The organism is Leucobacter sp. USHLN153 (assembly GCF_037145615.1).
In the GTDB taxonomy this organism is placed as follows: domain Bacteria; phylum Actinomycetota; class Actinomycetes; order Actinomycetales; family Microbacteriaceae; genus Leucobacter.
In genome coordinates this window covers 1-57,671 of the sequence record NZ_JBBCXE010000002.1, presented here as the reverse complement: position 1 = coordinate 57,671, position 57,671 = coordinate 1, and the positions used below count along the sequence as shown (strand labels likewise).

General features: G+C 68.1%; 48 protein-coding genes and 1 rRNA gene (1 of these 49 running past the window's edge). 7 read left to right on the top strand and 42 right to left on the bottom strand.

Annotated features, from left to right (window positions below):
* Together ettA and WFH00_RS03430 are read right to left on the bottom strand one after the other, a co-directional pair.
* A protein-coding gene (gene ettA / locus WFH00_RS03435) for an energy-dependent translational throttle protein EttA (RefSeq protein WP_336659228.1) crosses the window boundary here: on the bottom strand, positions 1-1,635 show its 5' portion. Its footprint begins 48 nt before the window's first position; the window shows 1,635 of its 1,683 coding nt (coding positions 1-1,635); it begins with the start codon at positions 1,633-1,635; its stop codon lies off the left edge, out of view.
* A gap of 86 nt (positions 1,636-1,721) precedes the next feature.
* Positions 1,722-2,234 carry a DUF6993 domain-containing protein gene (locus WFH00_RS03430; protein WP_336659227.1) on the bottom strand — a complete coding sequence of 171 codons (513 nt, stop codon included), beginning with the start codon at positions 2,232-2,234 and terminating at the stop codon, positions 1,722-1,724.
* Between the two features lie 268 nt (positions 2,235-2,502).
* On the opposite strand from WFH00_RS03430, the gene ssb reads away from it, so the two are divergent.
* The gene (ssb, locus tag WFH00_RS03425; protein WP_336659226.1) at positions 2,503-3,129 is read left to right on the top strand and encodes a single-stranded DNA-binding protein; all 627 of its coding nucleotides are present in this window, start codon (positions 2,503-2,505) and stop codon (positions 3,127-3,129) included.
* A gap of 67 nt (positions 3,130-3,196) precedes the next feature.
* Here the strand turns inward: ssb and msrA are convergent, their stop codons facing one another.
* From msrA to WFH00_RS03405, 4 genes are all read right to left on the bottom strand, one after another.
* A complete protein-coding gene (gene msrA, locus WFH00_RS03420) occupies positions 3,197-3,724 on the bottom strand; it encodes a peptide-methionine (S)-S-oxide reductase MsrA (protein WP_336659225.1) in 528 nt (175 codons plus the stop codon).
* Positions 3,721-4,578 carry an ammonia-dependent NAD(+) synthetase gene (gene nadE / locus WFH00_RS03415; RefSeq protein WP_336659224.1) on the bottom strand — a complete coding sequence of 286 codons (858 nt, stop codon included), beginning with the start codon at positions 4,576-4,578 and terminating at the stop codon, positions 3,721-3,723. Before nadE ends, msrA begins: the two co-directional genes overlap by 4 nt.
* Before the next feature lie 121 nt (positions 4,579-4,699).
* On the bottom strand, positions 4,700-8,203 hold the full coding sequence (dnaE, locus tag WFH00_RS03410) for a DNA polymerase III subunit alpha (RefSeq protein ID WP_442918795.1): 3,504 nt from the start codon (positions 8,201-8,203) through the stop codon (positions 4,700-4,702).
* Positions 8,204-8,341: 138 nt separating this feature from the next.
* Positions 8,342-9,436 (bottom strand): acyltransferase, encoded by a 1,095-nt coding sequence (locus tag WFH00_RS03405; RefSeq protein WP_336659222.1) that lies wholly within the window; start codon positions 9,434-9,436, stop codon positions 8,342-8,344.
* Between the two features lie 283 nt (positions 9,437-9,719).
* Here WFH00_RS03405 and WFH00_RS03400 point away from each other — a divergent pair, with 283 nt between their 5' ends.
* Complete coding sequence (locus tag WFH00_RS03400; protein WP_336659221.1) at positions 9,720-11,261, top strand: glycosyltransferase family 2 protein; 1,542 nt, start codon at positions 9,720-9,722, stop codon at positions 11,259-11,261.
* 118 nt (positions 11,262-11,379) lie between these two features.
* On the opposite strand, the gene WFH00_RS03395 is transcribed toward WFH00_RS03400, so the two are convergent.
* The 20 genes from WFH00_RS03395 to WFH00_RS03300 form a co-directional block, all read right to left on the bottom strand.
* Positions 11,380-12,297: an RluA family pseudouridine synthase gene (locus WFH00_RS03395; RefSeq protein WP_336659220.1), complete on the bottom strand. Its 918-nt coding sequence runs from the start codon at positions 12,295-12,297 to the stop codon at positions 11,380-11,382.
* Complete coding sequence (gene lspA, locus WFH00_RS03390; RefSeq protein ID WP_336659219.1) at positions 12,284-12,874, bottom strand: signal peptidase II; 591 nt, start codon at positions 12,872-12,874, stop codon at positions 12,284-12,286. The genes WFH00_RS03395 and lspA overlap by 14 nt, the downstream gene beginning before the upstream one ends.
* A gap of 80 nt (positions 12,875-12,954) precedes the next feature.
* The gene (locus WFH00_RS03385) at positions 12,955-13,644 is read right to left on the bottom strand and encodes a DivIVA domain-containing protein (RefSeq protein ID WP_336659218.1); all 690 of its coding nucleotides are present in this window, start codon (positions 13,642-13,644) and stop codon (positions 12,955-12,957) included.
* A gap of 135 nt (positions 13,645-13,779) precedes the next feature.
* A complete protein-coding gene (locus WFH00_RS03380) occupies positions 13,780-14,073 on the bottom strand; it encodes a YggT family protein (protein ID WP_336659217.1) in 294 nt (97 codons plus the stop codon).
* A 2-nt stretch (positions 14,074-14,075) separates the two neighbouring features.
* Positions 14,076-14,588 (bottom strand): cell division protein SepF, encoded by a 513-nt coding sequence (locus WFH00_RS03375; protein WP_336659216.1) that lies wholly within the window; start codon positions 14,586-14,588, stop codon positions 14,076-14,078.
* Positions 14,589-14,618: 30 nt separating this feature from the next.
* Positions 14,619-15,323 (bottom strand): YggS family pyridoxal phosphate-dependent enzyme, encoded by a 705-nt coding sequence (locus WFH00_RS03370; protein ID WP_336659215.1) that lies wholly within the window; start codon positions 15,321-15,323, stop codon positions 14,619-14,621.
* 4 nt (positions 15,324-15,327) lie between these two features.
* Positions 15,328-16,593, bottom strand: coding sequence for a cell division protein FtsZ (gene ftsZ, locus WFH00_RS03365; protein WP_336659214.1), 1,266 nt, complete (start codon positions 16,591-16,593; stop codon positions 15,328-15,330).
* A gap of 166 nt (positions 16,594-16,759) precedes the next feature.
* On the bottom strand, positions 16,760-18,010 hold the full coding sequence (locus tag WFH00_RS03360) for a cell division protein FtsQ/DivIB (RefSeq protein ID WP_336659213.1): 1,251 nt from the start codon (positions 18,008-18,010) through the stop codon (positions 16,760-16,762).
* Positions 18,007-19,479: a UDP-N-acetylmuramate--L-alanine ligase gene (murC, locus tag WFH00_RS03355; protein WP_336659212.1), complete on the bottom strand. Its 1,473-nt coding sequence runs from the start codon at positions 19,477-19,479 to the stop codon at positions 18,007-18,009. The genes WFH00_RS03360 and murC overlap by 4 nt, the downstream gene beginning before the upstream one ends.
* Positions 19,480-19,574: 95 nt before the next feature.
* A complete protein-coding gene (locus WFH00_RS03350) occupies positions 19,575-20,657 on the bottom strand; it encodes a UDP-N-acetylglucosamine--N-acetylmuramyl-(pentapeptide) pyrophosphoryl-undecaprenol N-acetylglucosamine transferase (RefSeq protein ID WP_336659211.1) in 1,083 nt (360 codons plus the stop codon).
* The gene (ftsW, locus tag WFH00_RS03345; RefSeq protein WP_336659210.1) at positions 20,654-21,856 is read right to left on the bottom strand and encodes a putative lipid II flippase FtsW; all 1,203 of its coding nucleotides are present in this window, start codon (positions 21,854-21,856) and stop codon (positions 20,654-20,656) included. The genes WFH00_RS03350 and ftsW overlap by 4 nt, the downstream gene beginning before the upstream one ends.
* Positions 21,853-23,382 carry a UDP-N-acetylmuramoyl-L-alanine--D-glutamate ligase gene (gene murD / locus WFH00_RS03340; RefSeq protein ID WP_336659208.1) on the bottom strand — a complete coding sequence of 510 codons (1,530 nt, stop codon included), beginning with the start codon at positions 23,380-23,382 and terminating at the stop codon, positions 21,853-21,855. Before murD ends, ftsW begins: the two co-directional genes overlap by 4 nt.
* Positions 23,361-24,449, bottom strand: a complete 1,089-nt coding sequence (gene mraY / locus WFH00_RS03335) for a phospho-N-acetylmuramoyl-pentapeptide-transferase (RefSeq protein WP_336659207.1) — start codon at positions 24,447-24,449, stop codon at positions 23,361-23,363. The genes murD and mraY overlap by 22 nt, the downstream gene beginning before the upstream one ends.
* Positions 24,446-25,855, bottom strand: a complete 1,410-nt coding sequence (locus WFH00_RS03330) for a UDP-N-acetylmuramoyl-tripeptide--D-alanyl-D-alanine ligase (protein ID WP_336659205.1) — start codon at positions 25,853-25,855, stop codon at positions 24,446-24,448. The genes mraY and WFH00_RS03330 overlap by 4 nt, the downstream gene beginning before the upstream one ends.
* Entirely contained in the window at positions 25,852-27,408 is a 1,557-nt protein-coding gene (locus WFH00_RS03325) for a Mur ligase family protein (protein WP_336659204.1), read from the bottom strand. Before WFH00_RS03325 ends, WFH00_RS03330 begins: the two co-directional genes overlap by 4 nt.
* 25 nt (positions 27,409-27,433) lie before the next feature.
* Positions 27,434-29,230 (bottom strand): peptidoglycan D,D-transpeptidase FtsI family protein, encoded by a 1,797-nt coding sequence (locus WFH00_RS03320; protein ID WP_336659203.1) that lies wholly within the window; start codon positions 29,228-29,230, stop codon positions 27,434-27,436.
* A 61-nt stretch (positions 29,231-29,291) separates the two neighbouring features.
* Positions 29,292-29,903 carry a hypothetical protein gene (locus WFH00_RS03315; protein WP_336659202.1) on the bottom strand — a complete coding sequence of 204 codons (612 nt, stop codon included), beginning with the start codon at positions 29,901-29,903 and terminating at the stop codon, positions 29,292-29,294.
* Positions 29,900-30,883: a 16S rRNA (cytosine(1402)-N(4))-methyltransferase RsmH gene (gene rsmH / locus WFH00_RS03310; protein WP_336659201.1), complete on the bottom strand. Its 984-nt coding sequence runs from the start codon at positions 30,881-30,883 to the stop codon at positions 29,900-29,902. The genes WFH00_RS03315 and rsmH overlap by 4 nt, the downstream gene beginning before the upstream one ends.
* Positions 30,884-30,895: 12 nt before the next feature.
* Positions 30,896-31,327 (bottom strand): division/cell wall cluster transcriptional repressor MraZ, encoded by a 432-nt coding sequence (gene mraZ / locus WFH00_RS03305; RefSeq protein ID WP_336659200.1) that lies wholly within the window; start codon positions 31,325-31,327, stop codon positions 30,896-30,898.
* Positions 31,328-31,686: 359 nt separating this feature from the next.
* Positions 31,687-32,073 (bottom strand): DUF3040 domain-containing protein, encoded by a 387-nt coding sequence (locus tag WFH00_RS03300; protein ID WP_336659199.1) that lies wholly within the window; start codon positions 32,071-32,073, stop codon positions 31,687-31,689.
* Between the two features lie 73 nt (positions 32,074-32,146).
* On the opposite strand from WFH00_RS03300, the gene WFH00_RS03295 reads away from it, so the two are divergent.
* Positions 32,147-33,262, top strand: coding sequence for a polyprenyl synthetase family protein (locus tag WFH00_RS03295; protein WP_336659198.1), 1,116 nt, complete (start codon positions 32,147-32,149; stop codon positions 33,260-33,262).
* Positions 33,263-33,355: 93 nt separating this feature from the next.
* Here the strand turns inward: WFH00_RS03295 and WFH00_RS03290 are convergent, their stop codons facing one another.
* The gene (locus tag WFH00_RS03290; protein ID WP_442918777.1) at positions 33,356-33,718 is read right to left on the bottom strand and encodes an Rv2175c family DNA-binding protein; all 363 of its coding nucleotides are present in this window, start codon (positions 33,716-33,718) and stop codon (positions 33,356-33,358) included.
* 149 nt (positions 33,719-33,867) lie between these two features.
* Here WFH00_RS03290 and pknB point away from each other — a divergent pair, with 149 nt between their 5' ends.
* Entirely contained in the window at positions 33,868-36,009 is a 2,142-nt protein-coding gene (gene pknB, locus WFH00_RS03285; protein WP_336659197.1) for a Stk1 family PASTA domain-containing Ser/Thr kinase, read from the top strand.
* Positions 36,010-36,024: 15 nt separating this feature from the next.
* Here pknB and WFH00_RS03280 read toward each other — a convergent pair whose 3' ends face one another.
* Together WFH00_RS03280 and WFH00_RS03275 are read right to left on the bottom strand one after the other, a co-directional pair.
* Positions 36,025-37,392, bottom strand: coding sequence for a class II 3-deoxy-7-phosphoheptulonate synthase (locus WFH00_RS03280; RefSeq protein ID WP_336659195.1), 1,368 nt, complete (start codon positions 37,390-37,392; stop codon positions 36,025-36,027).
* Positions 37,393-37,529: 137 nt separating this feature from the next.
* Positions 37,530-38,201 (bottom strand): lysophospholipid acyltransferase family protein, encoded by a 672-nt coding sequence (locus WFH00_RS03275; RefSeq protein WP_336659723.1) that lies wholly within the window; start codon positions 38,199-38,201, stop codon positions 37,530-37,532.
* Positions 38,202-38,416: 215 nt separating this feature from the next.
* Between WFH00_RS03275 and WFH00_RS03270 the strand changes: the two genes are divergently transcribed.
* The gene (locus WFH00_RS03270) at positions 38,417-40,252 is read left to right on the top strand and encodes an AMP-dependent synthetase/ligase (protein ID WP_442918775.1); all 1,836 of its coding nucleotides are present in this window, start codon (positions 38,417-38,419) and stop codon (positions 40,250-40,252) included.
* 51 nt (positions 40,253-40,303) lie between these two features.
* On the opposite strand, the gene def is transcribed toward WFH00_RS03270, so the two are convergent.
* Complete coding sequence (gene def / locus WFH00_RS03265) at positions 40,304-40,795, bottom strand: peptide deformylase (RefSeq protein ID WP_336659193.1); 492 nt, start codon at positions 40,793-40,795, stop codon at positions 40,304-40,306.
* 80 nt (positions 40,796-40,875) lie between these two features.
* Positions 40,876-44,274 (bottom strand): pyruvate carboxylase, encoded by a 3,399-nt coding sequence (locus WFH00_RS03260; protein ID WP_336659192.1) that lies wholly within the window; start codon positions 44,272-44,274, stop codon positions 40,876-40,878.
* A gap of 206 nt (positions 44,275-44,480) precedes the next feature.
* On the opposite strand from WFH00_RS03260, the gene WFH00_RS03255 reads away from it, so the two are divergent.
* Positions 44,481-45,326, top strand: a complete 846-nt coding sequence (locus WFH00_RS03255) for a ParA family protein (protein ID WP_336659191.1) — start codon at positions 44,481-44,483, stop codon at positions 45,324-45,326.
* A 66-nt stretch (positions 45,327-45,392) separates the two neighbouring features.
* Here the strand turns inward: WFH00_RS03255 and WFH00_RS03250 are convergent, their stop codons facing one another.
* The 4 genes from WFH00_RS03250 to WFH00_RS03235 form a co-directional block, all read right to left on the bottom strand.
* Positions 45,393-46,094: a MerR family transcriptional regulator gene (locus WFH00_RS03250; RefSeq protein WP_336659190.1), complete on the bottom strand. Its 702-nt coding sequence runs from the start codon at positions 46,092-46,094 to the stop codon at positions 45,393-45,395.
* 156 nt (positions 46,095-46,250) lie between these two features.
* Positions 46,251-46,928, bottom strand: a complete 678-nt coding sequence (ftsR, locus tag WFH00_RS03245) for a transcriptional regulator FtsR (protein WP_336659189.1) — start codon at positions 46,926-46,928, stop codon at positions 46,251-46,253.
* A 1-nt stretch (position 46,929) separates the two neighbouring features.
* Entirely contained in the window at positions 46,930-47,394 is a 465-nt protein-coding gene (locus tag WFH00_RS03240; protein ID WP_336659188.1) for an FHA domain-containing protein, read from the bottom strand.
* A 134-nt stretch (positions 47,395-47,528) separates the two neighbouring features.
* Entirely contained in the window at positions 47,529-49,028 is a 1,500-nt protein-coding gene (locus WFH00_RS03235; RefSeq protein ID WP_336659187.1) for a helix-turn-helix domain-containing protein, read from the bottom strand.
* A 298-nt stretch (positions 49,029-49,326) separates the two neighbouring features.
* Between WFH00_RS03235 and aceB the strand changes: the two genes are divergently transcribed.
* On the top strand, positions 49,327-50,931 hold the full coding sequence (gene aceB / locus WFH00_RS03230) for a malate synthase A (RefSeq protein WP_336659722.1): 1,605 nt from the start codon (positions 49,327-49,329) through the stop codon (positions 50,929-50,931).
* A gap of 36 nt (positions 50,932-50,967) precedes the next feature.
* Here the strand turns inward: aceB and mnhG are convergent, their stop codons facing one another.
* From mnhG to rrf, 7 genes are all read right to left on the bottom strand, one after another.
* Entirely contained in the window at positions 50,968-51,417 is a 450-nt protein-coding gene (mnhG, locus tag WFH00_RS03225; RefSeq protein WP_336659186.1) for a monovalent cation/H(+) antiporter subunit G, read from the bottom strand.
* On the bottom strand, positions 51,410-51,721 hold the full coding sequence (locus tag WFH00_RS03220; protein WP_336659185.1) for a monovalent cation/H+ antiporter complex subunit F: 312 nt from the start codon (positions 51,719-51,721) through the stop codon (positions 51,410-51,412). Before WFH00_RS03220 ends, mnhG begins: the two co-directional genes overlap by 8 nt.
* Positions 51,718-52,269 carry a Na+/H+ antiporter subunit E gene (locus tag WFH00_RS03215; protein WP_336659184.1) on the bottom strand — a complete coding sequence of 184 codons (552 nt, stop codon included), beginning with the start codon at positions 52,267-52,269 and terminating at the stop codon, positions 51,718-51,720. Before WFH00_RS03215 ends, WFH00_RS03220 begins: the two co-directional genes overlap by 4 nt.
* On the bottom strand, positions 52,262-53,947 hold the full coding sequence (locus tag WFH00_RS03210) for a Na+/H+ antiporter subunit D (protein ID WP_336659183.1): 1,686 nt from the start codon (positions 53,945-53,947) through the stop codon (positions 52,262-52,264). Before WFH00_RS03210 ends, WFH00_RS03215 begins: the two co-directional genes overlap by 8 nt.
* Entirely contained in the window at positions 53,944-54,492 is a 549-nt protein-coding gene (locus tag WFH00_RS03205; protein WP_336659181.1) for a Na(+)/H(+) antiporter subunit C, read from the bottom strand. Before WFH00_RS03205 ends, WFH00_RS03210 begins: the two co-directional genes overlap by 4 nt.
* Positions 54,489-57,383: a Na+/H+ antiporter subunit A gene (locus tag WFH00_RS03200; protein ID WP_336659180.1), complete on the bottom strand. Its 2,895-nt coding sequence runs from the start codon at positions 57,381-57,383 to the stop codon at positions 54,489-54,491. The genes WFH00_RS03205 and WFH00_RS03200 overlap by 4 nt, the downstream gene beginning before the upstream one ends.
* A 188-nt stretch (positions 57,384-57,571) precedes the next feature.
* Positions 57,572-57,671: ribosomal RNA gene (gene rrf, locus WFH00_RS03195) — 5S ribosomal RNA — on the bottom strand; the annotation flags it as partial.

The window sequence follows — 57,671 nt, the reverse complement described above, 5'->3', positions numbered from 1 at the left end:
CTCGGCACCGAGCCGCTCGATCTTGTTCGCCTCGTACGCCTCGAAGTTGCCCTCGAACCAGTACCAGCTCGCGGGGTTCTCCTCGGTGCCCTCGTAGGCGAGGATGTGCGTCGCGATGCGGTCGAGGAACCACCGGTCGTGCGTAATGACCACGGCGCAGCCCGGGAACTCGAGCAGTGCATTCTCGAGGCTCGTCAGCGTCTCGACGTCGAGGTCGTTCGTCGGCTCGTCGAGCAGCAGCAGGTTGCCGCCCTGCTTGAGCGTCAGCGCGAGGTTGAGGCGGTTGCGCTCACCGCCCGACAGCACGCCGGAGGGCTTCTGCTGATCCGGTCCCTTGAACCCGAACGTCGAGACGTACGCGCGCGACGGGATCTCGGTGTTGCCGACCTGGATGTAGTCGAGCCCGTCGGAGACGACCTCCCACACCGTCTTCTTCGGGTCGATGCCGCCTCGGGTCTGATCGACGTAGCTGAGCTTCACGGTCTCACCGATCTTGAGCTCGCCCCCGTCGAGCGGCTCGATCCCGACGATCGTCTTGAAGAGCGTGGTCTTGCCGACGCCGTTCGGGCCGATGATACCGACGATGCCGTTGCGGGGCAGCGAGAACGAGAGGCCATCGATGAGCGTGCGACCGTCGAAGCCCTTGTTCAGGTCCTTCGCCTCGAGCACGAGGTTGCCGAGACGCGGGCCCGCGGGGATCTGGATCTCCTCGAAGTCCAGCTTCCGCGTGCGCTCGGCCTCCGCCGCCATCTCCTCGTAGCGCGCGAGACGCGCCTTCGACTTCGCCTGGCGCCCCTTCGCGTTGGTGCGCACCCACTCCAGCTCCTCCTTGAGGCGCTTCTGGAGCTTCTGATCCTTCTTGCCCTGCACCTCGAGACGAGCGGCCTTCTGCTCCAGGTAGGTGGAGTAGTTGCCCTCGTACGGGTAGAGACGGCCGCGGTCGACCTCGCAGATCCAGGTGGCCACGTGGTCGAGGAAGTAGCGATCGTGCGTCACCGCCATGACGGCGCCCGGGTACTTCGCGAGGTGCTGCTCGAGCCAGAGCACGCTCTCAGCGTCGAGGTGGTTCGTGGGCTCGTCGAGCAGCAGCAGGTCGGGCTTCTCGAGCAGCAGCTTGCAGAGCGCGACGCGGCGTTTCTCACCGCCCGAGAGGTTCGAGACGATGGCGTCGGCCGGCGGGCAGCGCAGCGCGTCCATCGCCTGCTCGAGCTGGTTGTCGAGGTCCCAGCCGTCGACCGCGTCGATGGCCTCCTGCAGCTCGCCCATCTCTGGCAGCAGCTTGTCGTAGTCGGCATCGGGGTTCGCCATTTCGAGCGAGATCTCGTTGAAGCGGTCGAGCTTGCCCTTGATCTCCGCGACGCCGCGCTGCACGTTCTCGAGCACGGTCTCGTCTTCGGCGAGCTCCGGCTCCTGCATGAGGATGCCGACCGAGTACCCCGGCGTCAGGATCGCCTCGCCGTTCGACGGCGTGTCGAGGCCTGCCATGATCTTCAGGATCGTGGACTTACCGGCGCCATTCGGGCCGACCACACCGATCTTCGCGCCCGGCAGGAACGCCATTGTCACGTCATCGAGGATCACCTTGTCGCCGTGCGCCTTGCGCGCGCGAACCATCTGGTAAATGTACTCAGCCATAGACACACTCGGGCGCGGGGCGCCCCGAACTCCTTTATGGGAACGAAGGGATGCGGATCGCCACCACTCTACCGCCCGGCGGCCGATCAGCCGATGGGCGCCGTCTCCCCGATCAGGCAGATGTCCTTGTTCGGGCCCAGTGCGGGTTCGTTCTTCGCCACGAAGCTGCGATCCGCCGTGACCATCTGCCCGATGAGACAGTCGGTTCCGAAGCGCACCGACACGAAGATGTTGTCGGCGACGAGACCGGTCTTACTGCGGTCGAAGCTCACCTGCATCATCGCGGGATCGAAGCCGGCCTCCGTCACCGCCTGCACGATGCTCGCCCCCTGCACGGGGGCGTCACCCTTGCTGTACGTGCGGAGCACCTCGGTGAAGTAGGGCAGGTTCTGCTCGGCCGTGCCGCCGGGAACAAACTCGGGCGCCTGCTCGGGGCTCGCCGGGGTCTCACGTTTTGGCGTCTCGGGGGTCGGGCCCTCGATCAGCGGCTTGATGAGCGGCTCGATGACGCTGCAGCCGCTGAGCAGCGCGGTGCCCATCAGTCCTGCGGCGAGCGCGAGAGCGATGGAGCGGCGGCGGGACGATGACGCAGTGTTCACGCGGTCAGTTTAGGAGGTGGCGCTACGACATAACTGGCCATTCACTGAGGTCAGCAGGATCATGCATGACTGTTCCACAGTGTGGGCTTCGGTGCGCAGTATCCCGAGTTGTCCCCATTGCGGGCGGATCGCTGCGCGCGACCGATCTCCGCGTCCATTCTGGTGTTCAGCGGGCGGCCCGGACTTCGCACGGCACGGGCCGCCCGCACCACCCGAGAGTTTTGTCTGCTCGCCGCATCCGGTCGAGTTGAGTGAATGGAGAGAGAACATGAGTCAGCCCCTCTGCGTCGTCGGCACCGTCGCCACTGTCCCCAAGCTGATCGCACCTCCCGGGCGCGCGGCTTTCTGCTCGTTCCGGCTCGCGTCCACCGAGCGTCGCTTCGACACCGAGCGAAAGCAATGGGTAGACGGCGAGACCAACTGGTTCACGGTGAACACCTTCCGCACGATGGCGGAACACGCGGCCGAGTCGTTCGCGAAGGGCGACCGCGTCGTGGTGAACGGGCGGCTTCGCGTGCGCCACTGGGAGAAGGACGACAAGTCTGGCACGAGCGTCGACATCGAGGCGGACGCGGTCGGGCACGATCTGCGCTGGGGCGTCACCCGATTCACGAGGCGCCCGGCCGCGAGCCAGGCGCCGGGCGGCACCGCGAGCGAGGGAAGCCCGTCGTCGGACGCGTCGAGCGGCGGTGCCGGAGCGGCGGACGGTGCGGAGCGCACTGACGGCACCTTCGGCCAGTCGACCGCGGGAACCGAGCAGGTCGGCTGGCTTGCCGCGACATCGGAGGGTGGCGCTATTGGCGCGAGCGACACCGCCAGCGAGAACGGCGATCAGCCCGTCTCGACCGCGGACGCAGATGGCGCCACCGAGGAGACGCTCCCTTCAGCGGCATAGCTGGGGCGCTCCCCTCAGCGGCACAGCGGAGGCGCGCCCCTATGCGGCATAGCGGAGCCGACCTGCTCTAGCGCAGGTACTCGGCGAACGAGGCGCGCACCTTGTTCACCTTCGGCACCGCCACGGCGAGGCAGTACCCCTGGGTCGGGTTCTTCGCGAAGAAGTCCTGGTGGTACTCCTCCGCCGTGTACACGGCACCGAGCGGCTCGATCGTCGTGACGATCTCCCCCGGCCACAGCTCAGCCGCGCGCTCGCGAGCGGCCTCGAAGATAGCGCGCTGCTCGGCATCTGCCGGGAACATCGCGGAACGGTACTGCGTGCCCACGTCGTTGCCCTGGCGGTTGAGCTGGGTCGGGTCGTGCATCGTGAAGAACGCGTCGAGAATCACGTCCGACGGGATGGTCTCCGGGTCGAACGTCACCGCAACCGCCTCCGCGTGCCCCGTCGTGCCGGTGCAGACGGCGTCGTAGCTCGGCTGTTCGACGCTTCCTCCGGTGTACACCGAGACCACGTCGGTCACGCCGCGGAGCGCACGGTACGCCGCGTCGAGGCACCAGAAGCACCCTCCTGCGAGTACATAGGTCGTCGTACTCATCGTTCTCCCTCCGTCTGCTTCCACCACTGATCGTCCGGGCCGACGGGCATCCGGCGCTTGTGCTCCGAGGCGCGGTAGCGGCGCTCCAGGTTCTCGGCAGCCGCAGTCGGCACCTCGCGGCCCGACAGATACGCATCGATCTCCGCGTAGCTGACGCCGAGGCTCGACTCGTCGGTCTGCCCGGGGTCGTCGTCCAGCAGATCGGCGGTGGGCACCTTCTGCCAGAGGCGATCCGGCGCGCCGAGCTCCTGCAGCATGGCGGCGCCCTGCCCCTTCGTCAGTCCCTCGAGCGGCACCACGTCAGCGGCGCCATCTCCGAACTTGGTGTAGAAACCCGTGACCGCCTCAGCGGCGTGGTCGGTGCCGAGCACCAGCAGCCCTCGGTCCCCGGCAATCGCGTACTGCACCACCATGCGCATGCGCGCCTTGATGTTGCCGCGATTGAAGTCGGTCGTCGACTTCTCGTCGCCAGCGCCTGCGGCACCCGCGTCCACCGCGTCGACGAGCGCGACCGTCGCCGGCTTGATGTCGACGGTCAGCGTGCGGTCCGGCTGAATGAACTGCAGCGCGAGCTGCGCGTCGTCCTCGTCGTGCTGCACCCCGTACGGCAGCCGTACCGCGAAGAACTCCGCCTCGCGGCCCTCCGCACGAAGCCGCTCGGCGGCGAGCTGTGCGAGCCGACCCGCCAGCGTCGAATCCTGCCCGCCGGAGATACCCAGCACGAAGCCCCGCACCGTCGGCACCGACCGCGCATACTCCACCAGAAACTCGACGCGACGCTCGATCTCGCGCGCCGGGTCGGCATCGGCGTGCACCTGCAACGCGCTGCTGATCCGCTGCTGCATCTCACTCATGCGATCACCCTACTCCCCTGTTATTGCGTCCACATTTCATGAATTCGTCGCGGAGTCGCACCCTGCCGTATGGTCCGCGCCAACCCCGCTGCGCAACCCGAGTCGCGCCCCGCGACCCGTCCTACACCAGTTCCTCGACCGGCAGCAGGCAGCGGGGGCCGAGCAGCCCCTTGAGCTCCCCGAAAAGGTCGGCCGTAATCCGCACCTGCTGCGGCAACTCGAACACGCGGATCGCGGTGGAGGTCAGAAGGTGCAGCCGCACCTCGCTGTCGCCGCGGTGGCGCTGCAGCGTGCTCTTCAGCTCGTCCATCACCTGCTCGGTCGCGCGGGCGTCGGTCAGCGAGATCATGAGGGTCGACGTGTCCTCCTGCGACGAGACATCGATCGGCTTCACGCCGTAAGCGTGCATCGACATTCCGTCGTCGCGGGAGTTGATTTTCCCGCGGAGCGCGACCACGCTGTCCGGCTGCAGCAGGCTGCCGAACTCCTGGTACGACTTCCCCATGAAGAGCGCCTGCAGCTCACCGGTGAAGTCTTCGATCGTCACCATCCCGTAGAGGTTCCCGGACTTCGCCGTGCGGTGCTGCACGCTCGTGAGGAGCCCCGCGACCGTCACGATCTCGCCGTCGAAGCTCGGGCTCGCGTCCGGGTTCGTGATCTGCTGCACCGTCGCGCTCGCCTCCTTCGCGAGCGCCGCGTCGAGCCCGCGAAGCGGGTGATCCGACACATAGAGGCCGAGCATTTCGCGCTCGAACGCGAGCTTGTCCTTCTTCGTCCACTCGGGCCGCTCGGGCACCTGCGACACCGCTTCCGAGCTGCCGCTCGCCTCGGCGACCTCCGCGAACAGGCTGTCGAAGTCGAAGCCCACGTTGCCGTTCTCGGCATCGCGCTTCTCCTTCACCGCGCTCTCGATCGACGACTCGTGGATCTCGACGAGGGCGCGTCGCGTGCCGCCGAGCCCGTCGAACGCACCGGCCTTGATGAGCGACTCGATCGTGCGCTTATTCAGCGCGACGAGCGGCACCTTCTTCAAGTAGTCGTGGAACGACTCGAAGCGCCCCTTCGTCTCGCGCGCCTCGCGCACCGCCTCGACCACGTTCGTGCCCACGTTGCGAATCGCCCCGAGGCCGAAGCGGATATCGGTGCCGACGGCCGAGAAGTTCGCGAACGACTCGTTGACCGCGGGCGGAAGCACCTTGATGCCCATGCGACGGCACTCGTTGAGGTAGATCGCGAGCTTGTCCTTCGAGTCGCCGACGCTCGTCAGCAGCGCCGCCATGTACTCCGCGGGGTAGTGCTCCTTGAGGTAGGCGGTCCAGTAGCTGACGACGCCGTAGGCCGCGGAGTGCGCCTTGTTGAACGCGTAATCGGAGAAGGGCAGCAGAATGTCCCACAGCGCCTTCACCGCGGCGTCCGAGAACCCGCGCTCTTTCATGCCGCCGGAGAAGCCGGCGTACTGCTTGTCGAGCTCCGACTTCTTCTTCTTACCCATCGCGCGACGCAGAATGTCGGCCTGGCCGAGCGAGAAGCCGGCCACCCGCTGGGCGATCGACATCACCTGCTCCTGATAGATGATGAGGCCGTACGTGGTCTCGAGGATGTCCTTCAGCGGTTCCTCGAGCTCGGGGTGAATCGGCGTGATCGGCTGCAGGCCGTTCTTGCGGAGCGCGTAGTTGGTGTGCGAGTCGGCGCCCATCGGCCCCGGGCGGTAGAGCGCGAGCACGGCGGAGATGTCCTCGAAGTTGTCCGGCTTCATGAGCCGGAGCAGACCGCGCATCGGGCCGCCGTCGAGCTGGAACACGCCGAGCGTGTCGCCGCGCGCCAGCAACTCGTACGACGCCGCGTCGTCGAGCTCCAGTCGCTCGAGGTCGAGCTCCTCGCCGCGGTTCAGTCGAATGTTCTCGAGCGCGTCAGAGATGATCGTGAGGTTGCGCAGCCCCAGGAAGTCCATCTTGATGAGCCCGAGGCCCTCGCAGGTCGGGTAGTCGAACTGCGTAACGATCTGCCCGTCTTGCTCGCGCTTCTGCAGCGGGATGATGTCGATGAGCGGATCGCTCGACATGATGACGCCTGCGGCGTGCACGCCCCACTGACGCTTCAGCCCCTCGAGGCCGAGCGCGGTGTCGTAGACCGTCCTCGCCTCGGGGTCCTCCTGCAGCACCGCGCGGAACTCCGCCGCCTCCTTGTAGCGCGGGTGCGAGCTGTCGGTGATGCCCGAGAGCGGAATGTCCTTCGCCATCACCGCGGGCGGCATCGCCTTGGTGAGCTTCTCCCCCATGCCGAACGGGAAGCCGAGCACGCGCGACGCGTCCTTCAGCGCCTGCTTCGACTTGATCGTGCCGTACGTCACGATCTGCGCCACGCGCTCGTCGCCGTACTTCTCGGTCACGTACTTGATGACCTCGCCGCGGCGACGATCATCGAAGTCGACGTCGAAGTCGGGCATGGAGACGCGATCCGGGTTTAGGAAGCGCTCGAAGATGAGGCCGTGCTGCAGCGGATCCAGGTCGGTGATGCGCATCGCGTAGGCGACCATCGAGCCGGCGCCCGAGCCGCGGCCCGGCCCCACGCGGATGCCGTTGTCCTTCGACCAGTTGATGAAGTCCGCGACGACGAGGAAGTAGCCCGGGAAGCCCATCTGCGTGATGACGCCGATCTCGTACTCCGCCTGCTTGCGCACCGCGTCCGGAATCCCCGAGGGGTACCGATAGTTCAGCCCCTTCTCGACCTCCTTCACGAACCAGCTGTCCTCGGTCTCACCGGCGGGCACGGGGTAGCGCGGCATGTAGTTCGCCGAGGTGTTGAACTCGACGTTGCAGCGCTCGGCGATGAGCAGCGTGTTGTCGCACGCCTCGGGGAAGTCGCGGAAGATGTGCCGCATCTCGGCGGCCGACTTCAGGTAGTAGCCCGATCCGTCGAACTTGAAGCGGTTCGGGTCGTCGAGGCGCGACCCCGACTGCACGCAGAGCAGCGCCGAGTGCGCCTCGGCGTCGGCCTCGTGCACGTAGTGCAGGTCGTTCGTCGCGACGAGCGGGATCGACAGGTCCTTCGCGATTTTCACGAGGTCGGTCTGCACGCGCCGCTCGATCTCGAGGCCGTGGTCCATCAGCTCGCAGAAGAAATTTTCACGTCCGAAGATGTCTTGGAACTCGGCGGCCGCCTGACGCGCCTCCTGGTACTGCCCGAGGCGGAGGCGCGTCTGAATCTCGCCCGACGGGCAGCCGGTCGTCGTGATGAGCCCCTTGCCGTAGGTCTGGAGCAGCTCGCGGTCCATGCGCGGCTTGAAGTAGTAGCCCTCGAGCGAGGCGTAGCTCGAGAGCCGGAAGAGGTTGTGCATGCCCTCGGTCGATTCCGAGAGCATCGTCATGTGGGTGTACGCGCCCGCGCCCGACACGTCGTCACCGCCGCCATCGCCCCAGCGCACACGCGTCTTGTCGCTGCGGTGGGTGCCCGGCGTGAGGTATGCCTCGATGCCGATGATGGGATTCAGGCCGTGATCCTTCGCCTGCTTCCAGAAGTCGAACGCGCCGAAGGTGTTGCCGTGGTCGGTCACCGCGACCGCGGGCATGCCCTGCGCCTCAACCGCCTCCATGAGCTGCCCCACGCGCGCCGCCCCGTCGAGCATCGAATACTCGCTGTGCACATGCAGGTGAACGAAACCGTCTGCGTCTGACACCGATGGAACCCCTCTCGCCGACTTCGTCCAGGGTACTCCGCGCCACCGATAAACTCGCCCCCGCCCACCCTCCCGGCGCGCCCGCGCTCAGGCCAGCACGCCCCGCGCCCGCGGAATCAACCGAATGAGTAGCGAAGCCGCATAACTCAGCACCAGGGTGACCGCGGTGAGGATCGCCACAGAGGCCCACGGCTCGGCGAACTCGGTGGTGATCCCGCACTGCCGCAGCACCCAGAGAAAGGACGGGTGCACGAGATAGATCCCGAACGACGCTCCGGCGACCGACGTCACGAAGCGCCCCCATCGAGGCGAGAAGCGATGAGCGTCTCCCCACGCCTTCGCGCCGAGAAAGACCGCAACCGACATCGCCGCGACGTTCAGCGTCACGAAGTCGAAGTAGCGCTCGTCCGTCTGCCCCGCAGCGCTCGAGGCGGCGAGCGTGCCGAGCGCGGTCCCGACCGCCCCCGCCACCCCGGCGAGCGCCGACCACCAGCACACCGCCCGCGAGACGCGCGCCGTGTGGAGCAGGTACCCGAGCACGAAGTAGCCCGAGTAGCCGAGCACGAGGTCGAAGCGCATCGTGCCGAGCACCTGCTCCAGCAGCTCCCCCGCCACGGGCACGTCGGTGAGGAGCGGGAGGGCACCCGCAAACACGGCCGCGAGCGCGACGAAGTACCACGCGACCCGTCGATCCGCCGCGACCATGCGAAGGATCGGCGTACCGAGATTCAGGCCGATCAGCGCGAGCAGGAACCAGAGGTGGAAATGGCCGGTCACGAGCTCGGTGACGAACTCCAGCGGATCGCGGCTGCCGCCGGGCCCGTACACCGTGAGCGCCGCGTACCCCGCCGACCACACGAGGTATCCGATGAGGAGGCGCACCACCCGCCGACGCAGCGAGCGCGCACGCACCGTGCGGCCGGGATCGAGGAAGAGGGCGCCCGAGATCATGAAGAAGATGGGGACGCACCAGCGCAGCGCACTGTTGATCCAGGTCAGCTCGATCGAGCGTGCGGTGTCGACCGGGATCGCGTGCCACTCGGTGATGGCGGCGTGGATGGCGATGACCGCGACCGTCGCGACGACGCGGAGCAGCTCGAAGTACTCGATACGCGCGCCTCGAGGCGCACCGCTCCCCTGCGGTACGGCATTCCCACGAGGGGCGACGGATCGGCTTCCCATGTCGAGGAAGCGTAGCAAGCCCCTCCGCGCGCACCCCTGAGTTTCCCGACTTTCCGTAGGAGCGACCGGCGGACCTACACCCTCGGCCGTCCGCCGCGCAAGATCAGGCGCTTCCCGGTCGACCGGAAGTATGGTGATTTCGAGGGGACCGGGGCCGCACGGAGTACGCGGCGCATCGCAGCACTCGCGGAGCACCGCACCGCTCGCGCTGAGCACCACACGACACTCGCGAGGCACCGCACCGCATCGCCCGTACTGCAACACCACCCTGAGGAGGCGCATCGTGACTGAGAGCGAGTCTCACCCGCGCGTGAGCGTGGTCATCCCCGTCTACAATTCGATGCCGTACCTGACGGGCACGATCGAGTCGCTGCTTGCCCAGAACCTCGCGGCCTTCGAGATCATCGCGGTCGACGACGGATCGACCGACGGTTCGGGTGCAGAGCTTGATCGCTTCGCAGCGCTCGACGAACGGGTCTCGGTCGTGCACCAGCCGAACAGCGGTTGGCCGGGTATGCCGCGCAATCGCGGACTTGAGCGCGCTCGCGGGAAGTTCGTGCTGTTCATGGACGCGGACGACGCGCTCGTACCCACGGCGCTCAGTGAGATGGTGGCGCAGGCCGACGAGCGCGGCGCAGACGTGGTCATTCCGCGATTCGCGGGCACCGGGGGCCGCGACGTGCAGGCGCTGTTCGACCGGCATCCGGAGGGCGACATCACGCTCGAGCGCGCGATGGAGACGATCTCTCCGCAGAAGCTCTTCCGCCGCTCGATGCTCGACGCCGCGAAGCTGCGCTTTCCCGAGGGTGAGGTGCGTCTCGAAGACGGCATCTTCGTCGCCCAGGCCTACGTGCGCGCTCGCCGCATCACGTTCTGCGGAAAGGAGCCGCTCTACCTGATCGCGCTGCGCGATGACGGCGCGAACATCTCCAGGCGCAGCATCGACCCCGAGAACTACGTCTCCTCGTGCCGGCGCATCGCCGAGACGCTTCGCTCGGGCGTCGCCGACGAGCGCCGCGCGAACGCGCTCGTATTACAGTTCTTCACTCGGAAGGGGCTGCGCTTCTACGCTCCGAAGCGGTGGCTGCCAATGGACGCGGAGCGCCGGCGCACCTGGGTGTCCCTCCACCAAGCCTTTCTCGCCGATCTCCTTCCCGCTGAGAGCGACCGACAGGTCGTGAACCCCACAGATCGGCGGAAGCTCGCGCTGATCCGGCGGGGCGACGTTGCGGCGCTGGATCGGCTCATCTCTGCCGCGCCCGCCCTTGCCCATCGATCACGCGCGGTCGCGACACGTCAGATCCCCGGCGCGATCGAACTCACGATTGAGCTCGAACCGAGTGCCGCCCACTCGCCGCTGCGCGGGGTCGGCAGGGGCTTCCGCGCTCGCCTCGCCGATCGCCTCTACCGCTCCTCCCGGCCGGCCATGGGCAACCGTTGGGTGCGCGGTGGCTCCCGCTGGCTCGCGCGCATCGTGACCGGTGGCGCGGTCGGCGCGACGCTGCTCCTCGCGGGGCGGCGGGTGGCGCGCCCAGCTGCCATTCCGGGGCGCCTCGCGGCGAGCCCGCTGAGCGGCCCGAATGACCGCGGCACGGGCGCTGCGGCTCCGGCTCGTTTCCGCTTCGTCGTGCCGAACTCGACGTTGCGTCGCTACGGCGCGGACCGCGTCGATCTCTGGACGGTCGCACACTCGAGCGCGGCGCTCAGCGGCGGCCGCGAGCGGGTGACGGCGGATCCCGCGGCGTCCAAAACCGTCGGCGGCGTGAGGCTGTACATGACCTCGCGCGGAAACCTGAGTCTGCACACCCCGCGCTCACGTCGCTGAGCCGCGCAAGACGTCCGGCCCGCCGCGCCTGAAGTCGCAGCGGCAGCGGCAGCGCGCGATCCGCCCGCCCGGTGGCATCGAGCGTTTCGCAGTCCGAGGCGTCGAGCGCCCTGGCGCCCTAGGCGTCGAGCACGTCGAGTGCGTGCTGCAGGTCCTCCGGGTAGCGACTCTCGAACTCAACGGGCTCTCCGGAGCCCGGGTGGCGGAACCCCAAGCGCATCGCATGGAGCCACTGCCGGGTGAGGCCGAGGCGAGCCGAGAGCGTCGGGTCTGCGCCGTACATGCCGTCGCCGACGCACGGGTGGCGCTGAGCCGACATGTGCACGCGGATCTGATGCGTACGGCCCGTCTCCAGGTGAACCTCGAGCAGCGAGGCGTACGGGAAGGCCTCGAGCGTCTCGTAGTGCGTCACCGAGGGCTTGCCATCGCGCGTCACGGCGAACTTCCACTCGTGCGAGGGGTGGCGCCCGATCGGGCCTTCGATGGTGCCCGCGAAGGGATCCGGGTGGCCCTGCACGACCGCGTGATAGATCTTCTCGACCTCGCGCTCCTTGAACGCGCGCTTGAGCAGGGTATACGCTCGCTCGCTCTTCGCGACGACCATGAGGCCGCTCGTGCCTGCGTCGAGTCGATGCACCACGCCCTGCCGCTCGGGCGGACCCGACGTCGCGATCGTGAAACCGGCCCCCGCGAGCGCGCCGAGCACCGTGGGCCCCTCCCAGCCGAGCGATGGATGGGCGGCCACGCCGGCCGGCTTGTCGACGACCACGATGTCGTCGTCATCGTGCACGATCCCGAGTTCGGGCAGCTCGACGGGCACGACCTCGGGGCCGCGCTTCTCGGTCCAGGTGACCTCGAGCCAGCTGCCGGCGGTCAACCGATCCGACTTGCCGAGCGTGCGGCCGTCGAGAGACACGCCGCCCTCAGCGGCGATCTCGGCGGCGAAGCTCCGGGAGAAGCCAAGCATCTTCGCGAGCGCCGCGTCGACGCGCTCCCCCGCGAGCCCGTCGGGCACCGGAAGGCTACGCTGCTCCATTGCGCTCCGCATCGGCATCGCCGGACTCGGGAGAGCGGACTCCAGTGTGTTCACCGGAAGTAGGAGCCGAGTCATCCGATCCACGCTTCGGCCGCACGTTGCCGTCGAGCGGCACGCCGAAGAGCGTGATGACGATGAAGAGCAGCATGCCGCCCACAATCGACATGTCCGCGATGTTGTAGATCGCCTCGTTGAAGCCCAGCCACATCCACGGGGTCGAGATGAAGTCGATGACGTGCCCCTGCGGGAAGCCCGGATCCCGTGTGAGGCGATCCGTCAGATTCCCGAGAACGCCGCCGAGCAGCAAGCCGAGGAATAGCGCCCACGGCACGGAACGCAATCGCTTGATCTGCCAGAGCACCACGACCACCACGACGGCCGCGATGATCGTGAAGATCCAGGTCGAGCCGGTGGCAAGGGAGAACGCGGCCCCCGGGTTGCGTACGAAATGCAAGCGGAGCACGTCGCCCCAAACCTGAACCGTCTGGCCCTCGGTGAGGGTACCGACCACCCAGTTCTTGACGAGTTGGTCCACGAGAAGCACGGCTGCCGCCACTCCGATCAGGAGCAGCGGCACCAGTGCACTTCGTCGCGGTGAGCGAGGTTCGGCCGAGGGCTCAGAACCTTCCGAAGCAGAAACGTCAGTCACGCCTCGGTCTACTGCAGACCGTCGGGTGCGCCGGCCGGCTCGGGCGAGCCGTCGAGGCCGCGCAGCTGCGACTGGATGTAGGAGCGCAGCGTCGAGCGGTACTCGCTCTCGAACTGGCGCAGGTCCTTGATCTTGAACTGCAGATCCGAGCGCTCCTCGCTCAACTGGCGCAGCTCGTCGGCGCGCTGCTTCTGCGCCTCGTCGATGAGCTGCTTCGCGGTGCGCTCAGCATCCTCGATCATCTGATCGCGCTTCGCCTCAGCCTCCGAAATCAGCTTGTCGCGGGTCGCCTCGCCCTCGTGCACGTGCTTGTCGTGAAGCTCGAGCGCGAGCTGCAGCATGGCGCTCGACTTGACGGCGTCAGGCTGCGCGGTCTCGGTCGCCTGCGGCGCTGCGGGAGCGGAAGCGGGTGCCTGAGCCGGCTGCGATGCGGGCTTGGGCGCGTCGACGACGATGGTCTGCTCGGACGCGGCCTCGGACTTCTCCCCGGGAGCGCTGGCCGCGGCCTTCTCGGCAGCCTCGAGCTTCGTCTTGAGCTCCTCGATTTCGGCCCGCAGCTCCGCCTTCTCCTGCTCGTGCTGACGTAGCTCCTCGACGATCGTATCGAGGAAATCATCGACCTGGTCGAGATCGTAACCGTCGCGGAACTTGGTAATCGTGAACTTCTGGTTCACGACATCTTCGGGAGTCAGGGCCATCGTTACGTCTCTTTCGCTTCGGGTCCACTTGACGTGGTCTAGGACAACGCTAGCAAATAATGTTGGAATCTCGCAGGTCGGTCGCCGTACTCAGTACTCGCTCTCCGCCCGGGTCGCCATCGTGGGCTCCTCGGACTACCAGGCTCCCAGGATCGCGATCAGAATCCAACAGGCGACCATCGTGAGCATCCAGCCCAGATCGATCGCGACCTGGCCGAGGCGTATCGGCGGGAAGAGCCTGCGGAACATGCGGATCGGCGGATCGGTCACCGTGTACACGAGTTCGACCAGCACCGCCCAGAACCCGCGCGGCCGGAACCTCCGGTTGAGCACCGTGATCCAGTCGAGCACGAACCGGGCCCAGAGAATAAACGTGTAGATCCGGAGCGCCAGGCGGAGAATGAAGGCGATCGCCGCAACGACCTCCACGCTTAGGCCGAGGGTGCCACGAAGAACGAACCGCTGTCAGCCTTCTCGGAGGACGAGTCGCCCGCGGTCTCGATGTGCTCCGGCGAGAGCAGGAACACCTTGCTCGTCACGCGCTCGATGCGCCCGTTGAGGCCCATCGTGAGGCCGCTCGCGAAGTCGATGAGTCGCTTCGCGTCCGCCTCATTCATGCGCGACACGTTGAGGATCACCGGCACACCCTCGCGGAAGTGCTCCGCGATGACCGTCGCATCGCCGTAGGCGGTCGGGTGCATCGTCAGGATCTCGTTCAGCGGCTGGGCGGCCGGCTGACGCGTCGGCGTGACCCTGCGCAGCGGGGTGACCGACGCGGCACGCTGCGGCGCGGGGCGCGGGGTCTCAGACTTGGGCGCGGCGGAGGACGCGGTCTGCGTCGCTCGCGGAGCTGCTGCCGGCTGCGCCGACTCGGTGCTCTGGGCGTCGAGGTCTTCCTCGGCGAGGCCCAGGAACACCATGGTCTTCTTCAGCGGGTTGCTCATGTTGTCTCCCAACGATGCGGTGATTCGAGGTTACCTGGGCTCCGGGCGTTTTCCGGTGATTGCACTGCCGATCCGCAGGTGTGTCGCGCCTGCGGCGATCGCCTCGCGAAAGTCGTGCGTCATCCCGGCCGAAATAGCGGTGGCAGTGGGGGCGATCGCGCGCACGCGTTCGGAGTAGCCGGCGAGGCGCTCGAACGACGCTGCCGGAGCCTCGTCGAGGGGAGCCACCGCCATGACACCGCGGAGTTGGAGGCCGCTCACCCCGAGCGCGTGCTCGGCGAGGCGCTCGAGGTCCTCCGGCGCCGCGCCGCCTCGGCCGGGGTCCTGCGTCAGATTCACCTGCAGGAACACGTCGAGCTGCTTGCCGGTGCCCGCGATCGCTCCCCCGAGAGCGTCGACGAGCCGCTCGCGATCCACCGAGTGCACGGCGTGCGCGTACTGCGCCGCCTGCTTCGCCTTCTTAGTCTGCAGCTGGCCGACGAAGTGCCAGCGGAGGTCGAGATCCGCGAGAGCGACGCTCTTCTCCTGCGCTTCCTGGTGCCGGTTCTCCCCCATGTCTCGCACGCCGAGACGGGCGAGGTCCTCGACCAGCGAAGCAGGGTGGAACTTGGTGACAACGATCAGCGTGAGGTCGTCGGCGTCACGCCCGGCAGCGCGGCTCGCCGCGGCGACCTCCGCCTGCACGGCGTGCAGCCGAGCTTCGAGCCCCGGTTCCGTGACCGCATCCCCCGTCATCTCGTTACCGCAGGAACTCGGGAATGTCGAGATCGTCGTCATCGTCCCCGTCGAACGCGGGATCGGGGAGCTGGGCTTCCACCGGCGGGTTCAAGACCTCGCCGAACTGCCCGGTCGCGGGGGCCTGGTTCGCCTCGCGATCCTGCGACGCATTGAAACCCGGAAAGCCGAGCCCCGTCGCGGTCGCGGTGGCACCCGCGGTGGTTGCGGCACCGGCAGCAGCGCCGGAACCGGTCGCACGCAGCGAGGAAGACGTGACCTCCTCGAGGCTCTCGACGTGGCTGCCGCGGCGACCGCGCTCGGGCGACTCGATCTGCGCGGCCTGGTCGTCGTCGAAGCCCGCGGCGATGACAGTGACGCGCACCTCATCACCGAGCGTATCGTCGATCACCGTGCCGAAGATGATGTTCGCTTCGGGGTGCACGACGTCCTGAACGAGCGTCGAGGCCTCGTAGATCTCGCTGAGCGCGAGGTTCGAGGAACCCTGGATCGAGAGCAGCACGCCGTGCGCGCCCTCGACGGAGGCCTCGAGAAGCGGCGAAGCGACGGCGAGCTCCGCCGCCTTGATCGCACGGTCGGCCCCTCTCGCGGAGCCGATGCCCATGAGGGCGGCACCCGCCCCCTGCATCACCGATTTCACGTCGGCGAAGTCGAGGTTGATGAGGCCGGGGGTCGTGATGAGGTCGGTGATACCCGAGACGCCCGCGAGAAGCACCTGATCCGCCGCAGCGAAGGCCTCGATCATGCTGATGCCCGGCTCGCTGATGTCGAGCAGGCGATCGTTCGGCACGACGATGAGCGTGTCGACCGCCTCGCGCAGCGTGTGCACGCCGGCGTCGGCCTGGGCGGCACGGCGCTTGCCCTCGAAGCTGAAGGGACGGGTGACGACGCCGATGGTCAGCGCGCCGATCGACTTCGCGATGCGGGCGACCACGGGAGCGGCGCCCGTGCCGGTGCCACCGCCCTCGCCTGCGGTGACGAAGACCATGTCGGCGCCGGCGAGGGCCTCTTCGATCTCTTCCGCGTGATCCTCTGCCGCGCGGCGTCCCACCTCGGGGTCCGCCCCGGCACCGAGGCCTCGCGTGAGCTCACGGCCCACGTCGAGCTTGACGTCGGCGTCGCTGAGCAGCAGCGCCTGAGCATCGGTGTTGACGGCGATGAATTCGACCCCGCGGAGGCCGAGCTCGATCATGCGATTCACGGCGTTGACGCCGCCGCCGCCGACGCCGACAACCTTGATCACCGCAAGGTAGTTCTGGTTCGCTGACACGTGCTTCCTCCGCCCCTAACCTTCAACCTCTACCTAAAGTTAAAAGTTAGTATCGCCGTATACATTTCCTGCGCACCACCGTATGGGCGCGCGCCCATCGATGCAGGCTGACACGCCGCGCGCGCCTCGAAACTTCGCGGCGCGATGCCGCATTGCCACCGCGGCCCTACTGGAATACGGGAGCGGAGAAGGAGGACACGTCGATGCGCGAGATTTCGCGGTCACCGAGAGACGCGAGCATCGACTGCAGCACGACCGCCTTGCGCCGCGTATCCTCCGCGTCGCCCCACAGCACCTCGACGCCACTCGTCAGCGTGAACGTCACGTCCTGCCCGCTGCTCGCGGCAGCCCCCACGACCTGCGCACGCAGCTCAACCGGCATGTCTCGCAGCGCCCGGCTCGCAGAGCGATAGGCGTCGGAGTTCAGATCCGTGAGCGCGCCGCTCCCGAGCGGCACGCCCTCCGGCGGGTTCTTCGCGGTACCGAGCAGCACCCCAGCGGCGTCGTACAACGACACGCGCTTCTTCCCCGCGATCGAGATCACGGGGACGCGCTCCTCGATGCGCACGACCATCGTGTGCGGCGGCACGCGCTCGACGGCATACCGCTGGATCATCGGGAACGGCTCGAGGGCGCGGTGTACTTCGGAATCGTCCACCAGCGCGAGCGGCATTCCGTCGAAACGCGAGAGCGCCGTTTTCAGGTCCGCCTCGCTCACGGCGGCAACGCCTGTAATGCGCACCTCGCGCACCGCCATCAGCGGCGTAAAGGCGCCTGCGGCTACGAAGACCGCGAGACCGACGACCGCCGCTCCGACGATGAGCCAGGCGCGACGCCTGCGGTGCGCGTCGGCGCTGAAGCGACGGCGCTCACGGCGGAACCGCGCCCGACGCATGCGGGCGGCAGCCTTGACCCGCCGCTCTGCAGCGCGCACCGCGTCAAGCTCGGGGCGCGAGCGCCACTTCGCGAGCGCGGCACCTCCTTCGCGACGCTCGAGCGCTCCCGCGCGCCGGGAGTCCGAACGAAACGCCCGCACATCGCTGAGATCGATCGTGGGAGCGGCCTCCGGCGGCACGGGCGCGCTCGGCGCGTCGGCCGGCACGGGCGTGCCCGGCGCGTCGGCCGGCACAGGCGCGCTCGGCGCGTCGGCCGCCTCAGTGCGAGATGCCGTCTCCGAGCCGGGTGCCGCCTCTGCGCGAGCAACTGACTCAGAGCGAAATGCCGCTTCCGATCCGCGCGACACGCGCCGCAGAAGCCGGGCCGCAGCGTCCGAGGCGAACCCGTAACTCTGCTCCCGCGACGACTCGGCGCCGGACCCGGTCGCAGCCCCGTTCCCCGCGTGCGGGTCCGAGGCCCACTCGCGCTCCGGCTCCCGGCTCGGCTCCGGCTCTCGGTCGAAGCCGCTGGGGCGTTTCACCGTTCCTCGAGGGCTGCCCCGGGCGCCGCGGGCGCCGCCCCGGGCGCCGATCCGCCAGCCTCCCCGAACCGAGCACCCAGTGCCTCGACGACCTGCGGGATGATGCGGTACACCGTGCCGCAGCTCATCGTGACCATGACGTCGCCGGGCCGCGCGATCCGAGCGAGGTACTCCGCTGCGTCGCTCCACTCGGGCACGTAGGCCACCCGCTCGGGGTCGGCGAAGTCATCAGCGACGAGCGCGCCGGTCACCTCGGGTACCGGATCCTCGCGCGCGCCGTCGACCGCGAGCACGACCGTGAGGTCGGCGCCCCGCTCGAGCACCTCCGCGAACTCGCGATGGAACAGGCGCGTCCGGCTGTACAGGTGCGGCTGATGAATCGCGATGAGGCGCCCCTCCCCGACCACTGCCCGCGCCGAGTCGAGCAGCGCCGCCACCTCGGTCGGGTGGTGCGCATAGTCGTCGTACACGCGCACGCCCCCGATCTCGGCGTGGAACTCGAAACGCCGCTTCGTGCCGCCGAACTCCGCGATCGCGTCGAGCGCCGCGCCGGCCTCGAAGCCGAGCCCCGTGAGCACCGCAAGCGCGCCCACCGCGTTGACCGCGTTGTGCCGGCCGTACACCGACAGCTGCGACTCGTACCGCGATCCGTCGATCTCGACCGCGAAACGCACGGGCCCCGAGTCGTCAACCGAGAGGATGCGCACGTCGGCCCCCTCGGCGAAACCGAAGGTGCGGATCGCGGCCGCCGTCCCCTGCGTCTGCAAGGCCTCGAGCACCTCGAGCGCACCGGGGTCGTCTCCCGAGATCACGACCTGCTCGCGGGCCCCGCTCGCGAAGTCGACGAACGCCTGCATGAAGGCCTCGCGTGAGCCGTAGAAGTCGAGGTGCTCCGGGTCGACGTTGGTGATGAGGGCGACGGCGGTGTCGTAGAGGAGGAACGACTTGTCCGACTCGTCGGCCTCGATGACGAAGAGATCGTCGCTGCCCGGCCCCGAGCTGACGCCGAGCGACTCGATGATGCCGCCGTTCACGAACGAGGGATCTGCACCGAGCCCGAGGAGCCCCGTCACGAGCATGCCCGTCGACGTCGTCTTACCGTGCGCACCCGCGACCGACACCACGCGCTTGCCGCGGGCGAGCCACGCGAGCGCCTGCGAGCGGTGCAGCACGGGAAGCCCTTGCGCGAGCGCGCGCTGGTATTCGGGGTTGTCGGTCCACAGCGCGCCCGTGACGACGAGGGTGTCGGCGTCGCCGACGTTCGCGGCGTCGTGGCCGATGTGCACCGGGATCCCGAGCTTCTCGAGCGCCTCGGTCGAGTAGTTCGCGCTGCGGTCGGAACCGGTGACGCGCACGCCCGCCTGGTGCATCATGCGCGCGATGCCGCTCATCCCCGAGCCGCCGATGCCGACGAAGTGGACGTTCCCGAGGTCGTCGGGGATCTCCAGCTCGAGATCGGGGTAGATCATGGCGCCTCCTCAGCACGACTGCACGAATGCATGATTGCGCGATTGCACGAATCGAGAGTCCAGCGTATCGCGCCCCACGGCGCGTCTCCCGGAGGCTAGCTGCGAGCCGCCCCGAGGGCCTCTCGCACCAGGGCGAGGAGCCGCTCAGTGCCGTCGAGCATGCCGGCGCGCCGGGCGCGATCCGCCATCGCCGCAAGCCGCTCGTCGTCCGTGATGAGCGGGATCAGCTCGCCGCGCACCCACTCGGGCGTGAGCTCGACGTCTTCAACGAGCAGTGCGCCGCCCGCCTCGACGACCCCGGCGGCGTTGAAGCGCTGCTCGCCGTTGCCGACGGCATAGGGCACGAGCACCGCGGGCACGCCGAGGCCCGCGAGCTCGCTCACGGTGGTCGAGCCGGCGCGGGAGACGGCGAGGTCGCAAGCCGCGAACGCGAGGTCCATGCGGTCGCAGTACGGGATCACGACGTAGCCTTCGACGCTCGGATCCTCGAGTTCGGTGAGCCCGCCCCAGACGTGGAGCACCTGAACGTCGGCGTCGACGATCTCGCGGGCCGAGCCCGAGATACCGCGGTTGAGCGCGCGCGCACCGAGCGAGCCGCCGGTCACGAGGAGCGTGCGCTTCTCGGGGTCGAGGCCGAAGTGAGCCCGCGCCTCGGCGCGCACCGCGGCGCGGTCGAGGCCCGCGATCTCGGGGCGCAGCGGCATGCCCGTGACCCGCGCGCCCGCGATCGGCGTGCCCGCGAAGGTGACGCCGACGTACGGCGTGCTGCGCGCGCCGAGCCGGTTCGCCATTCCCGGCTTCGCGTTCGCCTCGTGAATGACCGACGGCACGCCCTCGCGCGCGGCCGCCTGATAGGCGGGCGCCGCCGCGTAGCCGCCGAAGCCGACCACGACGTCGATGCGCCGCTCGCGGATCAGCGCGCGCACCTGCGCGACCGCGCGGCGGAAGCGCGCCGGGAAGCGAAGCGCGGCCAGGTTCGGACGGCGCGGGAACGGGAGCCGCTCGATGTGCACGAGCTCGTAGCCGCGCTCCGGCACGAGCCGCGCCTCGAGACCCTCGCGGGTGCCGAGCACGACGATCTCGGCGTCGGGCTCCTCGAGCCGAATCAGGTCGGCGAGAGCGAGCAGCGGGTTCACGTGGCCGGCGGTGCCGCCGCCCGCGAGCAGGTAATGGGTCATCGCGTCGCGATCTCCTCTTCGTACTTCGCCGTGTCGCGCGCAATCGAAATCACGACGCCGATGGCGATGAGGCACGCGATGAGCGCGGTGCCTCCCGAACTGATGAGCGGCAGCGGCACGCCGAGTACGGGGAGAACCCCCACGACGACGCCGATGTTCACGAACGCCTGACCCACGATCCACACCAGGATGCCGCCGACCACCGCGCGCCCGAAGCGATCGCGGGCACGGGTGATGAGCTTCAGCATCACGACCGTGAGCACGACGAAGAGCGCGATCACGAGGAGCGCCCCGATCAGCCCGAGCTCCTCGCCGATGATCGCGAAGATGTAGTCGTTGTCGGCGGCGGGCAGCCACGACCACTTCGCCTTCGAGTTGCCGAGGCCGACGCCGAAGAGGCCGCCGCCCGCGAGCGCCCAGAGACCGTGCGTCGCCTGCCAGTCGATGCCGCTGTAGTCGTTCGTGCCGCCCGCGTGGCTCAGCAGACGCTGCATGCGGTTCGGGCTCGAGATGACGAAGAACGCGACGGCGAGAGCGCCGCCGAGCGCGGTCACCCCGAGTGTCTTCCAGCTCAGGCCCCCGAAGAACATCGCCCCGAAGACGATGGCGGCCATGATGAGCACGGTGCCCAGGTCGCGACCGAGCAGCACGACGCCGAGCGCGATGATCGCCCCCGGAATCACCACAGGGATGAGCTCGTGGCGCATCTGCCCGAGGAGCGGCTCCTTGCGCTGCAGCACCGTACCCACCCAGACGACGAGGGCAAGCTTGAGCGCCTCGGAGGGCTGCGCCGTGAAGCTGCCGATCTGCAGCCAGTTGCGGTTTCCGTAGACCTCGACGCCGAGCGGCGTGAACACCAGGAGCTGCAGCGCGATACCGAGGCCGAGCAGCGGCCAGGCGAATCGCTTCCAGAAGCCCAGCGGCATCGCGGCGGCGGCGAGCATGAGCGGAATGCCCACGATCGCGAAGATCATCTGGCGCCAGAACCCGCCGAAGAAGCCCTCGTCGGCGAGATACGACGTGATCGACGACGCCGAGAGCACCATGATGAGGCCGAAGCCGACGAGCAGGAAGGTGATGGTGTAGAGCGCGACGACGGTGCGGTCGGAGCCCGCGCGGAGCATGCCGCCGAGACGGATGATCGCCTGGACCGGCGCCCGCCCCCCGTGCGCCTGCTCGCCCGTGCCCGCGGCCATCATTCCAGCTCTCGTACAGCCGCCTGGAAGTGGCGACCGCGATCCGCATAACTCTCGAACTGATCCATCGACGCTGCCGCCGGCGACAGCAGCACCGTGTCGCCGGGCTGCCCGATCTCGAGCGCGCGCGCGACGGCCTCCGCCATCACCGCGTCGCCGCTAACGGCGCCCTCGTCCCCCTCACTCGCGATCTCGACGACCGGGCGCTCGCCCAGGTGCGCGCGAAGCGCCGCGACCACGGGCTCTCGATCCACGCCGATCACGATCGCGCCACGGATGCGGATCGCGTGCTCGCGCACGAGCTCAGCGATATCGACGCCCTTGAGCAGTCCCCCGACGATCCACACCACATCCTGCATCGCGCGGAGCGACGCGTCCGCGGCGTGCGCGTTCGTGGCCTTCGAGTCGTCGATCCAGCGGAGCCCCCGTGCCTCTCCGAGCTGCTGCGCTCGGTGGGGGTCGGGGACGAAGCTCAGGATCGCGCCGGCGATTTCACCCGGCTCGACCCCCCGCGACCGCGCGAGAGCGCTCGCGGCGAGGATGTTCTGCACCATGTGCGGTGCGGCAAGACCGCGCTCGGCGAGCTCCGCCAGCGTCACCAGCTCGAACGCCTCGTCGCGCCGCGCCGCGTGGAAGCCACGGTCGACGAGAATACCTTCGACGACGCCGAAGCCACTCGGTGGCGGGGTATCGATCCCGAAACTGATGGCCCGAGCCCCCTCGACGACGTCGGCCTCCTCGACCATGCGCTCGGTCTCGGCGTCGGCGCGGTTGTAGACGCAGGCGACCTGCGTGTGCTCGTAGACCTTCGCCTTCGCGGCCCAGTACCCCTCGCGCCCGCCGTGCCAGTCGAGGTGGTCGTCCGCGAAGTTGAGGCACGCGCTGGCGTAGGGCGAGATCTCGCCGAGGCGATCGAGCTGGAAACTCGACAGCTCGACGACGATCGCGTCGTAGCCCTGCGGATCCCGGAGCGCGTCGAGGATCGGGGTGCCGATGTTGCCCGCGGGCGTCACGCGCAGCCCGCCCGCGGCGAGCATGTGCGCCGTCAGCTGCGTCGTCGTGGTCTTGCCGTTGGTGCCGGTGATGCAGATCCAGTCGGCGATGCGCGGCGTCTTGTCACGCAGCCGCCAGCCCAGCTCGATATCGCCCCACACGGTCACGCCGTGCTCGGCCGCCCAGGTCGTGAGCGGATGATCGGGGCGGTACCCGGGCGAAACGACGACCAGCTCCGGCTCGAACGCCGCGAGATCCGCGAGCTGCGCCGCGTCGTCAGCGTCCACGAACCGCTCAGCGCCGATAACCTCGAGCAGTCGTTCGCGGTCCGGATCGGGGGCGCCGTAAATGACCCGCACGCGGGAGCCCAGCTCCACGAGGGTGTCCGCGACCGAGAAGCCCGTGACACCGAGCCCGAGCACGGCGACGCGCAGGCCGCTCCAGTCGTGGTGCCAGCTCGACAGGGCCGCGACTCGCGCACTCGCTTCCATGGCACCGTTCACGTCGTTCCCTCTCACGATTGCTGCAGCAGCCATTCACCGTAGAACGCACCGACGCCGACGATGACGAAGAGCGCGGCGATGATCCAGAACCTCACGACGACCGTCACTTCCGCCCAGCCCTTGAGCTCGAAGTGGTGGTGGATCGGGCTCATCAGGAAGATGCGCTTGCCGTGCGTCACCTTGAAGTAGAGGCGCTGCAGGATGACCGAACCCGTCTCGATGATGAACAGGCCTCCGATGAGCACGAGGAGCACCTCGGTACGCGTCAGGATCGCGAGCGCGGCGATCGCGCCGCCGATCCCCATCGATCCCGTGTCGCCCATGAAGATGTGCGCGGGGTTCGTGTTCCACCACAGGAAGCCGCCGACGCCCCCGAGGAACGCCGCCGCGATGACCGCGAGATCCATCGGGTCGCGCACCACGTAGCAGCCGGCCTCGGCGCCCGTGGAGACGCAGCTCTGCGCCGACTGCCAGAAGCCGATGACGAGGTATGCGCCGAATGCGAAGATGGCGGATCCGGCAGCGAGCCCGTCGAGGCCGTCCGTGACGTTGACGGCGTTCGTCGTCGCCGTCACGATGACCATCACCCAGATGACCACGAGGCCGACGCCGATGATCGGGCCGAGCGCCATGAAGTCGAACGGGAGGTCGCGGAAGATCGAGATGCGGGTCGACACCGGCGTGATCCCGGAGGCGTTCGCGAACTGCAGACCGAGCAGGGCGAACGAGACCGCGATGATCACCTGGCCGACGATCTTCGCCCAGCCGCCGAGGCCCGCCGACTGCTGCTGGCGCGTTTTCATGAAGTCGTCGATGAAACCGACGAGTCCCGCGCCCACCGCCATCAGGATGACGAGCAGCGCCGAGGGTGACGGCTGCTCCCCCATGATGAGCTTGCCGACGAAGTAGGCGATGACGGAACCCGAGAGGAAGATGAGCCCGCCCATGGTGGGCGTGCCCCGCTTCACCTCGTGCTCCTTGGGGCCGTCGACGCGAATCGGCTGCCCCCAGCGCAGGCGGTTGAAGCCGCGCACGAAGAGCGGAGTGAGCAGGAGCGAGTACAGCAGCGAGAAGCCGCCCGCGATCAGCAGCGCGATCATGCGAACGCCTCCCCGAGCCGATCGCCGAGTCGCTGCAGGCCGGCCGCGTTCGAGGACTTCACGAGCACCGTGTCATCCGCGCGGAGCGTCTCAGTGAGGTAGGCGTAGGCCTCATCCTGCGTGGAGAAGAACACGCTCTCCCCGTCCCACGCGCCCTCGTTGATCGCGCTGATGTGCAGCTGCCGCGCCTCGTCGCCCACGACGACGAGCTGAGAGATGCGCAGACGCACGGCCAGCAGCCCGATCCGCATGTGCTCCTCGATCGAGTACTCACCGAGCTCGCTCATCGCACCGAGCACCGCCACCGAGCGCCCCTCGGGCTTGCGGATCTGCGCGAGCGTGCGGAGCGCCGCGCTCATGGAGTCGGGGCTGGCGTTGTACGCATCGTTGATGATGGTGATGCCGTCGCGCCCGCCGAGCACCTCCATGCGACCGGGGGCCGCGAGCGCCGCCGCCTCGAGCGACTCCACGATCACGGGCAGCGCGAGGCCGAGCTCGAGCCCGACCGTCGCCGCCGCGAGCGCGTTCATCACGTGGTGCTCGCCGAGCACGCGGAAGCGCACGGGCGCCGACGCGCCGTCGGCGTGCAGCGTGAAGCGGGTACCGTCGGCGGAGGACTCGATGTCGGACGCCCAGACGTCCGAGTCGTCGCCGAGGCCGAACCACCGCACGCGTGCGCGGGTCATCTCCGCCATCTTCGCGACGCGCGGATCGTCCCGGTTCAGCACGGCGACCGCGCTCTCGGGGAGATCGCGCACCATCTCGCTCTTCGTGCGGAAGGTCGTCTCGATGCCGCCGAACTCACCCGCGTGGGCGAGTCCCACCGTGAGCACCACGCCGATGTGCGGGGGCGCCATGGCGGTGAGGCGCGCGATCTCGCCCTCGGCGCTCGCGCCCATCTCGGCGACGAGCGTGCGCGTGCCGGAGTCGACGCGCAGCATCGTCAGCGGCCCGCCGACCTCGTTATTGAAGGACTTCGCAGAGGCCACGGTCGAGCCCACGCGCTCCGCCATCGCCTGCACGAGGTTCTTCGTCGTCGTCTTGCCGTTCGACCCGGTGATCCCGACGATCGTGAGGCCCCCGGCCTCGCGCACGCGGCGCACCACCTCGGTCGCGAGCGCGCCCAGGGCGACCGTGCTATCGGCGACGACGATCTGCGGCACGCGCGCGTCGACCTCGTGCTCGACGACGAGAAGCGCCGCTCCCGCCTCGACGGCCTGCGGCACGAAGCGGTGCCCGTCCGTCTCCTCGCCGCGGCGGGCGAAGAAGATCTGGCCCGGCGCGAGCTCGCGGGAGTCCGTCTGCGACTCACCGCTCACCACGGTGCCGGTGCCGGCGCCCAGCTCTCCGGCGACGAGACGGCCGTTCACGGCGGTCTCGATCTCGGCGAGTGTCAGTTCAATCACGAAAGCAATCCTGCCTCGCGGAGCGCGCCGCGTACTTCGTCACGCGCCGAATACGGAATGAACGTTCCGGCGACTTCTTGGTGGTCCTCGTGTCCCGGACCGGCATACAGAATAACGTCCCCCGGCTCCGCGAGCGAAACCGCGAGCCGCACGGCGGTGCGGGGGTCGCCCTCCTCGATGACACGGGCGTGGCGGGCGGATCGCGCGCCGGCCAGCAGCTGCGCGCGGATCGCCTCGGGGGGCTCGGAGCGCGGGTGGTAGTCGCAGATGATCACGGTGTCGGCACCGGCCGCGGCGATCCGCCCCATACCCTCGCGCTTCGTCTGGTCGCGGTCGCCGTCGGCACCGAACATGAAGATGATCTTGCCCGGCGCGACCTCGCCGAGAGCGTCGAGCATCGCCTCGAAGGCCCCGGGCGTGTGCCCGTAGTCGACGAAGAAGCGCGGGCCGTCGCTGCCGCGCTCGGTGATCTCCTCGAGCCGCCCGGGAATGAAGACCGGGATCCGTCCGCGATCGAGCCCGGCCTCGACCTGCGAGATCGGAATGCCGGCCTCGTGGAGCATGATGAGCGCGAGGGCAGCGTTTTCGGCCATGAAGCGACCGAACACCGGGACCGAGCCGCGGAAGTGCGCGCCGCCCGGGCCTTGCAGCACGAACGACACCCCGTCGAGGTTCTGCCGCGTCACTGCGAGGTGCCAGTCGGCGTCCTGACCGTACTCGGTCGCGAGGCGCGTCACGGGAATCCGCGACTCGCGCGCGATCCGCTGCCCCCAGGGCGAGTCGACCACGACGACGCCGCGCGCAGCGTGCTCGGGAGCGAAGAGCGCGAGCTTCGCCGCGAAGTAGGTCTCGAGGTCGCCGAACTCGTCGAGGTGGTCCTGCGAGAAGTTATTGAACGCGACGACGTCGAAGTGCACGCCGTCGAGCCGGTGCCGCACGACCGCCTGCGCCGAGACCTCGAGCGCGACGCCGTCGACGCCCACCTCGGCCATGCGCGCGAGGAGCCCGTGCAATTCGGAGGCCTCGGGGCTCGTGAGGTTCGAGACGATCACCTCGTCGCCGATCCGCCGCTCCGCTGTCGAGCTGAGGCCGGGCGTGAGGCCCGCGGCCCGCATGAGCTCCGCGATGAGGTAGACGACGCTCGTCTTGCCGTTCGTACCCGTCACGCCGAGCTTCTTCGCCGCGTACTCCTCCGTGCGGAACACGGCCGCCGAGACGTCGCCCAGAATCTCTCGCGGGTGCTGGCGCGAGATGAGCACCGGCTCGGACACTCCGGCGGCTCGTGCGCGATCGCTGCCCTCGGCATCCGTGAGGATCGCGACGGCGCCGAGCGCCACCGCCTGGGCCGCGAAGTCCGCGCCGTGCCGCTTGGCCCCGGGCATGCCGACGTACAGGTCACCGGGGCGCACGTCGCGCGAATCGAGCGTGATGCCTGAAACAGCGAGACCGGCGGGGTCGCCAGCGACGTCGAGCTCGAAGCGGTCGATGATCGCGCCCAGCGGGACCGGATCAGGGTGCTGCGGGCGGATGCTGCGGGCGTCTCCGGTACTCACGGGTATGTGCCTCCTGGCGCGTCGGTCAATACTCGGTGGGGAGCGGCGTGAAGTCGCCCGTTGACGGCGGAATATGGAACGTGCGGATCGTCGCCTCTGCAGCGTCGCGGAATGCTTGCAGCGACGCGAGGCTGCCGTCTCCCGCCGATGGGAACGCCACCGATGCTACCGCGACGAACTGGGGATCGTCGGCGGGGAAGATGCCCGCAAACGAGTGGACGTAGTCGGTGCGGTAGAGGCCGGTGTCGGGGTTCACCTGCTCCGCGGTGCCCGTCTTACCCGCGATGCGGTAGCCGGGGATCGCCAGGCGATCCGCGAACCAGCCCTCCGTAGTGACGGTCTCGAGGATCGCCATCACGTCGTCCGCCGTGGACTTCTTGATCGCTTTCTGGGATTTGCCATGCTTCATGGTCTGCTTCTCGCCATCCGAAGAGACGCAGTCCTTCACGAGCGACGGCGGGATGCGGACGCCGCCGTTCGCGATGGTCTGATACACGCCCGCGGTCTGCACGATCGTCGACGATAGACCCTGGCCGAACATCGTGTTGTACGAGGTCTGGCGGTCCCAGTCCTTCGGCGCGTACAGCAGGCCGGAATCCTCGACGGGCATGCCCGCGTGCGTCTCCTCGCCGATGCCGAATTTCCGCAGGTAGTCGTAGCGCACGTCTTCGCTGAGCTGATTGCCGAGCATCGACGTTCCGACGTTCGAGGATTGCGTGAGGATCCCCGCGAGTGTCCAGGGGATCTCGGGATGCGGGAAGGCGTCTCCGAAGCGCACGCCTTCCTCGGGCTCCAGGTAGTCGGGGGTGAGATTCTGCGACAGCGGCGTCGCGACGCCCTGGTCGATGAGCGCCGACGCGGTGATCGACTTGAAGGTCGACCCCGGTTCGTAGGGCGCCGTGAATGAGCGCGCCTCACGCTTCGTCGGATCCGAGGCATCGACGTCGTTCGGATCCACCGAGCCGTCTTCGGCCACCGCGACGAGCTCACCGGTCTTCACGTTCTGGATGACGAGGAGTCCCCACTCGGCCGCGACGGACTGCACCTGCTTATTGATGGCCTGCTGCGCTTCCCACTGCAGATCCCGGTCGATCGTCAGCTCGACCGTGCCGCCGTCCTGCACCTTGCGCGTGACCACGACGCTGCCCGGAAGCGGCACTCCGTCCTCGCTGCGCTCATAGGTCTCGGTGCCGTCCACGCCCGTGAGGCACTCGTTCTGGGAGAGCTCGATGCCGGCCTGCGGCACATCGTCGGCACCCGCGAACCCGACGATGTTTCCTCCGACCGCGCCGTTCGGGTAGGTGCGCTTGTGCTGGCTCTCGAACGTGAGCCACGGAATCTCCAGCGCCTTGAGCTGGTTCAGCTGGGTGAGATCGATCGAGCGCTTGACGTATGCGAAGTCCGATTTCGGATTGTCGGCGAGCGCATCGTCGACGATCTTCTGGATCTCGTTCGCTTTCTGCCCGGTGATCTCGCCGATCTCCGCGAACGCCTGCTGGGCGGTCACCTCCACGGTGCCCACGCCGCGCTCGGTATCCGCTCGATAGAAGACGCCCTTGTTGAGCTTCGTATTCTTCGGAGAGAGCTGAACGTCGTAGCGCTCGTCGGTCGTCGCGAGCACCTCTCCGTTGCGATCGACGATGTCGCCGCGCACGCTCGGAATCGCAACGGGAACGGCTCGCTTGTCCTTCGCCTCATCGTTCAGCGCGGCGGCTGACACCACCTGCACGTCGACCAGGCGGGCCATGAAGACGAATGACGCGAGGATGATCACGAGGAGCGCAATCGCCCGACGCAGCGAGGGTCCGCGCAATCGCAGCATCAGTTACTCCCCTTGTTCGACCGCTCCACCACTTCGGCAGCTCTTCAGCACCGCGGATCCGCTAGTGGGTGTCAGGTGCTGGCAGCTTGCCAGTCCACCGTACCGGCGGATCGATCTTGTCGGGCTGAACGGCCGCGGCCTGTCCGGCGACCCGCGGTACCAGGAGTCCCTGGGCGTCCACGACCGGCATGCTTTCGAGCGTGGCGTTCGGGATCAGGTTGCCGCTCGCCTCGGTCGTCTCCGAGTCGAGGGCGCCGAGCACTGCGCCGTCGCTGAGGCGCAGCGTGGCGGGCCGCGAGTTCTGCACCATCCCGAGCGCGGCGGCGTTCTCTGCGAGGTTCTGGGGGGATGCGAGCTTGTCGACATTCTGCGAGAGCACGCGCTCCACGCGGCTGAGATCGCGCTGCCGGATCTCGAGCGCGCGCGATTCGTAAGCACCCTGCGAGATCGCGATGCTGAGCCCGAGCTGCACCGCGAAGATCATGAGGATGATCGCGACGCCCACCATTGCGATCGCGAGCGGGCTGCGCTTCGGGTGCGCTTTCCCCGCGGGCGTCGCGACGGGGCGCAGGTGACGCTCCCCCGGCCGCCCAGTGGGCAGCGGCGCGGCGCCCAGGTGAGCGCCCGCGCGAGCAGCGGCAGAATGCGTGTCAATCGGAACCGTCGCGCTCATCGCACATCCCTCACTCGTTCTGCGGCGCGGAGCCGCACCGGGATCGCTCGCGGGTTGCGAGCGCGTTCTGCATCGTCTGCGAGTTCCGCGCCGCGGGTGAGCAGGCGGAATTCGGGCCGGTGTTCGGGGAGCTCGACCGGGAGCCCGGCGGGAGCGGTCGAGGCGGATCGGCGCGCGAACTCGCGCTTCACGAAGCGGTCCTCAAGCGATTGGTACGACATCACGACCGCGCGCCCGCCGAGGCGCAGCAGGTCGAGGGCCGCGGGAATCGCCCGCTCAAGCACCGCGAGTTCTCCGTTCACCTCGATGCGGAGCGCCTGGAACACGCGCTTCGCCGGGTGCCGCTGGTCTCGAACTGCCGCCGGCGTCGCCGCCTGCAGCACATCGACGAGCTGGCCGCTCCGGGTGATCGGGGCCTCGGCACGCGCCGCGACAATCGCTCGCGCGTATCGGCCGGCGAGCGGCTCCTCGCCGTAGCGTTCGAAGATGGCCCGCAGTCGACCCTCGGGCGCCTGCGCGATCACATCGGCCGCGGTCTCGCCACGGCTCTGGTCCATCCGCATGTCGAGCGGCGCGTCCTGCGCATACGCGAAGCCGCGATCCGCCTCGTCGAGCTGCAGCGACGAGACGCCGAGATCGAAGAGCACGCCGTCGATGCCGTCGAACCCGCAGCCGCGCACCGCGTCGGCGATCTCGTCGTAGACGGCGTGCACGGGCCGAGCGCGCTCACCGAAGCGGGCCAGTCGCGATCCCGCGAGCGCAAGCGCCTCGGTGTCGCGGTCGAGACCGATCACCGTGAGGTCGGGGAAGCGCTCGAGCATGGCCTCGGTGTGCCCGCCCATGCCGAGCGTGGCGTCGACGATGACCGGCGCGGGTCTGCCCGGCCCGGCCTCGGCCACGGGGGCCAGGAGCTCGATGCAGCGCTGGAGCAGCACCGGAACGTGTAGCTCGCTCGGATCGCGTGAGGTGTCGTGGTTCATGGGAGCACCGGGCTAAAACAGGCCCGGGATCACCTCCTCCTCGATCTCGGAGAACGCGGCTTCCTGCGCCGCGAGGTACGTCTGCCACGCCTCGAGATCCCAGATCTCGGCGCGAGCACCGGTGCCGATCACCGCGACTTCGCGGTCGAGGCCGGCGTAGGTGCGGAGATTCTGCGGAATCGTGACCCGGCTCTGCTTGTCGGGGGTCTCGGGGTGGGCACCCGACAGGAACACGCGCAGGTAGTCGCGCGCCTGCTTCGAGGCGAGGGGGGCGGATCGCACCTTGTCGTGCATCACCGCGAACTCTGCCTCGCTGAAGACGTAGAGGCACCGCTCCTGCCCGCGGGTGATAACGAGGCCTTCTGCGAGCTCATCGCGGAACTTGGCGGGGAGGATCAGCCGGCCCTTGTCGTCGAGGCGCGGCGTGAAGGTACCCAGGAGCACGGGTTCTCCTTCCGCCGGTCGTCTTGAGGCGCCAGTTTACTCCACTTTCCTCCACTCATTGCCACTTCCGCTCCAAAATATTCCCCGCGGCGTGGCGAGTCACGAAATTCCACGCCTTTTCTTGAGCAGGGATCGGTTCGCGGCGGGAGCGTCGCGTGCGGCCATTTCGCGAAATCTCGCGAAATTCCGGCCCGTGCACGCGCAATGCAGGCGTGAATGACGCCCCGGGGAGGAAAGTGGAGGCGCTCAGGGGAGGAAAGTGGGGCGGGGAGCCGCGCGCGCACGAAAAAGGCGCCGGACCGAAGTCCGACGCCTGCGATCCGCCGCCCGCTGCGTGAGCCCGAGCGCTGCAGTCTCAGTTAGCGATCGTCGCCCATACGCTCGTCCCAGCGGCGCTCCATGCGCTCGCTGAACGACTCCTTCGCCGGCTTGGCCGATCCGCCGCCGGACTGGGCCGATGTGATGTCTTCCACCGTGAGCGTCTCCGACGAACGTCGCGACAGCATGAGCATGACGCCGCCGAGCATCACGGCGAAGCCGATGAGACCGAGCCACAGTTGCTGCGCGGCAACTCCGCCGATGAGTACGCCGATACCGAGAATGACGACCACAATCCCGAGCACCAGCGAGCGATAATTCAATCGTCGATGCTGCGAAGACCCCGCCTGCATGACGTCGGCTTCGCTCTGGTAAAAGCCGCGCTCCATCTCGTCAAGCAGCCGCTGCTCGTGTTCTGACAGCGCCATGACGACCCTCCCGGCTCGGTGAAAACTTGGTACCCACCAGTGTACGGCGCTCACCCGTGAGTAGGCTAGGCGCGTGGAAGAAACGACGCTACTCGCAGGCCTCGTCCAGGAGCGAATCAACGACGTGCTTGCACAGCATCGTGAGGAGCTCGCGGGTCTGGGCTCGGACGCCGAGGCGCTGATTGACGAGGCCGAGCGCTTCCTCTCCGGGGGCAAGCGCTTTCGCGCACAGTTCGCCGTGCTCGGCTTCCGCTCGGTACGCGGCCTCGATCTCGAGGTCGACGCAGGCCGCGGCGAGCCGACACGCGACTTCACCGCTGCGCTCGACGCCGCCTGCGCGCTCGAGCTCTTTCACGCGGCGGCCCTGATCCACGACGACATCATCGACCGCTCCGACACCCGCCGCGGACGGCCAGCATCGCATCGCGTCTTCGCGGGCGCGCACTCCTCGGGCGGCTGGTCGGGCGACGCGGAGCACTTCGGTGTCTCCGGGGCGATTCTGCTCGGCGACGTGCTGCAGTCATGGGCCGACGAGCTGATGCAGTCGGCGTGCGCCTCTGCGTCGAGCCCGGCCGCGGCGGAGCGGGCCCGCGCGCACTTCAACCGCATGCGCAGCGAGGTGGCGCTCGGCCAGTATCTCGACGTGCTCGAGGAGCAGCAGCCGACCTTCGCCGAGCACGACCTGCAGCTCGAGCGCTCGACCCGGATCCTCGTCTACAAGTCCGCGAAGTACAGCGTCGAGGCGCCCCTGCTCATCGGCGCCTCGCTCGCGGGAGCCGACGAGGCGCAGGAGCAAGCGATGTCGGAGTTCGGGCTGCCGATCGGCGTGGCATTCCAGCTCCGTGACGACCAGCTCGGCGTGTTCGGCGACGCGGAGGTCACCGGCAAGCCCGCGGGCGACGATCTCATCGAGGGCAAGCGCACCGTACTCGTCACACTCGCCCGCGAGAACCTCCCGGCGACGCAGCGGCGCATCTTCGACGGCATGCTGGGCGAGCAGCTCGACGCGGGGCAGGTCGAGATGCTGCAGCGCACGATTCGCGAGAGCGGAGCGGTCGAGCGCGTCGAAGAGATGATCACCCGCAACGTCGAGCGCGCACTCGCGTCACTCGCGGGCGCACCGGTGCGGCACGATGCAAGCGAAGCACTCGCGCAGCTGGCGGATCGCGCGGCCCGCCGCGACTTCTAGATCCTGAGCAGCGCTCTCACTCGAACGCGAGAGGCTGTACCCCTCAGGCGCTCTCGCTAGAACGCGAGAGGCTGTACCCCTCAGGCGCTCTGGCTAGAACGCGAGAGCTTGCGTCGCGCGGCGCACCGCGCTCTTGCGCCCCGCCTGCAACGAGTCGATCGGGCGTTCCCCGAGCTCCTCGTTCTCGCTCAGCAGCCAGATCACTGCTTCCTCCTGGGAGAAGCCGGCGTCCTGCAGCACGAGGAGCGTGCCCCGCAGCGGTGGGAGCGGCTCGTCTCCCTGCAAGAACTCCGCAGGCACCTGCACGATTCCGTCGATCCGCACCGATGCGAGATGGCGATCCTCGATGAGCCGATGCAGTCGGCCGGGGGTGACCCCGAGCCGTTCGACCAGATCCGGGATGCGCAGCATCGGGGTCGTCGCGAGCGGATTGTTCGGAGGGGTGTTCTCTGCCACGCCTCTACTGTGCCAGCGCCCTGTCAGGAGCGCAATCTGCACGCCGACAGAGCGTCGACACTCGGCGATCTGCAGAGGCGGCCTGCGCAATCCGCGCGAGTGCGGCGCGCATGCCCGAATCCGCCAGTAATTCTCCGTACACTCGTCGGGTGACCTCCGTCCCCACCGACCCGCTCATCGGGCAGACGCTCGACGAGCGCTACGCGATCCGCTCCCGCATCGCTCGGGGCGGCATGGCGATGGTCTATCTCGCGACGGATCTGCGCCTCGAGCGCCGGGTCGCGGTGAAAGTGATGCACGAGCATCTTGCGGAGGATGCGAACTTCACGCGAAGATTCGAGCAGGAGGCCCGCAGCGCCGCCCGGCTCTCGCATCCGAACCTCGTCAACGTCTACGACCAGGGACACGATCTCGGTCGCACCTACCTCATCATGGAGTACCTGCCGAGCATCACGCTCCGGGACCTCCTGAAGAAGCAGCGGCGCCTCACCGCCGAGGAGACGATCGAGATCAGCACGGCGATCCTCTCGGGGCTGGCGGCAGCGCACTCGGCCGGCATCGTGCACCGCGACCTGAAGCCCGAGAACGTGATGCTGGCTGACGACGGCCGCATCAAGCTCGGCGACTTCGGCCTCGCTCGCGCCGTCTCCGCAAACACGACGACCGGCCAGGCGCTCCTCGGAACGATTGCGTACCTCTCCCCCGAGCTCGTCACCCGCGGGGTCGCGGATGCGCGGAGCGATCTCTACGCGTTCGGCATCATGCTCTACGAGATGCTCACGGGCTCCCAGCCCTTCACGGGCGAGCAGCCCCTGCAGATCGCCTACCAGCACGCGCACGCCGAGGTGCCGAGGCCGTCGCTTGAAAGCCCCGAGGTGAGCCCGGCGTTCGACGAGCTCGTGCTGTGGTTGACGCAGCGCGACCCTGAGGCACGCCCAGCAGATGCCGCTGAGGCACTCGAAGCGCTGCGAGCGGTCGAGCGCGACGAGATTCCCTCGGGCGCGACCCGGGTGCTCCCCCAGGTGGGTTCCGACACCACCGCGACACCGGCGACGACCGTGCTCGACCCGGCCCAGCAGTGGGGCCTCGCAGCCGGTGACTCCGAAACGACCGTCTCCCCCTCTCTCGAAGCCGAATCTGCGCAGGCCGCACCCGTAACACCGATCGACCGAGCGGCAGAGTCGGCCGAGCGCCGCCTTCGACGGGGGCGGATCGCGGCCATCGTCGCCACCCTCGCCGTTATCGCCGCGGGTGGCGCAGGTTGGTGGTTCGGCCAGGGCCCGGGTTCGCGAGTGACGATTCCGGAGGTTGCGGGTCTTGCCATGGCGGATGCCCAGGTCGTCCTGGAAGATCACTCCCTCGCGGTCTCCACGACCGAGTGCCCGAGCCTCGAGGTGGAAGCCGGCTTGGCCTCGGAGACGACTCCGGAGACCGGCACCCGAGTGAATCGCGGCAGCGCCGTTGAGCTGTGCCAGTCCACGGGTCCGAAGCTGCTGCCGGTGCCGACGCTTGTCGGCCTCGACCTCGACGAAGCGAAAGAGGCAGTCGAGTCGGCCGGCTTCACCGTGGGTGATACCGAGATGCGCTTCGGAGACGACCCGGCAGATCAGGTCATTGCCGCCGTCAATCCCGACGGTGACGCGCTCGGCGACACCTACGCCGAGCAGGCGCCCATCTCTCTCATCGCCTCGGCCGGCGAGGTTCCCAAGGTGCGCGGCAAGTCGTTCGACGCAGCGACGAAGCTGTTGAAGCGCGCGGGCCTCGAGGTCGAGCCCGAGCCCTCCGACACGGTTTTCGAGAGTGAAGTACGGCGGGGGCACGCGATCTCGGTCGTCACCCCCGATGGGCCGCTGCGCACGGGCGATACGGTATCGCTTCGCGCTTCGGCGGGAGCGGTTCCGGATGTCGCGGGCCTCCCCGAGGCCGAGGCATCGGACAAGCTCGTCGACGCGGGATTGACGGTCGACCCCGAGCTGCGCCAAGAAGCATTCGACGATTCAGCGAAGAAGGGCGCCGTCATCGCTCTGCTTCCACAGACCGACCCGCTGCGCCCCGGAGACCCTGTCGGCTTGCAGGTGTCGCTCGGTCCCGAGCTCTTCCCGGTGCCGGATGTGGCCGGTATGGGCCTGCAGGAGGCGATGGACGCGCTGAGCGCAGCCGGTTTCACTCCGACGACCCTGGTTCCTGACAAGCTGCGCGAGTTCGCGAAGGCGACCAAGACCGATCCCGCCGCCGGCGAGGAAGTGCCTGCCGGCACCGAGATCCAGGTCCGCAGCACGATCTCGCTCTGACGCCGGGCTGAGCAATCAGGAAAGCTTCTTGAGCTCCTCAGCGACCTGGAACGCCAGCTCGAGCGACTGCATGTGATTCAGGCGCGGGTCGCAGAGCGACTCGTACCGCGTCGCGAGCGTCTCCTCGTCGATGTTCTCCGAGCCGCCGAGGCACTCGGTGACGTCGTCGCCCGTGAGCTCGATGTGGATGCCACCGGGGAACGTGCCCACCTCGCGGTGCGCCTCGAAGAAACCGCGCAGCTCGTCCATGACGTCATCGAAGCGGCGGGTCTTGTAGCCGGTCGCCGTCGTCATGCCGTTGCCGTGCATCGGGTCCGTGACCCAGAGCGGCGTCGCACCCGCGTCGCGCACCCCGGCGAGCAGGCCGGGCAGCACGTCGCGGATCTTGCCCGCGCCCATGCGCGTAATGAAGGTGAGGCGGCCGGGCTCGCGTTCCGGGTCGAGCTTGTCGATCAGGCGCAGCGCGTCGTCGACCGAAGCGGTCGGTCCGAGCTTGACCCCGATCGGGTTGCGCACGTGCGACAGGAACTCGACGTGCGCGCCGTCGAGGTCACGAGTGCGCTCCCCGATCCACAGCATGTGGCCCGAGGTGTCGTACAGGCTGCCGGTGCGCGAGTCGACGCGGGTGAGCGGGCGCTCGTAGTCGAGCAGCAGGGCCTCGTGACTGACATAGAACTCGGTCTGCGTCAGCGCGGCGTTGTCGACGCCGCAGGCCGCCATGAAACGCAGCGCCCGGTCGATTTCCGCAGCGAGCGATTCGTAGCGCTGGTTCGCGGGGTTCGACACGAAGCCCTGGTTCCAGGCGTGCACCTGGCGGAGGTCGGCGAAGCCGCCCTGCGTGAAGGCGCGGATGAGGTTCAGCGTCGAGGCCGAGACGTGGTACCCGCGCACGAGCCGCTCGGGATCCGCTGTGCGCGAGGCCTCGGTGAAGTCGTAGCCGTTCACCAGGTCGCCGCGGTACGCCGGGAGCGTGATGCCCTCGCGGGTCTCCTCGTTGCTCGAGCGCGGCTTCGCGAACTGCCCGGCCATGCGCCCGACCTTGATCACGGGCATGGAAGCTCCGTACGTCAGCACGACTGCCATCTGCAGCAGCGTCTTCACGCGGTCGCGGATCTTGTCGGCGGTTGCGGCGGCAAACGTCTCGGCGCAGTCGCCGCCCTGCAGCAGGAACGCCTCGCCCCGTGCCGCCGCCGCGAGACGCGTGCGCAGCTGGTCGGCTTCGCCGGCGAACACCAGTGGGGGCTGCGAAGCGAGGTCGCGCGACGCGCTCTGCAGTGCTTCGGGATCGGGCCAGACCGGCTGCTGCTTGGCCTCGAGCGCCTGATAGGCGTCGAGCTCCGCGAACGCTCGTTCGGCAGCAGTCTCGTGAATCTGGGTAGTCATGGCGATCCTTGTGCGATAGAGATGGTGCGAGTAATGACGCACGCGGCGGTGCCGCGACGCCCATGTCAGCCTACTGCCTCGCGGCCTTCAGGGAGGACACGCCCGAGGAGCCGCGAGGCAGGGACTCCCCCGTGAATTCAGCGGGTTCGGACGCTCGATGCGTAGACGTCGACATACGTCTGGCCGCTGAGCTTCTGAATTTCCAACATGATCTCGTCGGTGACACTCCGCAGCACGAAACGGTCAGCGCTCATCCCGGCGAAGCGGCTGAAATCGAGTGGCTTTCCGATGACCGTGCCGATCCTGCGGATCTTCGGAATCTTCGCCCCGATCGGCATCGCCTTCTCCGTATCGATCATCACGACGGGAACGACGAGTGCGCCCGACTCGACGACGAGCCGCGCCACGCCCGTGCGCCCGCGGTAGAGGCGAGCATCGGGGCTCCGGGTGCCCTCCGGGTAGATCCCGAGCACGTCGCCGCGGTCGAGCACCGCGAGCCCGGTGTTGAGCGACGCCTCCGATGCCTTACCGCCCGAGCGGTCGATCGGCAGCTGGCCCACCGCGAGCATGAACGTCTTCACGAGCCAGCCCTTGAGGCCCTTCCCCGTGAAGTAGTCGCTCTTCGCGAGGAAGTACACGCGCCGGTCGATCATGAGCGGCATGAAGAACGAATCAACGACCGAGAGGTGGTTTCCGACGATGATGACGGGTCCCGATGCCGGCATGTTCTCGGCGCCCTCCACCCACGGGCGATAGATCGTCTTCAAGAACGGCCCGATGATCAGGTGTTTAAAAATCCAGTAGAGCAATGCTCGCGGTTTCCTCTCGACGGTCACCAGAATAGCCGAGCGAATCGGCCAGCGCGGTATGGGTCGTGGCCACCGCTGGCGCAGCGGATGGGTGCGGATCCGGGCCGCGGCGTCGCGGCCCGATGTCGGCGGTTGGATATAGGGTGGCAGAACACAGGTGCGATGCGCGCAGACGTATCGCGGACGACGGATACATGAGTATCGAAGGAGCTGCCGTGAATCAGTCCGAGACCCCGATCCTCGTGGCCCCCGTACCCGAGGACAACATCACGGACCTGCTCGAACAGCGCGTCGCGGCCACGCCCGACCGCGCGCTGTTCGCAGTGCCCGAGGGCGAGGGCTGGCGCGACATCAGTGCGAGCGCGTTCCGGGCCGACGTGATCGCCCTCGCGAAGGGACTCGCGGCTGCGGGCATTCAGCCGGGTGACCGCATCGCCTTCATGTGCACCACGAGCTATCAGTGGACGCTGCTCGATTTCGCGATCCACTACGCCGGTGCGGTCATGGTGCCGATCTACGAGACTTCCTCGCCGCTGCAGGTGCACTGGGTCCTCGAGGACTCGGGCGCGCGCGCGATCATCACCGAGTCGCAGGAGCACGCGGAGCGCTTCGCGGAGATCCGCGATGACCTCCCTGCGGTGCAGCTCGCGTGGCGCCTCGATGAGGGCGCGCTCGAGACCCTGCGGGAGCAGGGCGCTGCCGTCGAGGACGTGGAGATCACTCGTCGACGCTCGCTCGCGGTCGGCAGCGACGTTGCGACGCTGATCTATACCTCGGGCTCTACCGGCCGCCCCAAGGGCTGCGTACTCACCCACTCGAACTTCGTCGACCTGTCGCGGAACTCCGGGGAAGCGCTCCACCAGGTCGTCGGGCAGCCCGGAGCCTCGACACTGCTCTTCGTGACGCTCGCGCACGTGTTCGCGCGGTTCATCTCGGTGCTGGCCATTCACTCCGGCGTGCGCGTCGGGCACGAGGCCGACACTTCGCAGTTGCTGCCCGCACTGGGCTCGTTCAAGCCGACCTTCCTCCTTGCCGTGCCGCGTGTCTTCGAGAAGGTGTACAACTCCGCCGAGCAGAAGACCGAGGCGGAGGGAAAGGGCAAGATCTTCCGTGCCGCTGCGAAGGTCGCGGTCGAGCACTCCGAGGCGCTCGACGCCGGCAAGGTCCCGTTCCTCCTCGGGCTCAAGTTCAAGCTCTTCGACAAGCTGGTCTACTCGACGCTCCGTGAGAAGCTCGGCGGCAATGTGCGCTTTGCGGTGTCGGGCTCGGCTCCCCTCAGCCACTATCTTGCGCACTTCTACCGCAGCCTGGGAGTGAAGATTCTCGAGGGCTACGGGCTGACCGAGACGACCGCTCCCGTCACCGTGAACCTGCCCGATAAGTTCAAAATCGGCACGGTCGGCCCCGCGCTTCCCGGCCACACGATCCGCATCGCGGAAGACGGCGAGATCGAGGTCAAGGGCATCGACGTCTTCAAGGAGTACTGGAACAACCCCGAGGCGACGCAGGCCGCGTTCACGGAGGACGGCTTCTTCCGGACGGGTGACGTCGGCAAACTCGACGAAGACGGTTACCTCTCGATCACGGGGCGGAAGAAGGAGATCATCGTCACCGCGGGCGGCAAGAACGTCGCGCCCGCGGCGCTCGAAGATCCGATCCGCTCGAACACGATCGTCGGGCAGGTCGTGGTGGTGGGCGATCAGAAGCCGTTCATCTCGGCACTCGTGACGCTCGACCCCGAGATGCTCCCCGTGTGGCTGAACAACGCGGGCGAAGACGCGAACATGACGCTCGAGGAGGCCGCGGTGCACCCGAAGGTCCTCGCCGAGGTTCAGCGAGCAGTCGACGAGGGCAATCGCTACGTCTCCCGCGCCGAGTCCATTCGCAAGTTCGTGATCCTCCCGACCGAGTTCATCGAGGCAAACGGCCACCTCACGCCGAAGATGAGCATTCGTCGCGACAACATCCTGCGGGACTTCTCACGGGAGATCGCGGGGATCTACGGCGAGAACCCCCAGACCGAGACGGTGTCGGTGAAGCCTCGCGGCTGAGCGATCAGCGACAGGTCCGCCCGTGGGCCCCGTTCCGCCCAGTTCTACGATTTAGAACCAGCTGGAGCTCCGGATCTGTCGCATCGCCTCGCCGCGCGTCTCGCGATCGAGGCGTGAGAGGTAGAGCTTGCCGTCGAGGTGATCGCACTCGTGCTGCAGCGCCTGCGCCATGAGCCCCTCGCCCGAGATTTCGACGGGTTCGCCATCGAGATCGATGCCCCGCACGGTCGCGCGCGGGTAGCGCGGCACCTCGAACCAGAGGTCGGGCACCGACAGGCACCCCTCGCCGGTCAGAACCGGCTCGCCCTCGAGCGCGATGATCTCGGGGTTCAAGATGTAGCTGATCTCACCATCGATGTTCAGGCTGAACGCGCGGAGCGTGTGCCCGATCTGGGTGGAGGCGAGCCCTGCGCGGCCCTCCATATCGACGGTGTCGAGGAGATCCTGCACGTGCGCCCGCACACCGTCGTCGATCGTCGTCACCGGGTCGCACACGGTACGGAGTACTGGATCGCCGAACACCCGAATTTCTCGAATCGCCATGAGTAACGAGCCTACCGTTTCCGGCGGAGCGCACTGCTCCGCCGGAAGCGGTTACGGTTCTCTGCTGACCGAACGCCGGCCTATGCGATGACGGCGATGAGATCGCCGGACTCGAGCCCCCGCGTGCCCGTGAAGACGACCCGCTCGACCGTGCCGGAAATCGGGGCGGTGATCGCGGCCTCCATCTTCATCGCCTCGATCGTGGCGATCGGCTGACCCGACTCGACAGCGTCACCCGCGGCGACCTTCATCGTGACGGTGCCCGAGAACGGCGCCGCGACGTGACCCGGTGCGGTGCGATCCGCCTTCTCGGCCGCCTGCATCTCGACCTTCACCGATGCGTCCTTCACGAACACCTGGCGCAGCTGACCGTTCACCCGCACCATCACCGTGCGCACGCCCTTGTCGTCCGCCTCGCCGATGGCCTCGAGCCCGACGTAGAGCCGCACGCCCTTGGCGAGGTTGATCTCGTGCTCCTGGCCCGCGTCGAGCCCATACAGGTAGTCAGGCGTATCCAGCACGGAGACATCCCCGAACTGCTCGCGGACATCGAGGAACTGCTGCGTCGGCTGCGGGAACAGCAGTCGGTTCAGCGTCTCGCGGCGTTCTGCGCTCGTGCCGTCGAGCAGCGCCTGATCCTCGTCCGACACCGGGGCCGTGCTGATGTCGACGGAGCGCCCCGCGAGCACCTTGGAGCGGAACGGCTCGGGCCATCCGCCGGGGATCTCGCCGAGCTCGCCCGCGAGGAAGCCGACGACCGAGTCCGGGATGTCGTATTTCTCGGGGTTCGCCTCGAAGTCGGCCGGGTCGGCGTCCACCGCCGAGAGGTGCAGCGCGAGGTCCCCTACCACCTTCGACGAGGGCGTCACCTTCGGGATGCGACCGAGGATGCGGTCGGCCGCAGCGTACAGATCCTCGATCCGCTCGAAGTTGTCCGCGAGACCCAGCGCGATCGCCTGCTGGCGCAGGTTCGACAGCTGACCGCCGGGAATCTCGTGCGTGTAGACGCGCCCCGTCGGCGATGGCAGGCCCGACTCGAAGGGGCGGTACAGCGTGCGCACGGCGTTCCAGTAGGGCTCGAGGGCGTAAACCGCGTCCTGGTCGAGACCGGTATCGCGATCCGTGTCCGCGAGCGCGGCGACGAGCGCCGAGAGCGACGGCTGCGACGTGGTGCCGGACATCGGCGCGGAGGCGGCATCGACCGCGTCGACGCCAGCCGCTGAAGCCGCGAGGAGGGTCGCGAGCTGCCCGCCCGGCGTGTCGTGCGTGTGCAGGTGCACGGGCAGGTCGAAGCGTTCCCGCAGCGCGGTCACGAGCCGGGCCGCGGCCGCCGGCCGGAGCAGCCCGGCCATGTCCTTGATAGCGAGCACGTGCGCGCCCGATTCGACGATCTCCTCGGCGAGACGGAGGTAGTAGTCGAGGGTGTACTTGTCCTCCGACGGCGAGAGCAGGTTGCCGGTGTACGACATCGCGACCTCGGCGACCGCGGAACCCGTCTCCCGGACAGCGTCGATCGCGGCGCGCATTTGCTGCACGTCGTTCAGCGCGTCGAAGATGCGGAACACGTCGACGCCGGTCGCCGCCGCCTCGCGCACGAATGCGTGGGCGACCTGCTTCGGGTACGGCGTGTAGCCCACCGTGTTCTGCCCGCGCAGGAGCATCTGGATCGGCACGTTCGGAAGAGCCTCTCGGAGCGCGGCGAGACGCTCCCACGGGTCCTCGCCGAGGAAGCGGAGCGCGACGTCGTACGTCGCACCGCCCCAGGCCTCGACCGACCATAGCTCGGGGGTCATGCGTGCGACGTAGGGCGCGATCCGCGCGAGGTCCTTGGTTCGGACGCGCGTCGCGAGGAGCGACTGGTGCGCATCGCGGAACGTCGTGTCGGTTACCGCGAGCGCGGTCTGCTCGCGGAGCGCGCTCGCGAAGGCGTCGGGTCCGAGTTCGAGCAGCCGCTGGCGACCCGCAGTGGGCGCGGGGCGTGACAGGTCGAGCGCGGGAAGCTTCGCCGCGGGATCGATCTGCCCGGGCCGCGAGCCGTTCGGCTGGTTGACGGTGACGTTCGCGACGTGCTGCAGGAGGCGCGTCGCGCGATCCTTCGGCTTGTTCATCTTGAGCAGCTCCGGACGCTCCTCGATGAATTGCGTGGACACGTCTCCGGCGCGGAACGCTTCGTCCGCGAGCACCGCCTGCAGGAACGGGATGTTCGTGGAGACGCCGCGGATCCGGAACTCCGCGAGCGCTCGCTCGGCCCGCATGACCGCGTCCTCGAACGAGCGCGCCCGGCAGGTGAGCTTCGCGAGCATCGAGTCGAAGTGGGGGCTGATCTGCGCGCCGACGTCGATCGTGCCGCCGTCGAGGCGCACGCCGCCGCCGCCCGGCGAGCGGTACGCCGTGATGCGGCCGAGGTCGGGGCGGAAGCCGTTGGCCGGGTCTTCGGTGGTGATGCGGCACTGGAGCGCCGCGCCGCGCAACTGAATGCGATCCTGCGTCAGTTCGAGTTCCGTGAGCGTCGCTCCGGCCGCGATCCGCATCTGCGCCCGCACGAGGTCGACGTCCGTGACTTCCTCGGTCACCGTGTGCTCGACCTGAATGCGCGGGTTCATCTCGATGAAGACGTGCTCGCCCGCCCGCTCGCCGGCGGTGTCGAGCAGGAACTCGACGGTGCCCGCGTTCTCGTACCCGATCGAACGAGCGAACGCGATCGCGTCGCGCGTGAGTTCCGCGCGCTTCTCCTCGCTCAGGTTCGGCGCGGGCGCGATCTCGACAACCTTCTGGTGCCGACGCTGCACCGAGCAGTCGCGCTCGAAGAGGTGCACGGTCTCCCCCGTGCTGTCGGCGAGCACCTGCACCTCGATGTGACGGGGGCGGAGCACGGCCTGCTCGATGAACATCGTGGGATCGCCGAACGCCGAATCGGCCTCTCGCATGGCCGCCTCGAGCGCGTCGCGCAGGTCCTCGATCCGCTCCACGCGGCGCATTCCGCGGCCACCGCCGCCGGCGACCGCCTTCGCGAACACCGGGAAGCCGATCTCCTCGGCACCGGCGATGAGCGCATCGACGTCCGTCGTCGGGGGCGTCGAGCGGAGCACCGGCACTCCGGCCTGAATCGCGTGCTCCTTCGCCGCGACCTTGTTCCCCGCCATCTTCAGGGCGTCCTGGCCCGGGCCGATGAAGCGGATTCCTGCGGCCTCGGCGGCCGCGGCGAGGTCCGGGTTCTCCGACAGGAAGCCGTAGCCCGGGTAGATCCCATCGGCGCCGGATTCGACGGCGACGCGCACGATCTCCGCCACGTCGAGGTACGCCCGCACCGGGTGACCAACAGACCCGATCTGGTAGGCCTCATCGGCCTTCAGCCGGTGCAGCGACCCGCGATCCTCGTAGGGGAACACCGCCACCGTTCGCGCCCCGAGCTCGTGGGCCGCTCGAAAGGCCCGAATCGCGATCTCGCCGCGATTCGCCACCAAGATTTTCTTGAACACTCCGCCTCCTTGCTACTGCACTGATCGCCGGGTGCCCAAGCCGTCGAAATGATTCGATATCAAGATACATGCTCGCGCGGCGCGGGATCGGATTCACCGAGCGAACGCGAAGAATTGGCCCCGCCCGCGTCTGCACTCCTTCAACTCCGCTGTACGCCCTGAACGAAGTCGGGTGCGCTTCAGGGCGCATCCACTAAACTTGCGGCGTGCATGTTTTGAGTGTGAGTTCCCTCAAGGGCGGCGTCGGAAAGACGACCGTGACGCTCGGCCTCGCCTCGGCCGCGTTTTCGCGCGGACTGCGGACCCTCGTCGTGGATTTCGATCCGCAGTCCGACGTATCAACCGGTCTCGCGGTGAATCCCGAGGGCTTCGCGAATGTCGCGAACGTGCTTGAGAGCCCCAAGGAACGGACCGTCCGCAGCGCGATCGCGCACAGCGGCTGGAGCGAGTATCACGAGGGCGGCACGATCGATCTCCTCGTCGGCAGCCCGTCGGCCATCAACTTCGATGGCCCGCACCCGACGACACGCGACATCTGGAAGCTCGAGGAAGCCCTGGCGATCGTCGAGTCCGAGTACGATCTCGTGCTTATCGACTGCGCTCCCTCGCTGAACGCCCTGACGCGCACCGCGTGGGCCGCGAGTGACCGCGTGCTCGTCGTCGCCGAGCCGAGCCTCTTCGCGGTTGCCGCGACGGACCGTGCTCTTCGCGCGATCGAGGAGATCCGCCGCGGCGTGAGCCCCCGTCTACAGCCCCTCGGCATCGTCATCAACCGCACGCAGCCGCAGTCGATGGAGCATCAGTTCCGCATCCGCGAGCTGCGCGAGATGTTCGGTCCCCTCGTCCTCACCCCTCAGCTCCCGGAGCGCACATCGCTCCAGCAGGCGCAGGGCGCGGCGAAGCCCGTGCACACGTGGCCGGGAGAGGCGTCGCAGGAGATGGCTGCGAACTTCGACCTCATCCTCGACCGCATTCTGCGTTCGGCGGGCATGGACTCGGCACGCGCGACGAAGTCAGGGGCACCCACGGCGACAGTCGTCACCGACGCGTAGGGCGGATGCGCGAAGCGCATCACTCGCGGATGCGCGGGCGCCGAAAGCGCACCGGCGTAGCTCCCGCTACGAGATCTTGCGGCCCTTCCGTCGCGCGGCGAGTTCGTCGACCGAGCTGGCCTGCGCTGCACCGCTCTGAGCGGCTTCCTCTCGGTGCTCGTCCATGCTGACGAGGGAGGTCTCGACCTCGCGCAGCACCTTGCCGATCGCAATGCCGAAAACGCCCTGTCCCCGGCTCATGAGGTCGATCACCTCATCGCTCGAGGTGCACAGGTAGACGCTCGCACCGTCGCTCATCAGCGTAGTCTGCGACAGGTCGTGCACGCCCGCTTCGTGGAGCTGCGCGACCGCAGTGCGGATCTGCTGGAGCGAGATCCCCGTGTCGAGCAAGCGCTTCACGAGCTTGAGCACCAGAATGTCGCGGAATCCGTACAGTCGCTGCGATCCCGATCCCTGCGCCCCGCGCACCGTGGGCTCGACGAGCCCGGTCCGCGCCCAGTAGTCGAGCTGGCGGTAGCTGATACCCGCTGCACGAGCAGCAGTCGCGCCCTTGAAACCACCGTCCTGGTTCGGGCGGGGCAGACCGTCGTCGAACAGCACGTCGGAGTCGATGGAGAGGGGCTGGAACGAAGCCGCAGAGGCATCGACGCCGGCCTGAGCGAGCGCCGCCTCCGAGGGAATCGCGGGCTCGTGTTGCCCGGCACCCTCTGAAGGAACCGCCGCCGACGGAGCGCCCGTTTCACCATTCGGACCCTGGGTGTGCTCCATCGTGTTCCTTTCTCATCGACGCGCAGAACGTACGGCGTCGAACTCTCCCAACGGTACCGAGGCGGGAACCCCCGTGCAACGACCGTCGACGGTCAATTTCGGCGTGTCGACCTCAAGTTGAACTTTAAGGTTGAAATCCCGCCGAATTCGGGCGATCTAACCCGCGCCGAAACGGCGGCGCAACACGCCGGAGCGGACCGTGTCGAGGTGCCCCGCGAGATCGAGCGAGCTCTCGATCGCCTCCGGCGAGCCCGCCTTGACGCCCCGCGTCGAAACGGCGTGCGCAATGAGCTCGGCCTCGCGCTCGGCCGCGACACGTAGCGGGCGCAGGTGGCGCGGTGTGATCCCCTGCTCCGCGAGCTTCATGAGTGCCGTAACCTGCGCCACCGCGTCGTGCGGGAACACCTCTGCGGCCGGAAGGAGTCCAGCGGCGATCGCTTCGCCGATGAAGCGAGCCGTCGCGCCCGTCAGCCGTCGCAGCTCATCGCTGCTGAGCACACGGCGCGGCGCGAGAATCGTCGATGCGCTCCGCGGGGCCGCACCCGGGATGATCGGGTCACGGCCGGCGTCGAGCTCTTCGAGCACCTCCGCGATGACCTTGAGCGGGAGATAGTGATCTCGCTGCAGCGTCAGAATGAGGCGGATCCGCTCGATGTGATCCTGCGAGAACTTTCGATAGCCCGACCGCGTCCGCTCCGGCGCAACGAGACCCTGCTCCTCGAGAAAGCGCAGCTTCGACGGCGTGAGGTCAGCGAAATCCTCCTGCAGTCGAGCGAGGACCTGACCGATACTCAGGAGCCCTGGTGCGTGCTGTCGGGCCTGTGCGACCGCCACCCTAGTTGCCCTCGGCGAGGTCGAAGCGCGACGCGAAGAAAGTGAAGCGGAACTTGCCGACCTGCACTTCGGCACCGTCGTGCAGCTCCACCGAACCCTCGATGCGCTTGCCGTCGGTGAAGGTGCCGTTGAGCGACCCCAGATCGGCGACCGTGAACGTGGTCCCGCTGCGCCGGAATTCCGCGTGGCGCCGCGACACTGTCACATCGTCGAGGAAAATATCGACCGCGGGATGCCGACCGGCGACCGTGATTTCCTGGTCGAGCAGGAAGCGGGCGCCCTGGTCCGGACCACGACGCACCACGAGCAGCGCCGCGCCGGAGGGCAACGCCTCAACGGCCTCGCGCTGATCCACCGACAAATCGGTGACTCGCGTGCGGATCAGTGCGCCCAGATCTTCGCGGAACTGCTGCGTGGAGCGCACCTCGGTGCTCTCGCCGCGTCGGGCATGATGGTCAGTCGTCATGTCCTCCCTCATTCCTTCGTCGGGGCGGGCCCGAGCCGGTCGACTCGATGCCTCTACGCTATCGCAGGCGAGGCTTCGGATGCACCTCGGCGTGCCGCAATTTCACAGTCCTCGGCGCGTCGCGCCCGCAATCTTCACTGTTCATGCGATTCGAGGAACGCATACACTTCCTGTGAGTCCACCCCGGGAAAGGTACCGGTGGGAAGCGCGGCCAGCAGACTCGTGGGCGTAGCCGCCTCGGGCCAGGCCGCGGCCTCCCATTTCGTGGTCAACTCCGACGATGCACGCCTGCAGCAGCGATCATCCGGGCAGAAGGACTTAGAGCGGTGCCGTGTCTCTCTACCGCGGAACCACTTCACGTCCTCGAACCGCACGCCGACGCTCACCGAGTAGAGCCCCTCCTTGGCGCGCTCGACGCGCGACGTGCACCAGTAGGTGCCGCCCGCCGACATGTCCGTGTACTGGTACCACGGGTTGAAGTGATCCGGCTGCCCGAAGACGGTGCGCGCGGTCCAGTTGCGGCACACCGACGCGCCCTCGAAGTTGCCCAGCGCGTCCGAGGGGAAACGCACGCCGTCGTTTTCGTACGCCTTGATGAGCGTGCCCGACTCGTGCGCTTTCATGAAGTGGACCTCGAGACCCAGGCGCTCCGTGGCGAGGTTGGTGAAGCGGTGCGCCGCCATCTCGTAGGAGACCGCGAATGCATCGCGCAGATCCTCCATCGAAATCTGCCGCTGGCGCTTCGCCTCCGCGAGCAGCGTCACCGCGGCCTCCTCCGGGAGCAGCACGGCACCCGCGAGGTAGTTCGCCTCGACCCGCTGACGCAAGAAGTCACCGTAGTTGCGCGGCTCCTCGTGGTTGAACACGACGCTCGCGAGCGCGCGCAGGATCGGAGCCCGCGCGTCACGCGACGGGAGCCCGCTGCTCAGGTACACGCGCCCGTTGCGCCGGTCGATCACCGAGCGGGTCGAGTGCGGCATGTCCGAGACGTAGTGCAGGCTGAAGCCGAGCTTTTCCGCGATGTTCGAGACGGTCTGCTGCGACACCGGCCCACCGGCGTAGCCCACACTGTCAAGGAGTCCGGTCGCCGCGCGCTCGAGATCCGAGAAGTAGTTTCCGCCCTTTCGCATCTCCGCGCGAAGTTCCGTGTTCGTGCGACGCGCCTCCTCGGGCGTCGCGGCCCGCTCCCGGTGCAGACGCTCGACCTCCTGGTGCAGCCCGAGGATCGCGCGGAGCGTCTCGTCGCTCGTCGCCTTCGAGACGCGGATCGGGTGCAAACCGAGCGAGCGGAAGACGGATCCGCGCTGCGCGCGCTCCACCGCGATCTCGAGCGCCGCGCGCTCGGAGGGCGCCTCGTCGAGGAGCAGTTCGTCTACGCTCACCGCGAGGGCCGCCGCGAGCGACCGCAGCATCGGGAGGCGCGGCTCGCGCTTCCCGTTCTCGATCGCGGAGAGCTGCGAGGGGGCGCGGTCCACAGCCTGCGCGAGTTGCTCGAGCGTGAGGCCCTGGCGTATGCGCAGCGCGCGCACGCGCCGACCGAGCGTGAGGGCGTCTCCCCCGTCTTCGGGTTCCGGATCCGCCGCACTGATGGGCGCGCTGAGAGCTCGGTCCGGCGCGATGGCTTCAAGGGTCATGCGGCAATAATGCCAGAGCCGACTTCTTCCAACAAGTAGAAAAACCCGAGTTCTTCACCCCCGATTTCGGCATTCCGTAGTCGGAAACCGCACCCATCATGGAAGTACAGCGCAGTACACGCCCGTGCAGGGCCCGAGTTCAGGAGTCACCGTGACCGCACACGATTCGCAGACAGCCACCCTCAACCGCGCCCCGCGCACCTCGGGCGAACCGGGCGCATCGGGCCCCGCCGACTCGACGACCGCCACGGTCGGCGCGGCGCATGGATCCGCCACTGCCGAAGCGCAGCCCTCGCGCATCGAGGTCCTCGGGCGCTCCTTCGAGCGCAGCGACGAGATCCTGACCCCGCAGGCGCTCGAGTTCCTCACGGAGCTCCACGATCGCTTCGCAAGTTCACGGCACGAGCGCCTCGCCGAGCGGCAGCGCCGCCGGTACGAGATCGGCAACGGCCGCGACCCGCGGTTCCGCGACGACACCCGCGCGATCCGCGAGGATCCGAGCTGGCGCGTCGCGGGCGCGGGCCCGGGACTCGAGGATCGTCGCGTCGAAATCACCGGCCCCACCGACCCCAAGATGACGATCAACGCGCTGAACTCGGGCGCCCGCGTGTGGCTCGCCGATCAGGAGGATGCAACGAGCCCTACCTGGCGCAATGTCATCGGCGGCCAGCTCTCCCTCTTCGACGCGATCCGCAATCAGCTCCACTTCACGAGCCCCGCGACCGCGGCGTCGCCGGCCAAGGAGTACCGCGTCACCGCCGAGCGCACTCCGACCATCGTGATGCGGCCGCGCGGCTGGCACCTCGTCGAGAAGCACCTGCGCTACACGGACCTCTACGGCCGCGCGGGAGCCGCATCCGGCAGCCTCGTTGACTTCGGACTCTACGCCTTCCACAACGCGCGCGAACTCGTCGAGCGCGGCCGCGGGCCGTACTTCTACATCGCCAAGCTCGAGTCGAGCGAGGAGGCGAAGCTGTGGGACGACGTCTTTACCTTCACCGAGGAAGCACTGGGCCTCCCCCACGGCACCATCCGCGCGACCGTGCTCATCGAGACGCTGCCGGCCGCCTTCGAGATGGAGGAGATCCTCTACGTGATGCGGGATCACATCGCGGGGCTCAACGCGGGGCGCTGGGACTACATCTTCTCGATCATCAAGAACTACCGCGGCCGCGGCGCTCGATTCGTGCTTCCGGATCGGAGCGAGGTGACCATGACCGTTCCGTTCATGCGCGCCTACACCGAGTTGCTCGTGCAGACCTGCCACAAGCGCGGCGCGCACGCGATCGGCGGCATGAGCGCGTTCATTCCGAACCGCCGCGACCCCGAGGTGACCGCGCGCGCGGAGGAGAAGGTCCGTGCCGACAAGCACCGCGAGGCCGGCGACGGTTTCGACGGCACCTGGGTCGCGCACCCGGATCTGATCCCCGTCGCGCAGGCCGAGTTCGACGCCGTGCTGGGCGACCGTCCGAACCAGCTCGAGCGGCAGCGCGACGACGTCAACGTCACCGCGGCGCAGCTGCTCGACCTGCGGATCGGCCGCGCGATCACCGAGGCGGGCGTGCGCGAGAACGTCTCCATCGGCATCCGGTACATCGAGGCCTGGCTGCGCGGTCTCGGTGCGGTAGCCATCGACAACCTCATGGAGGACGCCGCGACCGCTGAGATCAGCCGCTCGCAGATCTGGCAGTGGATCCACCAGGACCAGTCGACCGCGGAGGGGATCCGGATCACCCGCGACTGGGTTGCCGAGATCGTCGGCGAGACCGTCGCGGGATTCGAGCGCTTCACCGGTGATCGCTACGACGACGCGGCGGAGCTCTTCGCGGACGTCGCGCTCGGCGAAGACTTCCCCACGTTCTTGACAGTCCCTGCCTACAGCCGGTACCTCGTCGAAGCGTAGGCGATCCGCCGCCCACTGCGCGTGAAGCGACCGACGTTACCGCCCGGTGTCGTCGGTCGCTTCGCTGTGCCCGTCGCGCTCGTCGGGAAGCGGCTCCGACTGGTGCTCCGAACCCAGCTCCGCATCGCGTCCGCACGACTGTTCGCTCCGCGCGATCGCCGGGCCGAGCTCGTCGACAACGAGCCATTCCGTGCTGAGCTGCCCGGTGCGGTAGGCAGCGCGGCCCACCATGTGGGCGGCGACCGGGGCCGTAAGCGACTGAAACACGAATACCGGCACCAGTGCGAGCAGCGTGGCGACCGAACGCTGCTCGAGCGCGATCGCCGTGATCGTGAGCAGGAGGCCGAAGATCTGAGGTTTCGTCGCCGCGTGAAGCCGGCTGAGTGCGTCTGGGAAGCGGATCAGGCCCACACCGGCCGCCACCGAGAGCACGGCAGCGAGAAAAACGCATACCGCGGCCGCGAGATCGAGCAGCGCGTCAAACATGGCCGGTCTCCTTCACGGGTTCCTGCGGCGGCGAGCTGGCGCGCCGCTTGACGAAGCGAGCAACGACGATGGTCGCGAGCGTCGCGGTCGCGGCTATGACAGTCATGAGCGGAATCGTGTCGGTGTGCCCGCGCGCGACCATGTCTGCGCCGACCGCGAGCATGAGCGTCGTGAGGAGCACGTCCGAGGCCACCATGCGGTCGAGAATGGTCGGCCCGCGCACGATGCGAATAATCGCCGCGACGGCGGTGGCTGTGAGCCCCGCTCCCGCCGAGATCAGCAGCGCCAGTGTGATCCAACTCATCGGAGGCGCCTCATCTCTTCCTTCGACCCGACGGCGCGCACGAGCAACCGCTCGATCTTGCGCACCTCACGCCGCATATTCGTGATCTCGCGCTGAGTCGGCGTGTTGAGCACGTGCAGATACAGCGTCGATTGGAAGCGGTCGACCTCGGCGACGAGGGATCCCGGAATCAAGGAGTTCGTGAGGCCGACCATCGTGATAATGAAGTCGGAGCGCGTCGAGAGCTTGACCGCGATGATGGAGGTCTTCGGCGGCGGGCCGGGTCGCACCGCGAGCCAGGCGACCTCCCAGGACGCCCGCGCGAGGTGCCAGATGAAGTATCCGACATAGCGGAGCACGTACCAGATGTTGAAGCGACCGGCCAGCTCCACGGGCGGCAGGTAGAAGACGCGCATGACGATCACGGCGACCACGATGCCGCTCACGACGGAAAGCAGCGAGACCTCGTGCCACAGCATCATCCAGAGGACGACGAGCCCGATCACGAGGGGCAACTCGTGCAGGCGCACGCCGAGCTCACGCCGACGGGCTTCACTCGCCTCACTCATCGACTCCCCCCTCCTGCGGCTGTGTATCCCCGCTGCCGCCGCCGGGCCCGCTGTCGCTCTCGGGGTTCGAACCGAGCACCTGCTCGACCATCCGCTCGGGGTGCGCGACGTTCTCACCGGCCCGCGTCGCGTACGCGTAAAGCGGCCCGGCGAACACGGTGAGGGCGATGCTCACCACCACCATGCCCGCGGTCGCCCCGAACATCAGTCGCGGAATGTCCTTCTGCTCCGCCTGCTGCGGCGCCCCCGGCGCATCCTGCAGCCGCTCGAACAGCGCCTGCTCCCGGTCGCGCAGCATGAGCGCCTCGGTGGTGGTCGGCTTCGGCGCGCGGCTCTCTGCTCCAGCGTTCTCGGTCACCTTCGCGGGCGTACGCCAGAAGGCGAGCACCCACGCGCGCGCCAGTGCGTACAGCGTGAGGAGCGACACCAGTGCACCGACACCCATGAGCCAGTACGCCTCCGGGGTCGCGACGTCGGCCGCGACGGTGAAGAGCCCGAGTTTCCCGATGAAGCCGGAGAAAGGGGGAATCCCGCCGAGGTTCAACATGGGAATGAAGAACAGGATCGCAACGAGTGGCGCGCTGCGCATGAGCCCGCCCAGGCCCGGGATCGCGGTCGTGCCGCCCTGACGTTCGACCAGCCCGACCGCGAGAAACAGGGTCGTCTGCACGATGATGTGGTGCGCGATGTAGTAGATCGTGGCGGCGAATCCCGCCGAGTTGGCCATCCCGATGCCGAAGATCATGTAGCCGATGTGACTGATGAGCGTGAACGACAGCAGGCGTTTGATGTCGAGCTGCGATACGGCGCCCAGGATCCCCACGAGCAGGGTGAGCCCGGCCACGATGAGCAGCAGTCGGTCGACGCTCGAATCGGGGAAGAGCTGGGTCTGCGTGCGGATGATCGCGTACACGCCGACTTTGGTGAGGAGGCCCGCGAAGACCGCCGTCACCGGTGCGGGGGCCGTCGGGTACGAATCGGGTAGCCAGAACGCGAGCGGGAAGACCGCCGCCTTGATGCCGAACGCAATGAGCAGGGTGAGGTTCAGGAGGAGCTGGATCTCGCTCGGCAACTCCGCGATCCGCACCGTGAGCTGCGCCATGTTGACGGTGCCGGTCGCGCCGTACACGAGGCCGATCCCGGCGAGGAAGAGCACCGAGGAGACGAGCGAGACGATCACATAGGTGACTCCCGCGCGGATCCGCTGCGCCGTCCCGCTCAGCGTGATGAGCACGTAGCTCGCGACCAGCAGGATCTCGAAGCCGACGTACAGGTTGAACAGGTCCCCCGCGATGAACGCGTTGAACACGCCGGCACCGAGCACGAGGTACGTCGGATAGTAGATGGACACCGGCGTATCGTCGTCGCCGTCGGCGAGACCCTGCCCGATCGAGAAGAGGAACACGCCGAGCAGCACGACGGCCGAGACCGCGAGCATCAATGCGGAGAGTCGGTCGACCACGAGCGCGATGCCGAAGGGCGCCGCCCATCCACCGACCTCCATCACCAGGGTGCCGTGTGCATCGACGATGATCATGAGTGCGCCGCTCAGCACCACGACGGCGGTCAGCGAGAACAACGTGATGGCCTGCTGAAGCCGGCGATGGCCGGGAACGGTGAGGGCGAGCGCGGCTCCGACGAGCGGGATGAGCACGGCGAGCGGAACGAGCGGGATCACGACCGCACCTCCCCGGGCTCGCCGGAACCTCGGTTCGCGTTCGCGTTCGCGCTCGCTTCTGCGTTTGCGTTCGCGTTTGCGCTCGCGTTTGCTTCTGCGTTCGAATCAGCGCTCGTGTCGTCCAGCTCCTCGTACTCGTGCGTTTCGGCGAGGTCGTCGTCGGTGACCTCGGTCGCAGCGAGCGCCCGGGTCGTCGCGATCTCCTGATCCGTCTCGTCGTCCTGCACGCGGTCGTCATGATCCTGCGCGAGCCGCCAGGACCGGTAAATCAGAGCGAGCAAGAACGCGCTCACCCCGAACGTGATGACGATCGCGGTGAGAATGAACGCCTGGGGCAGCGGATCGCTCATCTCCTCCGCCGTAGCGTCGCTCGAAATGGGTGCCGCGCCGAAGCTCCCGGACATGAGGAAGATCAGCAGGTTCGTGGCATTGCCGACGAGGAGGAAACCCAGCAGGAGGCGGGTGAGCGACCGGTCGAGCATGAGGTACACGCCGCAGGCGTAGAGCACGACCATCACAGCGACGAGAACGAGGGGCATTGTCATCGTGCTCCCACCTCCTCCTCGGAGAAGGCCGCCATATCGGCCTCCTCGTGCTCGTCGATCTCAGCACCCAGGCTTCGGAGCACGTCGAGAATGAGGCCGAAGACCACGAGATATACGCCGACGTCGAAGAGCGTCGAGGTGACGAGCGGGATCGTGCCGAAGATGCCCAGATCGAGATCCACCCAGGCTGACGCGAGCGCCGACTGACCGAACAGCATGGGGATGAACGCCATCGACACCGCGAGCGCAAGCCCCGTGCCCAGGATGCGGCCGGCGTCGAGGGGCACGGTGGCGCCGAGCTCATGGCGTCCGCCGGCGAGATAGCGGGCGACCAGTGCGAGGCCCGCGACCAGACCACCCGCGAAGCCGCCGCCCGGCGTGTTATGGCCGGTGAGAAGCAAGTAGAGCGAGAGGATGATGAGTCCGTGGAAAATGAGACGAACGACGACCTCGAGCAGAATCGAACGGCGAGCGGGATCCAGGTGTCTGCCGGCGAGCAGCCAGGTCATGCGTTGCGCGGGGTTGTTCGGATCCGCGACCCGCATCAGGTGCTCCCGAGCGGCGACTCGGGCCTCGCGGCGGCGGATCATCGGCCGGTTGTCGACGCGAGTGCTCAGGAAGACGAGCGAGGCGACGCCCGTGGCAGCCGCCAGGATCACCGAGAGCTCGCCCATCGTGTCCCACCCGCGAATGTCCACGAGCATCACGTTGACGACGTTGCTGCCGTGCCCACCGGCGTAGGCGAGCTCCGGGAGCTGGAGCGATATCGGATCGGCAATTCGGGAACCGAGCGCAATGATCGCGACGGCTCCGAGCACCAACCCGACACCGGCGCCGATCGCGGCGCGCAGCCAGCGTTTCGCCGTCCCCGCCCGATGCCCGATCCGCTGCGGTAGCCGGCGGATCACGAGCACGAATGCGATCAGCGTGACGGTCTCGACGAGCGCCTGCGTCAGCGCGAGATCGGGTGCACCGTGCATCGCGAAGATCGCGGCCATCCCGTACCCCGTCACGCCCACGAGCACCACCGACTGGAAGCGGGTGCGTGCGCGCAGCGAGAAGATCGCAGCGACGATCATCACGACCGCGATTGGAGCCTGCACGGGCGAGGTCATGAACACGAACTCGTCCGGCCAGCCGTTCCCGATGACGGCTGTGCCACCGAGCGTTCCGATGAGCACGATGAGGATGACGGCGAGGTAGAACGGCAGCGAACCCCGCTGAGTGATCGAGGTGAGCCGCACCGCCAGTGAATCCAGCAGGTGAGTGACGACCCAGTACGCGTGGGAGGCCGAGAAGCGTTCCGTCGGCGGCGGCAGCTGGCGGGTCATGCGGCACAGACGCCACGCGAGGAGTGCACCGACGATGAGCACGCCCGTCGAGGTCAGCAGCGCCGGCGTGACGCCGTGCCATAGCGCGAGATGTTCGGCCGCCTCGCTGCCGTGCGCGACGAGCGGCTGCAGCAGCCCGTCGGTAATCGGGTATGCGAGACCGGCGATCAGGGTCAAGCCCGCAAACACGGCGGGGGCCACAACGAGGATCGGGCCGGGCGCGTGCACCACCGAGCAGTCCTCGACGCCGGGCTTCCGAGCGAATGCGCCCCAGAGGAATCGTCCCATGTAGGCGACCGTGAGCACGCTCCCGAGCACGGCGACGACGAAGGCGAGCATCGCTATCGGGCGGGATTCTGCGACGGCGAGAAGCTCGGCGAACGCGGACTCCTTCGCGAGGAATCCGAGGAACGGCGGAAGACCGACCATTGACGCCGACGCGAGCCCAGCCACTGCGGCGATGACAGGCATTCTGCGGCCCAGGCCGCTGAGTTTGCGGAGATCGCGAGTGCCCGTTGCGTGGTCGATAATCCCGACGGAAAGAAACAGTGGCGCCTTGGCCAAGGCGTGCGCGAACAGCAGGGCAAAGCCGGCGAGGCTAGCACGAGGGTCGCCGACGCCGAACACCATGACGAGCAGGCCGAGCTGGCTCACCGTGCCGTGCGCGACGATCAACTTGATGTCGAACTGCCGGAGCGCGCGGATTCCCCCGTTCAGCATGGTGATCGCACCCAGGATCACGAGCGTCTCGCGGTACCCCGGCACGTCGGCGAACTCCGGCGTCATTCGCGCGATCAGATAGATTCCGGCCTTCACCATTGCAGCGGCGTGCAGGTACGCGCTGACGGGAGTGGGCGCCGCCATCGCTCCGGGCAACCAGAAATGGAATGGGAAGATTGCTGACTTCGAGAGAGCGCCCACAAGCAGAAGGTAGACCGCAGTCCCACCCACCGCGCCTTGCGGCGGTGACGCCACAATATCCGAGAGCAACGAGCTGCCAGCTTGATTCGCGAGCAGCACCAAACCGACGAGCATCGCAAGCCCACCGAGCGTCGTCACCATGAGCGCCTGGAGCGCGGCGGCCGTCGAGGTCCGCAAGCGGGTGAGGTGTCCGATGAGGAGGAACGAGAATACCGTCGTCGCTTCCCAGAACACGAAGAGCAGATACACATCGTCAGCGATCACGAGCCCGAGCATCGAGGTGACGAATCCCATGAAGACCGCCGCGAAACGCTCGAGCCCAGGTTCACGCGCCTCGAAGTAACGCATGCAGTACAAGAGCACGAGGGCGCCGGCGCCCGTTACGAGCAGCGCAAATACGGCCGAGATCCGGTCGAGGCGGAACGTCAGCGTGAGATCGAGCTGGGGAACCCAGCGCGCCGCTTCCGCAATGGTGTCGCCGTCGAAGACCTGGACCGCCAGCACGACGAACAGGATGAAGATCGCTCCGACGATGCCTGCGAGCGCTGCGAAGACCGCCCGGCCCCAGCTGCGTGCGACGAAGTAAGAGACAACCGAGACCAGAGCGAGGACCAGCAGCACAGCGGTCATCGCTCCCATAGGCGGTCTACTTTCGATCGTCGTGCGGCTTTCGACACAGTCTATCGGATCGATCACGCAGACCCTGGGGAGGTATTCAGCGGAGCGTCATCGGAGCGCCCGAGAACGTCCAGACATAAAAAAAGGGACCCGCACCCGGCGCTTTCACCATCACTGGTGAGCACACGGGTACGAGTCCCATAAAAGGTGTCCGGCGGTGTCCTACTCTCCCACAAGGTCCCCCTTGCAGTACCATCGGCGCTGTCAGTCTTAGCTTCCGGGTTCGGAATGTGACCGGGCGTTTCCCTG

Coding starts and splice junctions, on each gene's coding strand:
- rsmH (WP_336659201.1), bottom strand. CDS start 30,883: ATGAACCACGACACCTCACGCGATCCGAGCGAGCTACACGTTCCGGTG.
- mraY (WP_336659207.1), bottom strand. CDS start 24,449: ATGATCGCGCTGCTGATCGCGGGCGGCTTCTCGCTGCTGTACTCGCTC.
- ssb (WP_336659226.1), top strand. CDS start 2,503: ATGAGTCAGCCCCTCTGCGTCGTCGGCACCGTCGCCACTGTCCCCAAG.
- murC (WP_336659212.1), bottom strand. CDS start 19,479: ATGATCTACCCCGATCTCGAGCTGGAGATCCCCGACGACCTCGGGAAC.
- ftsW (WP_336659210.1), bottom strand. CDS start 21,856: ATGATGGCCGCGGGCACGGGCGAGCAGGCGCACGGGGGGCGGGCGCCG.
- WFH00_RS03250 (WP_336659190.1), bottom strand. CDS start 46,094: ATGGAGCACACCCAGGGTCCGAATGGTGAAACGGGCGCTCCGTCGGCG.
- WFH00_RS03375 (WP_336659216.1), bottom strand. CDS start 14,588: ATGAGCAACCCGCTGAAGAAGACCATGGTGTTCCTGGGCCTCGCCGAG.
- WFH00_RS03300 (WP_336659199.1), bottom strand. CDS start 32,073: ATGGCGCTGTCAGAACACGAGCAGCGGCTGCTTGACGAGATGGAGCGC.
- WFH00_RS03395 (WP_336659220.1), bottom strand. CDS start 12,297: ATGGAGCAGCGTAGCCTTCCGGTGCCCGACGGGCTCGCGGGGGAGCGC.
- WFH00_RS03350 (WP_336659211.1), bottom strand. CDS start 20,657: ATGACCCATTACCTGCTCGCGGGCGGCGGCACCGCCGGCCACGTGAAC.
- WFH00_RS03220 (WP_336659185.1), bottom strand. CDS start 51,721: ATGAGTTGGATCACACTGGCGCTGCTGATCTCGGCGGGAGCGGGGCTC.
- WFH00_RS03205 (WP_336659181.1), bottom strand. CDS start 54,492: ATGACAATGCCCCTCGTTCTCGTCGCTGTGATGGTCGTGCTCTACGCC.
- murD (WP_336659208.1), bottom strand. CDS start 23,382: ATGGCTGCTGCAGCAATCGTGAGAGGGAACGACGTGAACGGTGCCATG.
- mnhG (WP_336659186.1), bottom strand. CDS start 51,417: ATGTTTGACGCGCTGCTCGATCTCGCGGCCGCGGTATGCGTTTTTCTC.
- WFH00_RS03320 (WP_336659203.1), bottom strand. CDS start 29,230: ATGCTGCGATTGCGCGGACCCTCGCTGCGTCGGGCGATTGCGCTCCTC.
- WFH00_RS03315 (WP_336659202.1), bottom strand. CDS start 29,903: ATGAGCGCGACGGTTCCGATTGACACGCATTCTGCCGCTGCTCGCGCG.
- WFH00_RS03235 (WP_336659187.1), bottom strand. CDS start 49,028: ATGACCCTTGAAGCCATCGCGCCGGACCGAGCTCTCAGCGCGCCCATC.
- dnaE (WP_442918795.1), bottom strand. CDS start 8,203: ATGCTCGACGGGGCGGCGCGCGTGGGGCAGCTCATGGAGGCGGTTGAG.
- WFH00_RS03280 (WP_336659195.1), bottom strand. CDS start 37,392: ATGACTACCCAGATTCACGAGACTGCTGCCGAACGAGCGTTCGCGGAG.
- WFH00_RS03215 (WP_336659184.1), bottom strand. CDS start 52,269: ATGAGTGAGGCGAGTGAAGCCCGTCGGCGTGAGCTCGGCGTGCGCCTG.
- WFH00_RS03405 (WP_336659222.1), bottom strand. CDS start 9,436: ATGGGAAGCCGATCCGTCGCCCCTCGTGGGAATGCCGTACCGCAGGGG.
- WFH00_RS03200 (WP_336659180.1), bottom strand. CDS start 57,383: ATGGGAGCGATGACCGCTGTGCTGCTGGTCCTCGCTCTGGTCTCGGTT.
- msrA (WP_336659225.1), bottom strand. CDS start 3,724: ATGAGTACGACGACCTATGTACTCGCAGGAGGGTGCTTCTGGTGCCTC.
- WFH00_RS03385 (WP_336659218.1), bottom strand. CDS start 13,644: ATGGCCCTGACTCCCGAAGATGTCGTGAACCAGAAGTTCACGATTACC.
- WFH00_RS03240 (WP_336659188.1), bottom strand. CDS start 47,394: ATGACGACTGACCATCATGCCCGACGCGGCGAGAGCACCGAGGTGCGC.
- nadE (WP_336659224.1), bottom strand. CDS start 4,578: ATGAGTGAGATGCAGCAGCGGATCAGCAGCGCGTTGCAGGTGCACGCC.
- def (WP_336659193.1), bottom strand. CDS start 40,795: ATGGCGATTCGAGAAATTCGGGTGTTCGGCGATCCAGTACTCCGTACC.
- WFH00_RS03370 (WP_336659215.1), bottom strand. CDS start 15,323: ATGACGGGGGATGCGGTCACGGAACCGGGGCTCGAAGCTCGGCTGCAC.